General features: G+C 70.4%; 58 protein-coding genes (1 of these 58 running past the window's edge). 18 read left to right on the top strand and 40 right to left on the bottom strand.

Annotation, left to right across the window (positions count from 1 at the left end):
• The 3 genes from CFN78_RS09980 to CFN78_RS09970 all read left to right on the top strand — a co-directional run.
• Positions 1-1075: the 3' portion of an alkaline phosphatase D family protein gene (locus CFN78_RS09980; protein ID WP_094862683.1), read on the top strand. The gene continues 569 nt to the left of window position 1, outside the view; only the last 1075 of its 1644 coding nucleotides appear in the window; its start codon lies beyond the left edge, outside the window; it ends in the stop codon at positions 1073-1075.
• A 261-nt stretch (positions 1076-1336) separates the two neighbouring features.
• Positions 1337-2563, top strand: a complete 1227-nt coding sequence (locus CFN78_RS09975; RefSeq protein WP_094862407.1) for an MFS transporter — start codon at positions 1337-1339, stop codon at positions 2561-2563.
• A gap of 71 nt (positions 2564-2634) precedes the next feature.
• On the top strand, positions 2635-3054 hold the full coding sequence (locus CFN78_RS09970; protein ID WP_094862406.1) for a hypothetical protein: 420 nt from the start codon (positions 2635-2637) through the stop codon (positions 3052-3054).
• 79 nt (positions 3055-3133) lie between these two features.
• On the opposite strand, the gene CFN78_RS09965 is transcribed toward CFN78_RS09970, so the two are convergent.
• From CFN78_RS09965 to pheA, 6 genes are all read right to left on the bottom strand, one after another.
• Entirely contained in the window at positions 3134-3754 is a 621-nt protein-coding gene (locus CFN78_RS09965) for a DUF4232 domain-containing protein (RefSeq protein ID WP_240519366.1), read from the bottom strand.
• 407 nt (positions 3755-4161) lie between these two features.
• Positions 4162-4662: a hypothetical protein gene (locus CFN78_RS09960; RefSeq protein WP_094862404.1), complete on the bottom strand. Its 501-nt coding sequence runs from the start codon at positions 4660-4662 to the stop codon at positions 4162-4164.
• A gap of 28 nt (positions 4663-4690) precedes the next feature.
• Positions 4691-6364: an alpha/beta hydrolase gene (locus tag CFN78_RS09955; protein WP_094862402.1), complete on the bottom strand. Its 1674-nt coding sequence runs from the start codon at positions 6362-6364 to the stop codon at positions 4691-4693.
• Positions 6364-6684, bottom strand: coding sequence for a hypothetical protein (locus CFN78_RS09950; RefSeq protein WP_094862401.1), 321 nt, complete (start codon positions 6682-6684; stop codon positions 6364-6366). Before CFN78_RS09950 ends, CFN78_RS09955 begins: the two co-directional genes overlap by 1 nt.
• A gap of 127 nt (positions 6685-6811) precedes the next feature.
• Positions 6812-7429 (bottom strand): histidine phosphatase family protein, encoded by a 618-nt coding sequence (locus CFN78_RS09945; protein ID WP_094862399.1) that lies wholly within the window; start codon positions 7427-7429, stop codon positions 6812-6814.
• The gene (gene pheA / locus CFN78_RS09940) at positions 7426-8337 is read right to left on the bottom strand and encodes a prephenate dehydratase (protein ID WP_094862397.1); all 912 of its coding nucleotides are present in this window, start codon (positions 8335-8337) and stop codon (positions 7426-7428) included. The genes CFN78_RS09945 and pheA overlap by 4 nt, the downstream gene beginning before the upstream one ends.
• A gap of 221 nt (positions 8338-8558) precedes the next feature.
• On the opposite strand from pheA, the gene coaA reads away from it, so the two are divergent.
• Entirely contained in the window at positions 8559-9491 is a 933-nt protein-coding gene (gene coaA / locus CFN78_RS09935) for a type I pantothenate kinase (protein WP_094862396.1), read from the top strand.
• Here coaA and CFN78_RS09930 read toward each other — a convergent pair.
• Positions 9488-10066 carry a hypothetical protein gene (locus CFN78_RS09930; RefSeq protein WP_094862394.1) on the bottom strand — a complete coding sequence of 193 codons (579 nt, stop codon included), beginning with the start codon at positions 10064-10066 and terminating at the stop codon, positions 9488-9490. The genes coaA and CFN78_RS09930 overlap by 4 nt on opposite strands.
• A gap of 10 nt (positions 10067-10076) precedes the next feature.
• Positions 10077-10688: a glycoside hydrolase family 25 protein gene (locus tag CFN78_RS09925; RefSeq protein WP_165777504.1), complete on the bottom strand. Its 612-nt coding sequence runs from the start codon at positions 10686-10688 to the stop codon at positions 10077-10079.
• A gap of 234 nt (positions 10689-10922) precedes the next feature.
• Between CFN78_RS09925 and CFN78_RS09920 the strand changes: the two genes are divergently transcribed.
• Entirely contained in the window at positions 10923-11117 is a 195-nt protein-coding gene (locus CFN78_RS09920) for a hypothetical protein (RefSeq protein ID WP_094862391.1), read from the top strand.
• 18 nt (positions 11118-11135) lie between these two features.
• Here CFN78_RS09920 and CFN78_RS09915 read toward each other — a convergent pair whose 3' ends face one another.
• The 7 genes from CFN78_RS09915 to CFN78_RS09885 form a co-directional block, all read right to left on the bottom strand.
• On the bottom strand, positions 11136-11726 hold the full coding sequence (locus CFN78_RS09915; RefSeq protein ID WP_094862389.1) for a GTP-binding protein: 591 nt from the start codon (positions 11724-11726) through the stop codon (positions 11136-11138).
• Positions 11707-12078 carry a DUF742 domain-containing protein gene (locus CFN78_RS09910; RefSeq protein WP_094862388.1) on the bottom strand — a complete coding sequence of 124 codons (372 nt, stop codon included), beginning with the start codon at positions 12076-12078 and terminating at the stop codon, positions 11707-11709. Before CFN78_RS09910 ends, CFN78_RS09915 begins: the two co-directional genes overlap by 20 nt.
• Complete coding sequence (locus CFN78_RS09905) at positions 12078-12500, bottom strand: roadblock/LC7 domain-containing protein (protein ID WP_094862387.1); 423 nt, start codon at positions 12498-12500, stop codon at positions 12078-12080. Before CFN78_RS09905 ends, CFN78_RS09910 begins: the two co-directional genes overlap by 1 nt.
• A 68-nt stretch (positions 12501-12568) precedes the next feature.
• Entirely contained in the window at positions 12569-15082 is a 2514-nt protein-coding gene (locus tag CFN78_RS09900; protein ID WP_240519365.1) for a sensor histidine kinase, read from the bottom strand.
• A 296-nt stretch (positions 15083-15378) separates the two neighbouring features.
• Positions 15379-16971: a hypothetical protein gene (locus CFN78_RS09895; RefSeq protein ID WP_094862384.1), complete on the bottom strand. Its 1593-nt coding sequence runs from the start codon at positions 16969-16971 to the stop codon at positions 15379-15381.
• Positions 16972-17445: 474 nt separating this feature from the next.
• A complete protein-coding gene (locus CFN78_RS30290) occupies positions 17446-17652 on the bottom strand; it encodes a pentapeptide repeat-containing protein (protein WP_420807873.1) in 207 nt (68 codons plus the stop codon).
• A 972-nt stretch (positions 17653-18624) separates the two neighbouring features.
• Positions 18625-18975, bottom strand: a complete 351-nt coding sequence (locus CFN78_RS09885) for a DUF3024 domain-containing protein (RefSeq protein ID WP_094862383.1) — start codon at positions 18973-18975, stop codon at positions 18625-18627.
• Positions 18976-19063: 88 nt separating this feature from the next.
• On the opposite strand from CFN78_RS09885, the gene CFN78_RS09880 reads away from it, so the two are divergent.
• On the top strand, positions 19064-19396 hold the full coding sequence (locus tag CFN78_RS09880; protein ID WP_094862382.1) for a nucleotide pyrophosphohydrolase: 333 nt from the start codon (positions 19064-19066) through the stop codon (positions 19394-19396).
• Between the two features lie 92 nt (positions 19397-19488).
• A complete protein-coding gene (locus tag CFN78_RS09875) occupies positions 19489-21378 on the top strand; it encodes a DUF2075 domain-containing protein (RefSeq protein WP_094862381.1) in 1890 nt (629 codons plus the stop codon).
• 104 nt (positions 21379-21482) lie between these two features.
• Here CFN78_RS09875 and CFN78_RS09870 read toward each other — a convergent pair whose 3' ends face one another.
• The 5 genes from CFN78_RS09870 to CFN78_RS09850 all read right to left on the bottom strand — a co-directional run bounded on the left by CFN78_RS09870 (position 21483) and on the right by CFN78_RS09850 (position 25594).
• Positions 21483-22772 (bottom strand): HAD family hydrolase, encoded by a 1290-nt coding sequence (locus tag CFN78_RS09870; protein ID WP_094862380.1) that lies wholly within the window; start codon positions 22770-22772, stop codon positions 21483-21485.
• A gap of 136 nt (positions 22773-22908) precedes the next feature.
• On the bottom strand, positions 22909-23550 hold the full coding sequence (locus tag CFN78_RS09865) for a DUF427 domain-containing protein (RefSeq protein WP_094862379.1): 642 nt from the start codon (positions 23548-23550) through the stop codon (positions 22909-22911).
• 123 nt (positions 23551-23673) lie between these two features.
• A complete protein-coding gene (locus CFN78_RS09860) occupies positions 23674-24324 on the bottom strand; it encodes a formylglycine-generating enzyme family protein (protein WP_094862378.1) in 651 nt (216 codons plus the stop codon).
• A 21-nt stretch (positions 24325-24345) separates the two neighbouring features.
• Positions 24346-25014, bottom strand: coding sequence for a class F sortase (locus tag CFN78_RS09855; protein WP_240519363.1), 669 nt, complete (start codon positions 25012-25014; stop codon positions 24346-24348).
• Positions 25015-25036: 22 nt separating this feature from the next.
• Positions 25037-25594 (bottom strand): excalibur calcium-binding domain-containing protein, encoded by a 558-nt coding sequence (locus CFN78_RS09850; RefSeq protein WP_240519362.1) that lies wholly within the window; start codon positions 25592-25594, stop codon positions 25037-25039.
• 337 nt (positions 25595-25931) lie between these two features.
• Here CFN78_RS09850 and CFN78_RS09845 point away from each other — a divergent pair, with 337 nt between their 5' ends.
• The 4 genes from CFN78_RS09845 (at position 25932) to CFN78_RS09835 (ending at position 29116) form a co-directional block, all read left to right on the top strand.
• Positions 25932-26447 (top strand): YkvA family protein, encoded by a 516-nt coding sequence (locus CFN78_RS09845; protein ID WP_094862376.1) that lies wholly within the window; start codon positions 25932-25934, stop codon positions 26445-26447.
• A 156-nt stretch (positions 26448-26603) separates the two neighbouring features.
• Positions 26604-26777: a hypothetical protein gene (locus tag CFN78_RS29115; RefSeq protein WP_165777503.1), complete on the top strand. Its 174-nt coding sequence runs from the start codon at positions 26604-26606 to the stop codon at positions 26775-26777.
• Positions 26756-27385 carry a response regulator gene (locus CFN78_RS09840; RefSeq protein ID WP_094862375.1) on the top strand — a complete coding sequence of 210 codons (630 nt, stop codon included), beginning with the start codon at positions 26756-26758 and terminating at the stop codon, positions 27383-27385. The genes CFN78_RS29115 and CFN78_RS09840 overlap by 22 nt, the downstream gene beginning before the upstream one ends.
• A gap of 69 nt (positions 27386-27454) precedes the next feature.
• Positions 27455-29116, top strand: a complete 1662-nt coding sequence (locus CFN78_RS09835) for a hypothetical protein (RefSeq protein ID WP_205660479.1) — start codon at positions 27455-27457, stop codon at positions 29114-29116.
• Here the strand turns inward: CFN78_RS09835 and CFN78_RS09830 are convergent.
• The 6 genes from CFN78_RS09830 to CFN78_RS09805 all read right to left on the bottom strand — a co-directional run bounded on the left by CFN78_RS09830 (position 29040) and on the right by CFN78_RS09805 (position 38777).
• A complete protein-coding gene (locus CFN78_RS09830) occupies positions 29040-31289 on the bottom strand; it encodes a hypothetical protein (RefSeq protein WP_094862374.1) in 2250 nt (749 codons plus the stop codon). The genes CFN78_RS09835 and CFN78_RS09830 overlap by 77 nt on opposite strands.
• A gap of 77 nt (positions 31290-31366) precedes the next feature.
• Positions 31367-32506, bottom strand: coding sequence for a GAF domain-containing sensor histidine kinase (locus tag CFN78_RS09825; protein WP_094862679.1), 1140 nt, complete (start codon positions 32504-32506; stop codon positions 31367-31369).
• A 14-nt stretch (positions 32507-32520) separates the two neighbouring features.
• Complete coding sequence (cydD, locus tag CFN78_RS09820; RefSeq protein WP_094862372.1) at positions 32521-35811, bottom strand: thiol reductant ABC exporter subunit CydD; 3291 nt, start codon at positions 35809-35811, stop codon at positions 32521-32523.
• On the bottom strand, positions 35808-36815 hold the full coding sequence (gene cydB, locus CFN78_RS09815) for a cytochrome d ubiquinol oxidase subunit II (RefSeq protein WP_094862370.1): 1008 nt from the start codon (positions 36813-36815) through the stop codon (positions 35808-35810). Before cydB ends, cydD begins: the two co-directional genes overlap by 4 nt.
• A 171-nt stretch (positions 36816-36986) precedes the next feature.
• Positions 36987-38510: a cytochrome ubiquinol oxidase subunit I gene (locus tag CFN78_RS09810; protein WP_094862369.1), complete on the bottom strand. Its 1524-nt coding sequence runs from the start codon at positions 38508-38510 to the stop codon at positions 36987-36989.
• A gap of 75 nt (positions 38511-38585) precedes the next feature.
• Entirely contained in the window at positions 38586-38777 is a 192-nt protein-coding gene (locus tag CFN78_RS09805; protein WP_094862367.1) for a hypothetical protein, read from the bottom strand.
• Positions 38778-38971: 194 nt separating this feature from the next.
• Between CFN78_RS09805 and CFN78_RS09800 the strand changes: the two genes are divergently transcribed.
• Entirely contained in the window at positions 38972-39571 is a 600-nt protein-coding gene (locus CFN78_RS09800; protein ID WP_094862366.1) for a TMEM165/GDT1 family protein, read from the top strand.
• 25 nt (positions 39572-39596) lie between these two features.
• On the opposite strand, the gene CFN78_RS09795 is transcribed toward CFN78_RS09800, so the two are convergent.
• From CFN78_RS09795 to CFN78_RS09785, 3 genes are read right to left on the bottom strand one after another with little or no spacing between them, the layout of a single operon-like run.
• Positions 39597-39989, bottom strand: coding sequence for a hypothetical protein (locus tag CFN78_RS09795; protein ID WP_133116316.1), 393 nt, complete (start codon positions 39987-39989; stop codon positions 39597-39599).
• Between the two features lie 52 nt (positions 39990-40041).
• Positions 40042-40680 (bottom strand): IclR family transcriptional regulator, encoded by a 639-nt coding sequence (locus tag CFN78_RS09790; protein WP_094862363.1) that lies wholly within the window; start codon positions 40678-40680, stop codon positions 40042-40044.
• Positions 40677-41528 carry a hypothetical protein gene (locus CFN78_RS09785; protein ID WP_165777518.1) on the bottom strand — a complete coding sequence of 284 codons (852 nt, stop codon included), beginning with the start codon at positions 41526-41528 and terminating at the stop codon, positions 40677-40679. Before CFN78_RS09785 ends, CFN78_RS09790 begins: the two co-directional genes overlap by 4 nt.
• Before the next feature lie 108 nt (positions 41529-41636).
• On the opposite strand from CFN78_RS09785, the gene CFN78_RS09780 reads away from it, so the two are divergent.
• Positions 41637-42809: a homogentisate 1,2-dioxygenase gene (locus CFN78_RS09780; protein ID WP_094862361.1), complete on the top strand. Its 1173-nt coding sequence runs from the start codon at positions 41637-41639 to the stop codon at positions 42807-42809.
• Between the two features lie 16 nt (positions 42810-42825).
• On the opposite strand, the gene CFN78_RS09775 is transcribed toward CFN78_RS09780, so the two are convergent.
• Entirely contained in the window at positions 42826-44649 is a 1824-nt protein-coding gene (locus CFN78_RS09775; RefSeq protein ID WP_240519361.1) for a hypothetical protein, read from the bottom strand.
• 170 nt (positions 44650-44819) lie between these two features.
• On the opposite strand from CFN78_RS09775, the gene CFN78_RS09770 reads away from it, so the two are divergent.
• Positions 44820-45605 (top strand): DUF2470 domain-containing protein, encoded by a 786-nt coding sequence (locus CFN78_RS09770; protein ID WP_094862360.1) that lies wholly within the window; start codon positions 44820-44822, stop codon positions 45603-45605.
• Between the two features lie 24 nt (positions 45606-45629).
• Here CFN78_RS09770 and CFN78_RS09765 read toward each other — a convergent pair whose 3' ends face one another.
• On the bottom strand, positions 45630-46091 hold the full coding sequence (locus CFN78_RS09765; protein WP_094862358.1) for a PPOX class F420-dependent oxidoreductase: 462 nt from the start codon (positions 46089-46091) through the stop codon (positions 45630-45632).
• A gap of 37 nt (positions 46092-46128) precedes the next feature.
• Here CFN78_RS09765 and CFN78_RS09760 point away from each other — a divergent pair, with 37 nt between their 5' ends.
• Entirely contained in the window at positions 46129-46941 is an 813-nt protein-coding gene (locus tag CFN78_RS09760; protein ID WP_094862356.1) for a CPBP family intramembrane glutamic endopeptidase, read from the top strand.
• An 8-nt stretch (positions 46942-46949) separates the two neighbouring features.
• Here the strand turns inward: CFN78_RS09760 and CFN78_RS09755 are convergent, their stop codons facing one another.
• The 3 genes from CFN78_RS09755 to CFN78_RS09745 all read right to left on the bottom strand — a co-directional run bounded on the left by CFN78_RS09755 (position 46950) and on the right by CFN78_RS09745 (position 48307).
• Positions 46950-47300, bottom strand: coding sequence for a hypothetical protein (locus CFN78_RS09755; RefSeq protein WP_094862355.1), 351 nt, complete (start codon positions 47298-47300; stop codon positions 46950-46952).
• Positions 47301-47361: 61 nt separating this feature from the next.
• Positions 47362-47709, bottom strand: a complete 348-nt coding sequence (locus CFN78_RS09750) for a hypothetical protein (RefSeq protein WP_094862353.1) — start codon at positions 47707-47709, stop codon at positions 47362-47364.
• 49 nt (positions 47710-47758) lie between these two features.
• Complete coding sequence (locus CFN78_RS09745; RefSeq protein WP_094862676.1) at positions 47759-48307, bottom strand: DM13 domain-containing protein; 549 nt, start codon at positions 48305-48307, stop codon at positions 47759-47761.
• A gap of 114 nt (positions 48308-48421) precedes the next feature.
• Here CFN78_RS09745 and CFN78_RS09740 point away from each other — a divergent pair, with 114 nt between their 5' ends.
• Together CFN78_RS09740 and CFN78_RS09735 are read left to right on the top strand one after the other, a co-directional pair.
• Positions 48422-49636, top strand: coding sequence for an arginine deiminase (locus CFN78_RS09740; protein ID WP_420807869.1), 1215 nt, complete (start codon positions 48422-48424; stop codon positions 49634-49636).
• A gap of 193 nt (positions 49637-49829) precedes the next feature.
• Entirely contained in the window at positions 49830-50384 is a 555-nt protein-coding gene (locus tag CFN78_RS09735; protein WP_165777502.1) for a ferritin, read from the top strand.
• Between the two features lie 103 nt (positions 50385-50487).
• Here CFN78_RS09735 and CFN78_RS09730 read toward each other — a convergent pair whose 3' ends face one another.
• From CFN78_RS09730 to CFN78_RS09715, 4 genes are all read right to left on the bottom strand, one after another.
• On the bottom strand, positions 50488-51651 hold the full coding sequence (locus tag CFN78_RS09730) for a hypothetical protein (RefSeq protein ID WP_094862351.1): 1164 nt from the start codon (positions 51649-51651) through the stop codon (positions 50488-50490).
• Positions 51648-52157 (bottom strand): SigE family RNA polymerase sigma factor, encoded by a 510-nt coding sequence (locus CFN78_RS09725; protein WP_094862349.1) that lies wholly within the window; start codon positions 52155-52157, stop codon positions 51648-51650. The genes CFN78_RS09730 and CFN78_RS09725 overlap by 4 nt, the downstream gene beginning before the upstream one ends.
• A 188-nt stretch (positions 52158-52345) precedes the next feature.
• Positions 52346-52705 carry a DUF952 domain-containing protein gene (locus CFN78_RS09720; protein WP_094862348.1) on the bottom strand — a complete coding sequence of 120 codons (360 nt, stop codon included), beginning with the start codon at positions 52703-52705 and terminating at the stop codon, positions 52346-52348.
• The gene (locus tag CFN78_RS09715; protein ID WP_094862346.1) at positions 52702-53586 is read right to left on the bottom strand and encodes a DUF5926 family protein; all 885 of its coding nucleotides are present in this window, start codon (positions 53584-53586) and stop codon (positions 52702-52704) included. The genes CFN78_RS09720 and CFN78_RS09715 overlap by 4 nt, the downstream gene beginning before the upstream one ends.
• A 69-nt stretch (positions 53587-53655) precedes the next feature.
• On the opposite strand from CFN78_RS09715, the gene CFN78_RS09710 reads away from it, so the two are divergent.
• Positions 53656-54822 carry a cytochrome P450 gene (locus CFN78_RS09710; RefSeq protein WP_094862674.1) on the top strand — a complete coding sequence of 389 codons (1167 nt, stop codon included), beginning with the start codon at positions 53656-53658 and terminating at the stop codon, positions 54820-54822.
• Between the two features lie 18 nt (positions 54823-54840).
• Here CFN78_RS09710 and CFN78_RS09705 read toward each other — a convergent pair whose 3' ends face one another.
• On the bottom strand, positions 54841-55719 hold the full coding sequence (locus CFN78_RS09705) for a DUF4328 domain-containing protein (protein WP_240519360.1): 879 nt from the start codon (positions 55717-55719) through the stop codon (positions 54841-54843).
• Positions 55720-55781: 62 nt separating this feature from the next.
• Positions 55782-56129 carry a rhodanese-like domain-containing protein gene (locus CFN78_RS09700; RefSeq protein WP_094862344.1) on the bottom strand — a complete coding sequence of 116 codons (348 nt, stop codon included), beginning with the start codon at positions 56127-56129 and terminating at the stop codon, positions 55782-55784.
• Between the last annotated feature and the right edge of the window lie 117 nt (positions 56130-56246).

Below are 56246 nucleotides of genomic sequence, written 5' to 3'. Positions count from 1 at the left end.
GTACTCGCACCTGTACCACGAGGCGTGGCGGGATCCGTTGCTGCGCTGGCTGATGTCGACCGTGCCGACGTCGATGATCTTCGACGATCACGACGTGCGGGACGACTGGAACACCTCGCAGGCCTGGCGGGACGACATCCAGCGGGAACCGTGGTGGCCGGAGCGGATCCGCGGCGGTTTCATGTCGTACTGGATCTACCAGCACCTGGGCAATCTCGGCCCGGAGGAGCTGGCGGAGAACGAACTGTTCCAGCAGGTGCGGAAGTCCGGGGTGGACAACGCCCCGGCGCTGCGCGAGTTCGCCGACCGGGCGGACGCCGAGGCCGACGGCGCCAAGGCGACCCGGTGGAGCTACCGCCGCGACTTCGGCCGGGTCCGCCTGCTGGTCATCGACACCCGCGCGGGCCGCATCCTCGCCGACGGGCACCGGATGATGGTGAGCGAGGACGAGTTCGGCTGGATCGAGGACCACGCGCGCGGCGACTACGACCACCTGCTGATCGGCTCGACGATTCCGTGGCTGATGCCGAACGCGCTTTCCCACGTCCAGTCGGCCAACGAACGTGCCTGCATGCGTACGGGCCGGCGCGGACGGTGGGCGGAGAAACTGCGTCAGGGGGCGGATCTGGAGCACTGGCCGGCGTTCCGCGCCTCCTTCGACCGGCTGACCGAACTGATCCGGCGGATCAGTTGCGACGACCCCGCCCCGTCCACGGTCGCCGTGCTGTCCGGGGACGTGCACCACGCCTACGTCGCCGAGGCGACCTATCCGGAACCCACCAAGGCCGGGGTCTTCCAGCTCACCTGTTCACCGGTGCACAACGCGGTGCCCTGGTTCATGCCGTGGGTGTTCCGTGCGGGCTGGTGGCGTCCGCTGGCCGCGGTGGCGAAGGTGTTCGCGAAGCGGGCGGGGGTGGAGATGCTGCCGGTGAAGTGGACGAACACCTCGGGCCCGCACTTCGGCAACGCCGTCACCACCATCGAGGTGACGGGCAGGCACGCGGTCGCGACGCTGGAGCGGGCGAAGCACGGCGTGCTGACGGCACTGCCCGGCGTTCCGCTCTCCCGCGAGTAGGCGTCCCGGTGACCGTGCGCGCACCATCACTGGGCCGAACCGGGTAGCGGCAGGACCCGGGCTCCCGCCTTCGGTGACCTACCGCGACCGCCGGAAACTCCTGCGGCGCTTGAGGTTTCGCCGTCGCGGTCGTCGGCCACGCGGCCGTTCGAATGTAGTCGACGCGCATTCGGTGTATCCACGCTGCGCGAGGTAACGAACACGGACCGCGACCCGAACCTCACTTCGACGGTGCTGTGCCGACGGGGCGGGGAATGGGTGATGCGCGACGGGGTGGTCAGCCGGCCGCTGAACTGGCTGCTGGCGTCCAGTGCCGTGTCCAATCTCGGCGACGGCATCGGCAAGGTCGCCTTCCCGCTCCTCGCGGCCACCCTGACCCGCGACCCGGTGCTGATCGCCGGCCTGGCCGCGACGCAGTTCCTGCCGTGGCTGCTGTTCGCCCTGCCGGCGGGCGCGCTGATGGACCGGGTCGACCGGCGACGGGCGATGATCGGCGCGAACCTGGCGCGGGCCGGGGTGGTTGCCGCGACCGGTCTGCTGGTGCTGTCCGGCTCGGTGTCGATCTGGCTGGTCTACGTGGCGGCCTTGCTGATCGGGACGGCAGAGACGGTGGCCGACACGGCGGCGAACGTGCTGATCCCGTCGATGGTCGATCGGCCGGGGCTGGAGGGGGCGAACAGCAAGCTGCAGGCGGCCGAGATCGTCGGGCAGACGTTCCTCGGTGGCCCGCTCGGCAGTCTCACCTTCGTGGTGTTCGCCGCGTCCCCGTTCCTGCTGAACTCGGTGGGTTTCGTGCTGGCGGCCGCGTTGCTGCTGGGCGTGACCGGTGGTTGTCGCTCCCGTCCGGCGAAGCGGGCACCGGCCCGGTTGCGCACGGATCTCGCCGAAGGGCTGCGCTGGCTACGCGGGCACCGGTTGCTGACCCGGCTGGTGCTGGTCGCCGGGTTGCTGAGTCTCGCGGTGGAACTGGCACAGGCGCAGCTCGTGCTCTACGCGCTGGAGGACCTGCGGTTGAGCGAGGCGGCGTTCGGACTGTTCGCGTTCGTCGGCGGTGCCGGCGGGCTGGCCGGGGCCGCGCTGGCGCCCCGGCTGATCCGTTCCGCTGGCAGGCTGGGCGTGCTGGCGGGCAGCATGACCGCGACCGGGATCGCTTTCGTGGCAATGGGTTTCGTCACCGACGCGGTCGCGGCGGCGGCACTGTTCGGCGTGTTCGCGGCGGCGATCGTGACGGGCAACGTGGTGCTCGGGACGCTGCGGCACGCGCTGGTGCCGGACGCGCTGCTGGGCCGGGTGCTGGGTGTCTGGCGGACGGTGGTGTGGGGGGCGATCCCGGTGGGTGCGCTGCTCGGCGGGCTGCTGACGCGGGCGGTGGGCAGCGCCGGCGTCACCTTCGCGGCGTCCGGGGCGCTGCAGATCGCGATCGCGGCGCTGGCCGTGCTGCTGCTGCGGGCGTACTCGGCCGAGGTGAACGAACGTTCCGCGGCCTGAACCGCATCGGCTCTGGTGTCCGATCGCCCGTGGTGCTGGAATGAACCGTTGCTCCGGACACGGGAGGCCAAATGGTTCAACCGGTGCAGGTGGACGTCCTGTCGCCGGACCGGCGGAAGCCGGTTGTGGCGGCGGTGACGGGATTCGCGGTGGGGGCACTGGTGCTGGGCCTGCTGTGGGGGTTGTCGGCGGTGACGCCCGGCGCGGCGACGGACGCGCGGGCGGCCTGCGCGGCCCTGGAGCGGGTCGGGACCCTGCCGGACAGTTCCGGGAACACACTCGCGCGGGCGGCCTCGCTCACGCCGGGAACGCTGGAACGGCTCGCCGCGGCCCGCGCGCTGGCCGCCGCCGCGGCCGAGACCGGCGACAGCTACGACAAGCTCGCCCAGCACATCGACGGGGTGAACAGCATGGTCGTCAGCCTGAACTTCGGCGACATCGGCGGACGCTGGCACCTGCGTGAGGCGAACCGCCTGTGCGGACAAGTTTAGGCCCGTCCGACGATTCCATGGTCGCGGTAATCATGTCGAGGCGGATGTCGACCGAGAACTGTCGGTCATGCCCTCGGTCTCAGCCCTTCTGGATGGTCTTGACGGTGAGCTGGTTGCCGGGGATATCGTCGCCACGGCAGCCGGTGCCGTCGAGCTGGACGAACATCGATTCGGTCTCCTGCGGCGGATAGACGCGCAGCCCGCGGACCTGTTCCGGCTCACACTGGGCCTGGTCAAAGTTGCCGACGTTGACCATGCCGATGTCCGCGAACGCCGACTCGCCCTTGCCGAGCTCGATCGCCCCGCCCTTCTCACCCTCCCGGAACGCCGATTCGCCGATCTGGTGCCCGTCGTCGCCGCCGACGTAGGACACGCCGGGCCAGCCCTGAACCGTGCATTCCCGGTCGCCGACGTTGGTGAACCGCAGTTGCTTGTAGACGGTGCCCGCGGCCGCGTCCCCCTGGCCGATGGAAAGCTCGAGTTCGTTCGCCCTGCAGTCGCCGGAGGCCTGCGGTGGCGGGGCCGGTGCGGGCTCACTGCTCGGCTCCGGTTCGCTGGACTCGCTGCTCGGTGGTGTCGTCGACGGATCGGTGGACGCCGAGCTGGAGGGAGCCGAGGGCGGCGGGGCGGCCTGGTCGTCGCCCGAGGACTGGCCACAGCCCGCGATCGCCACTGCTGCTCCGACCGCCAGCAGTGTCATGGTCGGGATCCTGCCTCGTACCATCATCACTTCGCCTCCGTATGCCGGGTGACTACTCCGGTAGACGTCCGATCGGCGTCCGGGTTGCTCCTGCACCGACGACGGTAGGTGAGAAACACACCCCCGGCATTCCGTGTCGAAGCCCGGCACCAGGCGTTTCACCCTCCAGGCGTCTCGTTCGTGGCAGCCCGGCGCGTGGCCCACCCCGCCTGACGCAGGGAGCTCCTCGGCTGAGTCCGGCATCCACCTGCCCGTCACCCACCCATCCGCACCGAGGGCGAAGTTCCCCCGTTAGACGGACCTCAGGGCAAGCCAGGCGGCCACGGACGCTCCAGCCGCACGGATTGGCTCGGTTGGTGAAGAAGGCATCATACGGTTGTGCCAGCCTCAATAGACGAGTCGAAGGTTCAGTTCTCGGGCTCGGGCGTACCTTCCGGCCAGACGCACGGCGAGGACGCACCCAAAGTCAATCCGCCCTTTTTGTTCGCCTGCAATGACATGGTGAACTGGTCCCGCTCCCGGAAGGCGTTGAGGAACATGTCGCTGGGGCGGTCATCGTTTCGCACGATCCAACCGTGCCCTTGCAGCCACGCTTTCATCGCATCGAAATGAATGTTGTACTGCGCCGGATCAAGGTCACGCACCCAGTAGGAGACGTTCGGTTGCACACGCTTTCCGAAGCCCGCGCCCGACTCGTCGGTACAAGGCCCCTGGTCGTAGTGCAGCTTCTCCAATCGGGCTCCCGCAGGCAGTGCCGTCACAAGCTCGCGGACGTCACGCTCGGTCTGTTCCTTTGCCTGCTGAGCAGTGATCGTCGGCTGGCCCTGATCGTTTCCCGGTGACACTTGTTCCTCCCCGCACGCGCTGAACACGAAACCGGACATGGCCGCGGCAGCCGTGGCGGCCACCCGTCGCGTCCACAGTCGTACAGATATCTCAGCTTCCGGCAATGACCTGCCCCATCTTCCTCAACGACGACGAGTTCGGCTCCCAGTAGTCGCTGTGAGAGTCGAGCGGGCTCGTCGCCTCAGCGGCGAACTGACGTCCACCGAACCACTCGGTGGTCGGGTCCGGCCCCAGCGGATCCACGCCGTCGAGTTCTGGGGTACGGAAGTTTGTGGCTAGTGGCACTGGATCAGTGGGTGCAGCCGTGGAGTACACGTGATCGCTTACCTGACTGGCTGGCACACCATCTAAACGGAGCTGATCGGCGTGATCAACACCAACACCGGGACTACCAACGAAGATGACGTCATCAGTAGCCAGCCCATGATCCCTGGCAGTCTGGCCGATCGCCGTCGTCCCGTAACTGTGTCCCACCACAGTGCTGTGCGCACGCTCGCCTTGGTGACTCGCCTCCAAGCCGGCCTGAAAGCTGTGTAGCCTCTGCTCGGCGTTGTCGGCGAATGTCTTGCTCGCCGCGTCCGGCAATATGCTTTGGGGGGCGTCGTACCCGACCCACGTGATTACCGACGTGGACTCCGAACCAGCCTTCTGCGCCTCGGCGAACATGCGGTCGGAACGAGTGATGTCACCTTCAATCCCCGGCAAACCAGAGCCGGTCCCCGGAACGTATGTTGCGACATTGGCAGCCGTATCGGGGTTTCCACTGGCGATGATCGCCTGGCCAGCGTTGTCGCCACTGATCCCAAGAAGGAATGCAGGAGGCAGGTCGGGATTGTTCAAACGAGCGTCTACCTGTTCGATGCCACCGAGCTTTTCGTCCAGTTCTTTGAGCTGGTCCTCGATCTCGTGGTATTCGTCCATCTCGCTGGGGTCGCTCTCCTTCAGGCCGTCCAGACGACGCTGAAGGTCGCCGCGCTCGCGCTGCAACTCACCCCGTTCCTGTCCCAGCAGGGAGCGGTTGGCGATGTCGCGGTGGGTGGCGGTGAAGCCGTCTCGGGGTCCGACCAGCCCAGGGTGGTCCATCGCGAGCTGACGCCGTTGCTGGTCTGACAACGTGGCCCAGTAGGCCGCATTCTGGGCCGCGGTGGCCCCTTCGGGCGGCGGCGCCGGGATGGTCAGGCCGCCGGCCTGGATGCCCGCGCTACCGGCCGCGGACAGGTTGGTGGCGGAGTTGTCGTTGGTGGTGGCGTCGAAGACCTGGTGGTTGAGGATGCGATCGAGCACCGAACAGAAGTCGGTGTCCACGTCCTCTGCGCTCTGCATGACCTGCTTGACCCGTTCGGCCAGTTCCGCGGCGAACTGCCTGCGCTCGCCGGCGACGGCTTCCGCCTGTTCCGGCGGAGTACCGGGCGGTGGCCCGTTGTCGATCACGGCGCCGTCGTCGGCGATGGTGAAGTTCTGCGCTCCGGCCAGGTTCCTGACCTCCTCAACACCGTTCTTCACACCGACGACGGCGTCACCGACGTTCGCTGCGGCCATGCGCCCGGCGGCCAGTTCCGCGGCCCACTCCTCCAGCCCGTCCACCATCTCGGTGACCTTGGCGCTCGCAGCGTCGGCGGCCTCGCCGGTCCAGCCGTACGGAGTGGTCAGCTTGCGTAGATCCTCCGAGGCCGGGAGCAGCTTGTTGTACTCGGCGTTGAGCGCCCCGACCGCGTCCGCGAGCGGGGCGGGCTCCCAGCGGGAGGCGTCTGCCCAGGTCACCATCAGACGGCCGCGATTCCGCCGGACGGAGCTTCCTTTGTGGACAGTGCTTCCCGCGCGGCGTGGTCGCTGCTCGCGTACAGGCCGGCGGCGGAGGTCACGCTGTCCGCGTGCTCGGCCAGAGCCGACGCCGAATCGGCCTGGATCCGCTGCCATGCATGCCGGACGGCCTCCAGCTTGGCGACCGCCTTCGCCCCGGGAATTCCCGCTTCCCCTTCCGGCCAGGCACCACCGGCGTTCACTCCGCGCACGATGTCGGCGGCCCTCGCCGCGGCCTCCCCGGTCTGCCGGATCTCGTCGATCCTCGCGCCGAAACCACTCATGGCTCCCCCTGTCGTCTCCCCTGGGGATCACGGTGCGACACGGGATGAGTGCTGTCAGCGATCACCGACGGCTGTGGACAACTCGACGGACTGTGGACAAGTCTGTGGACAACCGATCAGGTGCCGGTCAGACCGTGACGCCGGCCCAGCGCAGGCAGGTCCAACCGCCGTCGGGCAGCGTTTCGAGCACGACGATGCCGGTGTTGGGCAGCAACCCGACGTCGGCGAACTCCGGTCGCACGTTGTCAGACAGCCAGTCCGCGCCGAGCCGGATGGCGCCACCGTGGCTGACGAGCGCGACCACGGCATCGGGATCGGTGTCGGCGTGCCTGGCGCGCAGGTCACCGACGGCGCCCAGGTACCGGGAACGCACCTGCTCGCCGCTCTCCCCGCCCGGCATGGCACCGCCGAGGTCGCCGCGCAGCCACGGGCCGACGGTGTCCACATAGGTCTGGATGGACTCCCGGTCGGTGTTGCCCTCCAGATCGCCGACGTACACCTCCTGCACGCCCTTGAGCACCTGCACGTCCAGGCCCTTCGAACGGCCGAGCGGGGCCGCCGTCTGCTGGGCGCGAGTGGCTTCCGAGGCGTAGACGGCCGCAACCGGCACGTCGGCGAGCTCGTCCGCCAGCGCCTCGGCCTGCTCGCGACCGAGGTCGGTCAGCGGCGGGCCGGGCAGCGCGGTGTCCAGCGCCTTGCGGACGTTCGCGGTGCTCTGCGCATGCCGGATCAGGTACAGCTTCACGCGAGTTCTCCTCGTCTGATCGCGTCCACCCAGTCGGTGGCGCCGGTGAATACGTCGTTGCCCGCGCCGCTGTCGATCGTGGCGGCGACGCCGTCGGCGCGGGCGTGCGACCCGAGGAACCGCACCTCGGCGCACTGCCTGCGTAACCCGGCCAGCGCGTCACCGATGCGCGGCTCGGACACGTGCCCCTCGAAGTCGACGAAGAACCGGTAGTGGCCGAAGTTGCCCTTGATCGGGCGGGCGTCCAGCCGGGTCAGGTTGATCCCGCGCGAGGCGAGTTCGGCGAGCAGCCGGGCCAGCGTGCCGGTGCGGTTCGCGGCGGCGGCGACGATCGACGTCCGGTCGTGGCCGGTGGGTTCCGGCAGTTCCCCGGGCGGCCGGACGAGCACGAAGCGGGTACGGGCGTCGGCCACGTCCGCGACCCCGGTCGCCAGCACGTCCAGCGAGTAGTGCTCCACGGCGACCGGTGCGACCACGGCCGCGTCGAACTGCCCCTCGACGACGCCGACGGCGGCGGCGGCGGTGGAGGACGCGGCCGTGGGGCGCGCCTCCGGCAGGTTGACCAGCAGCCACTCGCGCACCTGGGCGAGCGCGTGCGGGTGGCTGGCGACCGTACGGATCGGACCGCCGCCGGAACCGGTGACGACGGTGAAGTGCACCGGAAGCAGCGCCTCGGCCACGGCCACCAGCGGCGGCTCGTCCTCGGCGAGACCGTCGAGGGTCGCGGTGACCGCGCCCTCGACCGAGTTCTCCACCGGCACACACGCCCCGTCGGCCTCGCCCTTGCGGACGGCGGCGAGCGCGGCGTGGATCGTCTCGGCCGGGACCAGTTCGTCGCCGTCGGTGAGGGCGCGTGTGGCCTGCTCGGTGAACGTCCCCCGCGGCCCGAAGTAAGCGATCCGTGACACGTGACCAGGTTACGCACCCACGGCACCGGCCGGACAGGCGTGGAAACTTTCGCAGGTCAGCGTCGGAAAACCGGGTCAGATCCGAGGATCGGCGCGTTCAGGAGAAATTCATCACAGCGCCAGAGTGGCCGGGCTGATTTACCGTTGGACGACGCAAGGCAGAAGTGTGACCGTTCTGCGGTCGACAAGTGGTCCAGCCCTCGATGGCGAGGAGTCTTCGAATGCCGCGGGTCCGAGAGCTCAGCCCATACGTCGAGCTGCACCGCGATCAGTGGCGGGAACTCCGCCGCGCCACACCGCTCCCGCTCACCTCGGACGAACTGGTGCGCCTGCGCGGTCTCGGCGAACTGGTCGACCTGGCCGAGGTCGCCGAGGTCTACCTGCCGCTGTCCCGGCTGATCAACCTCCAGGTCGCCGCCCGTCAGCGGCTGTACCGGGCGACCACCACCTTTCTCGGCGAGGAAGGACGCAGCACCAAGGTCCCGTTCGTCATCGGCATCGCGGGCAGCGTGGCGGTCGGCAAGTCGACGACCGCGCGCATCCTGCGCACCCTGCTCGCCCGCTGGCCCGACCATCCCCGCGTCGATCTCGTCACCACCGACGGATTCCTCTACCCGCGCGAGGAACTGCTACGCCGGGGAATCATGCACCGCAAGGGTTTCCCGGAGAGCTACGACCGGCGCGCGCTGCTGCGGTTCGTCTCGGACGTCAAGTCCGGCGCGGACGAGGTCAGCGCCCCCGTCTACTCCCACCTCGCCTACGACATCGTGCCCGGCGAGGAGCAGGTCGTACGGCAGCCGGACATCCTGATCGTGGAGGGCCTCAACGTCCTGCAGCCCGGCCCCCGGCTGACCGTGTCGGACCTGTTCGACTTCTCCATCTACGTCGACGCGCGCACCGAGGACATCGAACGCTGGTACGTGGAAAGGTTCCTGACCCTGCGGCACACCGCGTTCGCGGACCCGGCCTCGCACTTCCACCACTTCGCCGGGCTGCCCGACGACGAGGCGCGCGCCGAAGCGAGCCACCTGTGGACGACCATCAACCAGCCGAACCTGGTGGAGAACATCCGCCCGACCCGTCCGCGGGCGACTTTGGTGCTGCGCAAGGATTCCGACCACTCGATCAACCGGGTCCGGCTGCGCAAGCTCTAGAACAGGTCGGTGACCAGTTCCCGCAGTGCCCGTTCGCACGCGGCCTGGTCGGCGGCGAAGCGCCTCGACGCCAGCACGTGCGTGCGGGACAGGCGGTGCCAGACCTCGCCATCCACCGACACCACGGTCACGGTCGCCTGGAAGGGCCGTACCTTACGTCCCCGCTCCTCCTCCAGCTCCCGGACCATGGCACCGACGTTACTCGTGTGCGACGGCCGCCGGGACGGCGAATCGCCCCGTGGCCGCCGCGCGAACGAGTCCCGAAAATGCTGCACGGCAACGGAAATCGCCGAGTCCTCGGCCAGCGCTTCCGGCATCGCGGGCCCGCCCTTGCGGCGGTTCGCCGAGAAACTGAGCACCGCCTCCCACCACATCGGCCACTGCCGCTGCACCTCGGCCCGGTCGATGTGCGGTGGGACCTCCACCGGCACGCCCGGATCCACGGCGGGCAGGAACGGGTCGGTGTCCACCGACAGCGCCAGGACGTCGCGCAGGTACAGCGCGAGCTGCACCGACTCGTCGTCGGTCCAGCACAATTCCCACGCCTGGTCACTGCCCTCGGTACGCACAGTCACAGCCTGCCGGTCACGGTACGAGGAAGCTGCCGGTCACGTACCCGCCGACGGTCGCGTTGCGGTCGACGCCCCCGGCGATGCCCGGCACCACGCCCTTGTCGCTGTGCTGGTGCAGCGCCAGCCGAGGGTGCGCCCAGCCCGGGTTGCCGGGGTCGCCGTTGTAGCGGGCGATCCACAGCAGCACGTTGTCGTCGGCCCACTCGTCCGGCCGCAGAATGTTGTTCCACCAGTTCAGGTTCGCGTAGACGAGCATGCCCGCTACTCCGGTGCGCGCCCGGAACTGGCCGATGAAGTCGGCGACGAACGGGTTCGGGTCACCGAAGCCCTCCGCCTCCATGTCCAGCGCCGGCCAGACACTGCCGGGTGCCAGCAGACCGCGCTCGTTCAGCCGGTCGGCGAAGTGCGCCACCTGCGCGCCGACGTCCACCGGCCGGGCGAAGTGGTAGCCGCCCGCGGCGATTCCGGCACCGCGCGCTCCGTCCGCGTATCCGGCCGAGGTGTCGTCCACATAGTCGGTGGACTCGGTGACCTTGAGCAGTGCGTAGGAGATTCCGTTGCCCCGCACGGCATTCCAGTCCTCGACGGCGTTGTAGTGCGAGACGTCGATTCCGTAGTCCGTCATTGGGTTTTCCCCGATCTTCCGGCGTGGTGCTGCGGTCTCCCGACATTGTCCCGTCCCCGGGTACCGGCGCCCGGTGAGCGGGTCAAGTTCATGCGGGTGGCGCAGCACGGAAGTCTCTCCGCCACGCACCGCCACGGCCATTCGCCCGCCACGGGGCGGTTCCGGCTGGCACGATTGCCGATATCGGCGCGGGGTCACCGCCCGTATCCCGCCCACGAGCCAACCGGAGTACCGATGCCCCGCAGCCAGCAGATCACCTACCGGGCCACCGAGGAGAAGCGCGGTATGACGCTCGGCGAGCTGGAGGCCGCCCTCGCGGACGCGCGCAACTGCGGCGCGCACGACGGCGACCGCGTCAAGGTGCGCATCAACTTCGGCGGCACGCTGAAGAACGTCACGGTGCTCAGCGAGGACGGCGCCACCGGCTGAGCGAGGCGCCTGGCCTGGTCAGTGCACGGCGGCCGTCTGCTTGCCCATGACGTAGCGCAGCAGGGCTTCCAGCATGTCCCGGGTCGACCGCCGTTCCCGCGCGTCGCACAGCATGATCGGCACCGAGTCGTCGAGGTCGAGCGCCCCGCGTACCTCCTCGATGTCGTAGGGCTGGTCGCCGTCGAAGCAGTTCACGCCCACCACGAACGAGGTGCCACGGCGTTCGAAGAAGTCGACCGCCGGGAAGCAGGAGTCGAGACGGCGGGTGTCGGCCAGCACGATGGCGCCGATCGCACCCGAGGCGAGCTCGTCCCACATGAACCAGAACCGGTCCTGGCCGGGCGTGCCGAACAGGTACAGCACCAGGTCGTCGCTGATGGTGATGCGGCCGAAGTCGAGGGCGACGGTGGTGGTCGTCTTGTTCTCCACACCGGTCAGGTCGTCCACGGCGACACCGCGCTCGGTCAGCATCTCCTCGGTGCGCAGCGGGGCGATCTCGGAGAGCGCACCCACCATCGTCGTCTTGCCCACGCCGAAGCCGCCGGCCACGACGACCTTGACGGCCGTCATCGACAGCGACGCGAGAGCGTCAGAGTTTCCGGATACCATCGAGCACCGCCTGCAGTACGTGCTTTTCGGGGACCTCGGACGACGGCGCCGCCGAGCGGAAGATGAGCTGTCTCTGTTCGATCAGGTCGCCGAGCAGGACCTTCACCACGGCGAGTGGCAGGTCCACCCTGGCACTGACCTCGGCGACCGAGAGCGGGTACTGACACAGCCGGACGATCTGCGCGTGTTCCGGCTGGAGGTGCGCGTTCCCGTTGCCGGACGGGACGGCGACCACCAGCGTGAGCAGGTCCAGGCCGTAGACGTCGGAACGGGTACGGCCGCGGGTGACCGCGTAGGGGCGGACGAGCGGGCCCGCCGCCTCGTCGAACCATCTCTCCTCGCGACGCCTCATCATGGGGCGCGATCTGCCGCCGGTTCGGCCACCGGGTTGCGCGGCGCGGCGAGCACGCCGCCGATTCGGCGGACCAGCAGGTTCATCTCGTACGCCACCATGCCCATGTCGGCGTCCTCCGCCGCGAGCAGCGCCAGGCACGCGCCCTTGCCCGCGGCGGTCACCACCAGGAAAGCGCTGTCCATCTCGACCACGGTCTGCCGGACGTCGCCGCCACCGAAATGGCGGCCGGTGCCGCGGGCGAGACTCTGGAACGCCGACGCCAGCGCGGAAAGGTGCTCGGCGTCCTCGGCGGACAAGCGCGCGGACCGGCCGATCAGCAGCCCGTCCGCCGACAGCACGACGGCGCGTTCGGCACCGACGACCCGCTCGACCAGGTCGTCGAGCAGCCAGTCGAGTTCGCTGACGTCCGGTTCGCCCATGGCCTTCCCTTCCTCCGAAACCACACCTGCTCCCGCGTTCGGGATTGCTGTGCCCACTGCCCTTCCGATCACTGCGAACGTTGCTCCTGCCGGGCCCTGCGGGTGCCGTCCTGGAACGCCGACAGCCGCTGGCGCGCGCGTTCCGGTGAAACCCACTGGTCCTGCTCGTCGTGGCGCTGCGGTGGACTCTCCAATTGTGGAGCCAGGTTCCGCTGCCTGCGCCGCTTCGGCAACGGGGGCGGCGCCCCGTCAGGGGCCGGTTCGGCGACCGACCGCTGCTGGAACACCGGCGGGTGCGCGGCGACCGGCGGCTGCTCGGCCTGACTCGGCGCGGGATGCCGGTCGACGAACAACCCGCCCGCGGGCTCGGGCTCCGCGGCGGGCTCCTCGACGGCGGGCCAGGCCGGCTCCCCGGATCGCACCGCGTCGAGCTGGACGGTGACCTCGGGGGTCTCCTCGGCGCTTGACCGGCGGGCCACCGGCCCCCTGGACGGTTGCCGGACCGGCAGTTCCGGCGACGGCGCGGGATCCGCCACGGAAGCCGGTTCCGCTGCCGGGGCCGGTTCCGGTTCGAAGGCGGGCACGGCGTACGGCTTCGGCGGGCCTGTCACCGGCGCCCGGTACGGCCGGGGCCGCCTTCGCGGGCGGGGCAGGCGGGGCGCGGCGGCACCCTCGTCCGGCTGCGCGCGCCGAGGTGCCTCCGGCTCCGGCTGGGCGGGTGCGGCGGATTCGGTGAGCAGTTCTTCGGGCACCAGCACGACGGCGCGGACCCCGCCGTACACCGACTCGCGCAGCGTCACCGAGATACCATGCCGCACGGCGAGCTGACCGACCACGAACAGGCCGAGCCGCGGCTCACTGGACAGCGCCATGACGCTGAAGTCCGGCGGATCGTCCAGGGTCGCGTTGAACTCGGTGAGCCGTGCAGGGTCGATGCCGAGGCCCTGGTCCTCGACCTCCAGCACCAGGTCGCGGCCGGAAGCGTTGCCGATCAGCCGCACCGGCGATTCCGGCGGGGAGTACGTGGTGGCGTTGTCCACCAGCTCGGCCAGCAGGTGGATGAGGTCGGCCACGACGGCGCCGTCCACCGCGACCGGCGGGAACTGGCCGACGGCGACCCGGGTGTAGTCCTCGGTCTCGGACAGCGCGCTGCGCGCCACGTCCACGACGGGCACCGGGTTGCGCCACTGGCGGCCCGGCCGCTCGCCACCGAGGATGATCAGGTTCTCGGCGTTGCGCCGGGCCCGGGTGGCGAAATGGTCGAGCTTGAACAGCAGGTCCAGGTGCTCCGGGTCCTCCTGCCTGCGCTCGGCCTCGTCCAGCACCTCGAGCTGCTTGTGCGCGATGACCTGGCTGCGGTGCGCGATGTCCAGGAACACCGTCCGCGTGCCCTCCCTGGTCTCCGCCTCCTGCACGGCCGCGGCGACGGCGGTGAACTGCGCGGTGTTGAACGCCTCCGCGACCTGCCCGATCTCGTCGGTGCCGTGGTAGAGCGGGGCGACCTCGTCGTCGAGGTCGACGGGCCTGCCGGTGCGCAGGCGCTCGACGATCCGCGGCAGGCGTTCGTCGGCAAGGTCGAAGGTCTCCTCACGCAACCGCTGCAGACGGCCGACCAGCCGGTTCGACAGGCGCAGCGCCACCAGGAACGCGGTCACCGCGGCCAGGACGACGGCGGTCGCGCCGATCAGCGTGGTGATCAGGCTGTCCTCGGCGGCGGCGGTACCGAGCACGGTCGCGGCCGCGGTGTGCTGGGTGTAGAGCTGCAGGAGCTGGTCGGCGACCTGCCGGGCGGCGGCCTGCCATTCGGCGGGCTCGACGGGCAGCGGTTCCGCACGGCCGCCCGGCTGGTCGAGACCGCGTTCGACGAAGGTGTTCTCGACCGTCGTCACCTTCGCCCACGGGTCCCCGGCGACGAGCTGGTCGTAGCTCGCGCGAACCTCCGGTGCCATGCCGGGCACCGCCGCGGTGAGCTGCGAGTGGTAACCGCCGATCTCCTCGACGTACCCGCGGAAGTCCTCGGCGGAGAAGCCCTCGCCCCGGTCGGCCACGGTAGCCAGGGCGTGGCCACGGGCCATGCCCTCCGCGCTCGCGAAGAGCTGCAGCGCGGTGACCTGCTCGGCGGCGACCTCGGCGTCCGGAGCGTCCCGCGCGGCACCCTGCAACGCGGCGGCGCACACGTCGAGGAGCTCGTTGTAGTAGTCGAAGGTGGCCTTGGGCGAGAGCTGCCCGGCGTCGGCCTGCGCACGGTTGACGGCGAGTTGCGCGGTGAGCTCGGAGAGCCTGCCCGCCGCATCGCTCACCGCGGGCGGCGCGCCGTCGGCGAGTTCGCCGATGGCCGCGGTGACGGCCTCGCGTGCCTGGTCGGTCTCCTGGCGGGGCTCGTCGAGCGGCCTGCGCTCGTCGGCGGGCGCGGCGAGCTGCTCCAGCGTCAGCCTGCGCTCCTCCTGAACCGCGGTGACGAACCCGGCGACCGGCATGACCGATTCCCGTGCCTGGTCGGCGAAGTCCTTGAGCTTGACGGACTGGTAGATGAGGTAGCCGGCCAGCGTCGCCCCGATGAGCAGGAGCGCGAAACTGGGCACGAGCGCGATGGAGAGGACGCGAGCGCGAATCGACCTCGCCCGTCCACGCGGCCGCGGTGTCTGCTTCAAGGCTGTTCCGGGTCCTTCCAGCAACTCGTCGCCATCGCCTGTCTGGTTCCGGCGCAACCCCGAGTCCACGCTTGCCGGATCAGCCCGTCGTGGTCCGCTTCGCGGGTGCACACGCTATTGACGCGCGCGTTCGGAGTCAACCGCCGTCCACCGTCCGGCGCAGCAAAGGGTCCCGGCACTGGTCAGTGACCTGAAGCGGAGTCGACCCGTTGTGCGCCAATGGTTTCCTACAACGCCAGTTCGCGCAGCGCCGCGCGGTAGCCGTCGATGTCCGGGTCCTGCTCGCCGGTGAGCGCACCCGCCAGGTACTCCAGGACGAGCCTGCCGAGGACGTCGAAGATCTCGTCCCGGTCGTGCTCGGCCTCGGCGAGCGCGACCACGGCCGGCCACAGCTCCTCCGGGTCGTCCGCCCACAACTGGTTCACCAGTACCTGCTTGACGGCGATGAACAGGTGCGGGTCCACACCGTCGATCTCACCGTCGAACTCGGGATCGGCGAGCGCGTCGTGGTACTCGGGGTGCTCGCCGAGGACCAGCAGGTACCGCTCGTCCTCATCGGCCGGGTCGAGGTCGGGGAAGTCGTCCACGCCGACCACGGCACTGGTCTCCGGAACGGCGAAACGCCTGCGTGCCAGCGTTTCCTCGACGAGATCGTCGTCGGCGCCGGTGGCCACACCCTCCAGGTAGGAGTCCAGGTGCTCGTCGTCGGCCGGACCGTCCTCGAAGTACTGGATGCTCTCCTCGGCCGATTCGAGCAGTTCGGCGACGGCGTGCGCGGACAGTTCCGAGCGGCCACCCGCCCAGCCCGCCCAGGCGCGCACCACGTCGGGCAGCGCCTCGGCCTGCTCCTCGGTCAGCTCGATCTCGTTCGGCACCCAGTCCTCGAGGAACTCGGCGAGCTTGCCGGGGCCGACCCGCAGCGGCCTGCCCTCGTCGAGGTCGCAGCCGAAGTCGACGATCAGCCGCGCGCAGGTCGCCGCGTCCGCGTCGGTCTCCTCGATCGCGGTCAGGAACTCGGTGACGATGGCGTCCCGCTCCGCGTCGGTGTGCTTGACCGGTTCGGCCAGCACGTCGGCGGCCGGGAGCAGGCGGCAGCGGGCGAGCACCAGCGCACGGTTGGCGACCAGCACCTCGCCGGGCTCCACCTCGCTGACGTCGGCCAGGTCCAGGCCACGTTCGATCAGCGCGCGGGCGCGGGAGGCGTCGATCGGGCGGACGTCGAGCAGGCCCTCCGAGTCGGCCGCCTGGGCGCGGAGGTCGGCGAGCAGCCCGTCCGGCTCCTCGGTGCAGAACGCCTCCTCGACGCAGCCGCCGAGATGGTTGGCGTCGAGTACCGCCGCGATCCCGTGCGAACGGCCTGCGCGGTCGAAGGTCAGCAGCAAGGTCGTCTGGTCGCCGTAGACGTCGGTGGACTCCCAGCACCCCGTCGGCGAGGCGGTGCCGATCGCGTCCGCCCAATCCGGGACGGCCAGCCCGCGTTCGGCCATCAGGGTGGCCGCCTGCGCCGCGGCGGAGCGCTGCTCGTCGGTGACGGCGAGCGCGGCCATCGCGCGCAGCAGGGCAACCCCGGCGGGGGTGGAGGTGCGGCCCGCGTAGCGCACCAGGCCGAGGCCGACGGTGCGCTCCGGATCGTCGTAGGGCTCCGGAGCGCGCCACCACTCGCCGATCAGCTCGGAGGTGAACAACTCCACCTGCAGCACGTCCGGCTCGGCCGCGAGCGGGATGAAGTCGCGCAGGACGTCACCGAAGACGCCGTCCAGTTCGGCGTTCGCGCTGGGCGGCTTCGGCGTCTTCTTGCGTCCACGGCTGACGGGGCTCATGGCGATATCGTCGCACCCGGTCGTCCGAGCTGGATGCGGAGGCCGACCCGACTGCGCAGGGTCACCATGCGGGTGTCGTCCCTGCTCGCGGGCACCGTTGATCGACACCGAGCGTGAACGCGGACCTGCTTCCGGCGTGCGGCCGCGGTGAGTGGCGTGCTTCCCTTCAATGCCACTCACCGGCGGCCGCGTACGAGTGTCAGCGGGCGTGCCTGCCCCTGCGCACCAGGCCGAGGCCACCGGCGACGAGGGCGGCACCGGCGAGCGCCATCGCCGCGAGCGCGTCGCCGTTCGTCCCGGTGCTCGCCAGCTTCGAGGCGCTTCCACCGCCGCGCGTCGTCGTCGAGACGGCCTGCTTCTTCACCGACGTGCTGGCCTGCGCTTTCGGTGCCGCCTGCGACTTGGGCGCCGTGGCGGTGACCAGGGCGGCCGGGACGATCACCGAGGCGGGCACCACGGCGTCCGTACCGGGGTTCACGGGCTTCGGGGCGCCGGTGCCCGGGGCGGCGGGATCGGCGGGCTTTGGGGTGACGGTGCCCGGGTCATTCGTGCCCGGGTCATTCGTGCCCGGGTCATTCGTGCCCGGGTCATTCGTGCCCGGGTCATTCGTGCCCGGGTCATTCGTGCCCGGGTCATTCGTGCCCGGGTCATTCGTGCCCGGGTCATTCGTGCCCGGGTCATTCGTGCCCGGGTCATTCGTGCCCGGGTCATTCGTGCCCGGGTCATTCGTGCCACCGTTGTTGTCACCACCGCCGGTGTTGCCGCCGCCGTTGTTGTCGTCGTCGTCCTCGCCTGGCGTCTCCGTGGTGCAGACGGCCTTCGCGGCGTTGGCCTGCGCGGTCGCCAGGTACTTGGTGATGTTGGCGACCTTGGTTTCCAGGTTCGGGAGCGCGGCCTTGGCCGTGGCGAGTGTGGCGTTCGCCTGGCCTTCCACGGCCTTGGCCGCGGTGACGGCGGCCTGCAGCGGCTTGAGCGCATCCTTGGCGGCGGTGAACGCGGCCTGCGCGGCCTTCACGCGGTCCTGGAGCTTGCGGTTGTCCGGGCTCTTCTTGAGCTGACGGTTGGCGGCCTGCAGAGCGGCGTCGGCGTCCTTGATGACGGCGTTCTGCGCGCTGACCTTGTTGCCGGCCGCCTTGACCGCGGCCTGCGCCTGAACCCGTGCGGCATCGGCATCCTTGATCGCCTGACGTCCGGTCGCCAGGTTCGCCTCGTGCTTACGCTTCTCGCTCACGTACGAGACGGCCTTGCTGGCCCAGCTCTCGTGTTCGGCCTGGGAGAAGCAGTCGGCGGGCGCGGTCGCGGGCGCCGCTGGGGTCGCGAACGCGACGGCAGGACCCGCGAGTGCCAACGGCACGGCGACGGCGGCGACAACGGCAGTCTTGATGGAATTGCGCAAGGAATTCTCCCAGTCACGAATGGCGTCCCGACGATCGCGGGCCAGCGTCAGTTGAACATTCGCATAACCGCACGTGTTCGTTACCGGGGTTGCCGAAGATCGATTCTCACGCCGAATCGGTCAGATTTTCCCGTAGCTTCAACGAGTTTGCCCGGGCGGTCGCCAACAAGGATCGATCACATACGGTGATTCAGCACCGCTGGCCAGCCCGGTGGCAACCTGACCAAAGCCATCGCGCCACTGCCAAGTCCGGCGCGTCAGCCCCAGAAGTAGGCGTGCCGATCCCGGTCGATCTCGTCGAGCAGCGGGACAGGGGTTTCGGCGGCGGCCACCTCGGCGACCCGGTGCCAGCGGTCCTTGCTGTCGCCCCAGTAGAGGGTCCACCGATCCGTGTCGTCCAGGCGCAACTGGGCGATGCGCTGTTCCGCCCACTCCTGCTCGTCGGCCGATGAAGACGCCAGTGACCCGAGGGGACGACGTTCCACGACCGTCACCGAACGGCCTCGGCGACGGCACTCGACCCGGACCTGGTCCCGGACACGTTCGGGCACGCGGGTGTCGCACCAGCGTTCGATCTGGCGCAACTGGAACTCCGATACGGCCGACATGCCGCCAGAGTGCCAGCGTTGTCGACGGTTCGCTACGAGCCCCTCGTCGTAACGGCCGCGCGGCGAGTTGGTCTGGTAAAGAGGCGTCGTGTCAATCGATGAGACCGCACTGCGGTTACGGGAATTCGCCGCCGCGCGTCAGTGGGAGCAGTTTCATACGCCCAAGAACCTGGTCATGGCCTTATCGGGCGAAGTCGGGGAACTCACCGCGTTGTTCCAGTGGCTGACGGCCGAGGAGTCGGCGGCGATCCTGCACGATCCCGACTCTGCCTTCGACGTGCACGACGAGCTTGCCGACGTATTCATCTACCTGGTGCGCCTCGCTGACGTACTCGGCGTCGACCTGATCGAGTGCGCCCAGGCGAAGATCAACCGAAACGAGCAGCGCTTCCCGGCGCGATCTGCCGGAGAGATCGACTAGCCTGTTCTTCGCGGCCCGCCGGGCACCGAGGTAGCCACTTCGTTGTTGCCCCCACCCGCACGTCGATATTCGCGTGCCTTGTGGGGAATGCTGTGGCTCTTATCCGGCAGAGTGCTGCCGACCTGCTTGTCGATGCCAATTCCGGCCGTCTTCATCAGCGTCTGGAGGAGCAGGCAACGTTTCAGTGGCAACATCGGGTGGGCACTTCCGAGGTCCGTTCCTGGCAGCGGAGTCTGCCCCCGTTTCTTGCCGACCTGTTCGACGCCGGACTCGGTCACGTCGAGGTCCTGCTGGAACACAGGCTCCCGCACAGTCCGAAACGCGTCGACGTCGTGCTCTGCGGTATCCATCCACGGACGGCTGAGCCCACTTACGTTCTGGTCGAACTCAAGCAGTGGTCACGAGCGGAACTGCTCGCCGCCGAACTCGTCGCACTCGATGCGTACAGCGAGCCGGTGATCCACCCGGTCACTCAAGTCCAGTTGTACTGCGAGCACCTCGTCGGAGAGACGCCGGCTCTCGCCGAGCGGCCGTACTCTGTCCACGGGATCGCCTATCTGCACAACGCCAACGACTCCGGTGTACGCACCCTCAAGCAGTACACCCCTCACCAGTTCGGTCGCCTGTACACGATGGACGACAAGGCCGCGATGCTCGATCACCTTCGGTCCTTGTTGTCCCCCGAGGGAGATCGCACTGCGGCGCTGAAGGCGGCGGACGATTTCACCACCTTCCACCACGCTCCGTCGAAACCGCTGTTGAACCTGGCAGCCAGAGAGATTCGGGAGCGCGAACAGTTCGTCCTGCTCGATGAGCAACGAGTCGCGTTCGACCTCGTGATGCGTGCCGTCGAGCGGGCGCGGACAGCGCGCAAGCAGACTGTCGTCGTCGTTCGTGGCGGGCCGGGCTCGGGCAAGAGCGTCATCGCACTGAGCCTGCTCGGCGAACTGGCCCGCAGAGGACGCCCGGTCCACCATGCGACGGGATCGAGCGCGTTCACCAACACGATGCGCAAGGTCGCCGGTGCCGGAGACCGGCAGGTGAAGAACCTGTTCAAGTACTTCAACAACTACTCCGAGTCCGAACCCCGAACACTCGACGTTTTGATCTGCGACGAAGCTCATCGAATCAGAGAGACCAGCGTCAACCGGTTCACCAGGAAAGCAGTTCGAGACAGCGCCAGACCACAGATAACCGAACTCATCGACGTCGCCTGGGTACCGGTGTTCCTGCTGGACGAGAATCAGACGGTGCGCCCAGGCGAAATGGGCTCACTGGCCGAGATCAGGGACGCGGCTACTGCGGCGGGCTGCGACGTGGAGACCGTTACGCTCGAAGGGCAGTTCCGCTGCGGCGGCTCCGCCGTCTACGACACCTGGGTGGAACGCCTTCTCGGAATCGACAAACAGTCGCCTATCCGGTGGAAGCTACTTGCAGAACCGATGGATGACGATTTCGTCGTGACGACGGCCGATTCCCCCGACGCCGTGGAATCATGGCTACTCAACATGCGGGGTGACCGCTCGGAAACAGCTCGCGTCGCTGCGGGGTTCTGCTGGCGGTGGAGCAATCCTGTCGCCGTCGACGGAAACAAGACGTTGGTTCCCGATGTCAAGATCGGTTCCTGGGAACGACCATGGAACGCGAAACCCAACACGCGGGTACCGGACGCACCGGAATCCTACTACTGGGCATCCGACGACCGCGGATTCAACCAGGTCGGTTGCATCTATACCGCCCAGGGGTTCGAGTACGACTGGGCAGGGGTGCTGTTCGGTCCCGACTTCGTCCGGCGTGACGACAAGTGGGTTGCGTTACGAGAAGAGTCCCACGACCCGGCGGTCAAGAAGGCCGGCGAGTTCGAGTTCCCTGCTCTTATTCGCAACACGTACAAAGTCCTGCTGACACGGGGAATGCGCGGCGTGTGCCTCTACTCCACCGACGCGGAGACACACGAGTTCTTGCGATCCATGACGCGCTGATCCGCGCCTACATCCGCGTTGATCCCTGTCAGATCTCGGTTCGCCGCGCGGCGCGGGATGCCGTACCGCCCGACACGGCGGGTGGATGGCCGCTGACGGGTTGTTCAGCCGTGGACGGTGTCGGCCTGGTCGGGGATGACGGTGCCGTCCGTGCGGAGGACGGGGCCCACGGTGCCGTCCGCGTTCTCGTAGGCAGTCGTGGAGCAGGGGTAGGTGCGGTCCAGCGCGGGCAGCGGTTCGACGAACATCGGGTTGACCGCCCACCGGCCGTCGGCGTTGTCGTATGCGCGGCACATCAGCTCGTCCTTGTTGCGGTTCAGCGTGACGCGCACGCCGGTCGCGTCGGCGAGCATGGTGACGTCGGTGGTCGCGTCGCCTCCGGCGAGGGCCTGACGCTTCGCCTCTGGGGCGGGGTCGAGCTGCGCCTCCCCCTTGATGCCGAGGATGTTCTTGTTGACGAAGCACCGCTTGCCGTCGACGTAGGGCATGATCGCGTCCTCACCGTCCGCGATGCCGCCGCAGCCGGCCAGGTGACCGTTGATGCGGCCGTGCGTGGTCAGTGACTCGATGCCGATGGTGCGGTTCGGCGGGATGCCGACCTCCGAACCCCAGACGTCCGCGGTCTCCTTCGGCGAGGCCGACACGATCCACGTGTCGAAGCCCGCTCGGTTCAGCGTGCCGATGAGATCCTTGATCTCCGGGTAGTACCGCACCCAGGCGACCTCGGAGCTGGAACCGACTCGCTGCGTCGCGCCGACCGGTGCACGCAGCGCCGCCTTGCGTGCGTCACGGGCGATCTGCCGCACCTCGTCCGGGCGGTAACCGGCGTTGAGTTGCGCGACCCAGGCGTAACTCGCTTCCATCTCGCGGTGGTCGTACCCGGCGAAGACGTCCTCGCCGCCGGTGGTCTTGGCCTCCTTACGCACGGATAACAGCTCGTCGGCACAGTCGATGTCGGTGCTGGTGGGCAGTGGTTTCCCCGGCCGCGCATCGGTGCCGCAGGCAGCGCTCAGCGCGTCCGCCCCGGCGTCGGTCATGTAGCGACTGGTGTTGTGCCAGTCGCGGTCGCGGGGCTGGAGAATCTTGTCGTTGCGGAGCATGTAGAAAATCGTCTGGTCGGAGATGTCGTTCTTGATGACGGTGTTGTCCCAGTCGAACACCGCCAGCGGCTTCTTCCCGCCGCGATGCGCACCGCAGCGGCCGCGCTCGTCGATGACCTGCTGGATCTTCGCCGCGTTGTCGCCGTACCAGTGGTCGGCCAACTGGAGCTGCGGGCAACGGTGCCCTTGGCCGGACGCCGCTTCGGACGCCGCCGCCGTCGGCGGCGTGACCAGGCAGGCGACTACGGCCGCGGCGGCGCAGGCCGCGGTGAGGGCACGGGACGGTCTCGGCATCGGGGCTCCAGCGTCATCGGTGGCGATTGAGGCGATACTGCCACTCGCGCCGACTTCGTACAGCCCCGGTGATCAGCAGTTTTCCGGGCATACCAAGCAATTCCGGCATTTCAGCCAGCTCGTGGCCGACGCCGGCTCAGCCGAACTTGGTCACCGGGCGTTCCTGGCGCACCCCGTCCAGGAACACGTCGACCTGCTCGTCCAGGAAACACACCAGGCCCGCGACCTTCTGGCTCTCCCACAACGGCGTCGGATACGACCAGGCCAGATCGCGGTGCGAACGTCCGTTCACCCGGACCGAGAAATACTCGGACGTGCCCTTGTACGGGCAGCGGGTCACCGTGTCGCTCCGTTCAAGAAGGTCAAGGCGCACGTCCAGCTTCGGCAGGTAGTAGCGCGTCGGCAGGTTCGTCTCGAACAGCAGCCGGGCGGCACGGGTGTCGGCGACCGTCACCCCGTCGACCTCGACGCGCACGTGCCGCGAACTGGGCAGGATGTCGACGCGGACGCCCGGATCGCGTGGGTGCACGAAGACCTCCTCGTCCTCCTCGAACCAGGCATCCATCGCCTGCCAGTCGATCCGGACGTGGCCGGGTACTTCCGGGCGCGTGGTCACCGCTTCGGCGGGTAGCTCGCCAACGTCCTCGGCGGGCAGGAAGTACGTCGGGTAGTACGGCACCTCCCACACCAGCAGCGGCCGGATCGTGTCCGCCACGACCTTGCCGCTCAGCACCGCACGTACCCGCTTCGGTCCCTGTTCCGCACGCAGTTGGTCCATTCGAATCACAACACGGCAGCGCGCCGGCGTATTTCGCGACCACCGGGGCGGTCTTTGGAGCGTGATACGTCGACGAATCGCCGTCACCGAAGAGAAAGCGCGTTCGCTGAGGTGCAGCGGGGGTCAGCGGGCGATGCGGAAACCCAGGTCGTCGATACGGAACGCCGGCTGACTACGACGCCGCACCGACGCCCGGCAGCTCCAGCTCTCGTCGAACCAGCCGCCACCGCGCAGCACCCGGTAACCGGGATGGTCCTCAGCCTGGTAGACGTCCCAGCACCACTCCCACACGTTGCCGAGCATGTCGTGCAAGCCCCACGCGTTCGGCTGCCTGCCGCCCACTTCGTGGATACTTTCCGCGGAATTACCGCGGTACCAGGCGATCTCGTCGAGCTCGCCGTACCGCGCACCGCTCGTACCTGCCCGGCAGGCGTGTTCCCATTCGGCATCCGTCGGCAACCGGTAGCCGTCAGCGGACACGTCCCATTCGACGTCGCCGTCCGCCAGCCGGTACACGGGTGCCAGGCCCTCGCTCAGCGACAGCGCGTTGCAGAACTCGACCGCGTCCAGCCACGACACGCCCTCCACGGGCAACCGATCGCCGACTGCGGTACTCGGCCGCGCCCCCGTCACGCTTGCGTACCGCTCCTGGGTGACCGGACACGCCGCGAGCCGGAACGGTTCCACCTCGACCGGCCAGCTCCGCTGCCGTCGCCGATCCGACAACATCACCTGCCCGGCAGGCACCGCGACCAGCTCATCCCCCACGTCCACAATCCGATGCTACCGCCCACCTCACGCGCGGAAAGCCCGGACGAGCCTCGCGTACGCGACCACGTTGTCCTCGTAGTTGCCGGACGAACTGTCGAACTCGCCGCCGCAGGTGATCAGCCGCAACTCCGGTCCCGACGTGTCCCCGTACACCTTCTCCGTCGGAAACTCGGACTTCGCGTAGTGCTCCACCCTGCTCACCGCGAACACCGCGCTCGTCCCGTCCGCACGATGCACCACGACCTCCGCTCCCGACGTGAGTTCCTTCAACCGCTGGAAAACACCCGGCACCTTCCGGTAGTCCACATGCCCGGCGACCACCGCCGGACCGACCTCACCGGGCGTCGGGCTCTGGTCGAACCAGCCCGCCGTGACGGCGTCACCAGGCACCTCCAACGCACCATCCGCCTGCAGCCCCAACTCGATGATCCGATCCGTGCGCACCCCGATCGCCGGCACCTCCAGCCACGAGGGCTTCGACGCGGGCAGCACCTCCGCGTCGATCGGCGTGCCGGTCGGCCCCGCAACCCTCTCCGTCGACGGCGCCCGCTCCGTCGACGCGGCAGGCGGTTCCGCCGCGCCGACCGGCGCCACACCCGAGCCACCACCCGGGACCAGCAGGAACACCGCCACCGCGGCGGCTACCACCAGGAAGGCGACAGCCGCCGCGAGCAGCCTCGCCTGTGATCGCACCACCGACTCCCCCGCCACCGGCTCAGTTACCGGAACGCGCGCGACGGCCGGCGACCAGCACCGCACCGGCACCAGCGAGCAGCAGACCACCCAGCGCGTACCCGGCACCGTCCGTACCCGACACGCCCTCGTCGCCGCCGGTGGCGACCCCGCCCGACGGGTGCACCTTCACCTGCTGCGACGTCTTCTTCGCGGGCGCACCGAACTTCGACTCACAGGCAAACTGGTCGTTGTCGGCATCCAGGTTGTTCGGGTCGCTCGGGTCGTCCAGCAGCGCGGCCTGTGCGGCGGCCTGGGTCGAGTAGTCAGCGCAGTCCTTGTCGGCGGCCTTGACCGGCGCGGCCGCGGGCGCGGCAGGCTGAGTTGTCACAGGTGTGACAGGCTCGGGGCTCGGCGAGGTCGTCGTCGGCTCGGGTTCAGGCGTCACCGGAGTGGTGGTCGAACCGCCGGTCGGTCGGCTCGGCAAGCTCTCGCAGGCCCGGCCATCCTTGTCACGGTCCAGATCCGGGTACAAGCCAACGGCAGCCTGCGCGTCCTCCTGGTAGGTGAAGTCGCTACAAGTCTTGTTCAGGAGCCCCAAAGTAAGTCCGGAACCGGAGGCGGCTCCCACATCTTGACCGGCAGCGGTTCCGGCGAATACGAAACCGGCGATGGCGACGGCGGATACCAATGTCAGGGCACGACGAAGAGAGCGCACGAGAGAGCCTTTCCGAAAAGGGGAGAACCGAACGAAAAAAGTGGTGCCGCGGCAGGACAATTCGCGGCTCGCACCCCTGTATCGACGCCGGTGGCCGACCGTTACCGGCCGAAGTCACCAAAATCTTCCGCCCCGATTCACGACGTCCCGGTGGACCGATAACCACCGCCGTCGGCGGCGCGGGCACCACGGGGCCGGGCCGGTGCGGGACAATGGCCCCATGACGGGGATAGGGGTAGTGGACTTCATCGTCGGCCTGCTGCTGGGCCTGCTGTTGCTGTGGCCGGGACTGCTGCTCACGCTGATGGTGCTCAAGCCGCGGAAGGGACCGCTCCGCGACGCCGTCCGACTGCTCCCCGACCTGCTGGTGATGCTCCGCTCGATGGCGGCTGACCAGCAACAACGCCCGCTGATGCGGTTCCGGTTGAAGCTGCTGCTCGCCTACGTCGCCTCCCCGGTCGACCTGGTACCCGACTTCATCCCCGGCATCGGGCGACACGACGACGCGATCGTGGCCACCGCCGCCCTACGCGGGATCGTGCGCAGGGTCGGCATGCCTGCGGTACGGGCGCACTGGCGCGGCGGGCAGTCCGACTTCGAGGTCCTGAGCGGCCTGTGCGTCACCGAAGCCGGGCGCGGCCGGGTGCCCGACTTCGACCCGACGCAGCCGATGAATCACCCGGATGCGCGGGCCCGGGAGAACAACGCACGGCAGGACCACCCGCGCGGACGCTGACCGCTCGCGACATTCCGACCGGAAACGCGCGCGAAAGGATTGTTCTTCCCCATTTCCTTCGGTGAACGAATTCGGGCAAGGCGCCGATCCTTCCACCGAGCCGGGCAGGGGATGAGACGCGAATGACACGCTGCTGCTCTCACCGCGCTGTACACCGTGGTACTCGCGCTGGAACTGGTGGCCGCGGCCCCGATCGTCTCGGTGATCCGTGAGGTCGGCGCCCGCCAGTCGGCGTGGGCGCACCAGCCTGTGCTGCCCATCGTCACCATCGGCGCGGCGGACCCGCCGAAGGCCGTAACCTCGACGGCATGGCCATCGGCGTGCTCCTGATCGACGACCACGAGGTCGTGCGGCGCGGGTTGCGGGAACTCCTCGGCGACGAACCCGACATCGAGGTGGTCGCCGAGGCGGGCAGCGTGGACGAGGCGCTGGCGGTGGCGATGCACGTCGAGCCGGACGTGGCCGTGGTGGACGTGCGACTCGGTGACGGTGACGGCGTCACGCTGTGCCGGGACCTGCGCTCGCTGCCGAACCCACCGCACTGCCTGATGCTGACCGCGTTCGACGACGAGGAGGCCATGGTCGGCGCGATCATGGCCGGGGCCGCCGGATACCTGCTCAAGCAGGTACGCGGGCAGGACGTGGTGAACGCCGTGCGCGAGGTCGCCGCCGGCCGTTCACTGCTCGACCCGGTGACCACCGGGCACGTGCTGGACCGGCTGCGCGGCCCCGGGCCCGCCGACGAACTGGCCGCGTTCACCGAACGCGAGCGCAGCGTGCTCGAACTGATCGGGCAGGGCCTGTCGAACCGGGAGATCGCCGGCGAACTGTTCCTGGCCGAGAAGACGGTGAAGAACTACGTGACGTCCGTGCTGGGCAAACTCGGCATGCGGCGGCGTACCCAGGCTGCGGCCTGGGTTGCCCGGCGGGAACGTTAGAGCGGCAAGGATGTCCCCCGAAATACGCACCCCCCCCCCCCGTCGTTTTCCGGGAAGCCGGCGTTCGACGTGTGGCCGACCGTTGCCGTCGAGCGGCGGGTGCTCATCGTCGTCCGCACCGTCACCACCCTGAGCCGGTTGCTGGACATCGCCACCCTGCTCGAACGCGACGTCCGGGTGCAACTCGTGTTCACCCACGACGAGGCGAGACCCGCCATCCTGGGCGACGGCGTGGCGGACGCGCTGCGTGACCTGCGAGTCCCCACGATCACCTGGGGTCAGGCGACCGGCATCCGATTCGACCTCGCGATCGCCGCCAGCGAGAACGACGCCCTGCACGAGCTCGACGCGCCGATTCTCCTTGTCCCGCACGGTATCGGCTTCCAGAAGTACTACCCGGGCGGCCGGACGGTCGCCGGCATGAACCCCGAACGGCTCGTCCACGACGGCAGGGTCGTGCCGGAGGTGATCGCACTGTCCCACGAGGCCCAGCGGGAGCAACTGCGCGAGTCCTGCCCGCCGGCGGCCGCGCGGGCCGTGGTGATCGGCGACCCTGCGCTGGATCGCATGCTGGGCAGCGGGCACCGGGCAGGGGTGTACCGCCGCGCGCTGGGGGCGCGGGGCAGGCGGCTCGTCGTGGTCGCGTCGACCTGGGGTCCGGGATCGGTGTTCGGTTCCGCCCCCGAACTGCCGTACCGGTTGGTCACCGAGCTGGACGTGGACGAGTTCGCGGTATGTGCCGTGCTGCATCCCGGGATCGCCTCGGCCCACGGAGCGTGGATGGTCTCCGCCTGGTTGGCCGAGGCCGTCGCCTGCGGGTTGCGGATCGTCCGGCCCGAGGCGGGATGGCAGGCGGCGCTGTCGGCCGCCTCGGTGGTGGTGTCGGGCAGTGGCTCGCTGAGCCTGTACTCGGCGGCGTTGCGACGCCCGCTGCTGCTGACCGGCGGCTCGGCCAGCACCGTGGCGGGCTCGCCTGCCGAGTTGCTCGCCACCGGCGCGCCCTGGCTCGATCAGGATATCGACCTGGCAGACCAGCTTCGCTCGGCCGTCGCCGGATACGACCCCCGGCGGGACGAGGCGGCCGTGCGACGAGCGGTGGCCGGGCCCGGTCTGTCCGCCGAGGCACTGCGAGGACTGTTGTACGGCTCGCTGCGGCTGACCGAACCGGCCGGCGCCGCCGAGTACCCGCTGGTGGACGTGCCGCCCCCGCGATCGGCGGACCCGCCCGCGCTCGTGGTCGGTGTCGATCCGGGTGACCGGGTGCGGATCCGGCGGTATCCGGCGAGAACCGGCGGCAAGCCGCACCTGGGGCTGGACTTCCGGCACGTCGTCGCACACGGCACGGACGCCACCGTGACCCAGCTCGAGTCGGCCTCCGTGGTCTACACGCGCCTCGACCACGAGGAACACGGGGAGTTCGGCGAGTGGGCGGCGGAAACACTTCGGCAGTGGCCGGACGCCTCGCTGGCGGCGGCCACGACGGACCGGCACACCTGCCTGGTGCGCAACCGCCACGGAACGACCCTGCGGTTGTCGGTGACGAGTACGGAGGTGGACCCGCTGGCGCTCGCCTCGCTCTGCTACCTGCACGACGTCCAGGGAACAACACCGTCCACAGTGGAACATGTGCTGCTCGGCGAGCGGACCGTTCAGGTCAGGGTCGGCCGAGTTGCCAGCGCTGCGCCAGATACTCGTCCGTACGCGGATGACCCACCGCGAAAGCCGCTTTGACGAGTTCGTCCCAGCGGGCGATCGCGTCTTTTCGCCTGCCCGCAACGGTTTCCAGGCGGGCGGCGGTCTCACCGAACTCCCAGTAGTACTGGGTCACGCCCTGCTCGCGCAGCATCCGCCCGGCGTGGTCCAGCCGGTCGCGTGCCTCGGCCAGGTGTGGCCCGCCGAGCGCGACCAGTACCCCGGCCCACACCAGATGCCCGGCGGCGACGTTTCGTGGGTCGACTCCTTCGTGGACGGCGAAAGGCAGATACCGCAACGCCTCTCCGGGAAGGCCCACCTTGCGGTAGGCGCGGGCCAGCATCCGGGCGTGGATGCCGCACGCCCGGTGGTCCGCGATTCGCTGGTCCAGACCGACCGCCCGGTGGAAGCGGTCGATGGCCTGCCGGTACCGCTCGGCCGGGTCACCGTTGCCGGTGAGCGCCGCGACGTCGCCCTGTTCCTCGTAGTAGCGGCCCCACATCTCCAGTGTCGAGGATTCCAGCCGCGTCCTTTCGCGCTCGGAAAGTACGACCGTGCGCAGTGCCGCGTCTGCCGCTTCGAGCGCCTGGTGCGCGGCGGGGAAGTACCGGAACTGGGTGTGCAGCCGGGCGTGCATCCCGCAGGCGCGGGCGAGCAGGTCGGGTCGCTGGCCGATCTCCGTCGCGCTGCGCACGCGGTACTCGTTCATCGCCGCGTAGGTCCGGCGGTCGCCGACCCTGTTCAGCACCGCCTCGAACGCACCGACGATCTGGCACACCTGCTCGTGCAGGCCGTGCCGGTGGGCCTGCGGCACCAGGGCGGCGATGGTCTGCCGCTCGGCGACCAGCCAGTCGGTCCGGGGCCGCTCGCGGTAGCCGGGGATCGTCCAGTCTGTCGCGTTCAGCTCGGCGGGCTGGTCGTAACCGCGTAGCCGGTCGGGGGCACCCTGAAGGTCGGCCAGCATCGCGTGCCTGGCGAAGAAGCCGGTCAGCCGTGCGATGGCCGCGGCGGTCTCGTCCGCGTGGCCGCGGCGCGCGGCGTGGTCCCGGATCGGTTCCAGCAGCCGGTAGCGCCCATGCCCGTCGCCGTGCAGCAGGCCACGATCGGTCAACTGGTCGAGCACCGGACGGGAACGCGCACCGAGCAGCGCGTCCGCAGTGACCGGCGTGAAGTCCGGGCCGGGATGTACGGCCAACGAACACGCCGCTGCGGCGACCGATTCGTCCAGCGCGTCCCATGCTTGCCGCACCCACTCGCCGAGCACCCCTGGCCCGTCCGCGGCCCCGGCGTTCTCGTACTCCAGGAACAGACCGTGCACGGGCTCCGGCTCGCCGTAGCGGCGGCCGAGTTCGCCACCGATCACTTCCAGCACGAAGGGGACGTAGCCGCACAGATGCAGCAGCGCACCGGTCGCCTCGGGTTCTGCCCGCAGCAGATCCGCGCCGTCCCTTCCGGCGCCACCGCCGCACCGGGAAGCGAGCAGTTGCCAGGCACCCGCGGGGTCCAGGCCACCGAGCAGCTCGTACTGCCCGTACTTCGCCCGCAGGTCACCGGTCAGCTCGGTGGTCGTCACCAGGACCAGGTTGACCGGGGAGTTCTCGAACGGGGCGATCTCCGCGTGGCCCAACGCGTTGCGCAGGATGAGCACGAAGCTGTGCCGCACGGTGATCGAGAGGTACTGCTGCCGGAGCTCGTCGGTGGCCTCGGTGACGTCCGCGGCGGAGACGCCGAGCCGCCGCAGGACCTCGCGCCGCACCGAATCGACCAGGCCGAGGTCACCGGACCGGTGGTCGTCGAGATCCACGTCGACACAGCCGTGCGGGAACTTCTCGGCCCGGAGTTCGGCGATCCGGCGGACCAGGGAGGCGCGGCCGGTGCCCCGGCTGCCGACGGCGAGGTACACCCCGTCCTCCGGGATGCGCCGCAGATATTCCTCCCTGTCCCAGAAGGGTTCCGGCGCGATCGGCGACCAGGGCACCCCCGGGCAGTCACCGGTCAGCGAGAGTTCACGGGCCAACTGCCGGAAGGAATCCGGGTCGTGCTGAGACCACGCCGTGATCGAGTCGCGGGCACGGCCCGGGTCTTCGGGGATCTCGCCCATCTTCTGCTGGAGCCGGTCCCGGAGCAGCCGCCCGCCCTTGACCATGCCGCTGAGCACGAATCCCGTGACGACCTTGGCGGCTTCGGCCGCCACCGCCTCGACAACCACCATCTCGCTCCCCCGCGTCCGGATCGGCCACCCACGCTAGCAGCGGGCACCGATCAGGTCACGCGGCGTGAACCCGCGTCTCACAGCGGCAGGTCGAAGGCGACCATCGTGCCGAGACTGGGCGAGGTGTTGAGGTGGAAACTGCCGCCGGAACTCTCCGCGCGCTCGGCGAGATGGCGCAGTCCCCGGGTCTCGACGCCCTGCGGAACGCCGCAGCCGTTGTCCCGGACGCGCAGGCGCAGTTCGTGCGCGTCGCGGTGCAGGGTCACCCGCGTCTCGCTCGCCCCCGAGTGTCTGACCACATTGGACAGTGCTTCGCGGAGTACAGCGCGGATGTGGTCGGCGCGTTCCGGCGGGATTCCGGCCAGCTCACCGGAAAGCTCCAGGGTGGGCGGGAAACCGAGAAGTTCCCCGGCGATGCGGACCTCACCGCGCGCCGACTCGGCGAGGTCGGTGGCGGTCTCCGCGCGCGGCACCGCCTCCGGTTCCGGCGAACGCAGCGTGCGAACGGTGTCGCGGATCTCGCCGATGGTCTGGTCCAGCGCCTCGATCGCCTCGCCGAGACGTTCGGCATCGGCGTGGGCGAAGCGTTTCCGCATCCGGCGGCGCACCCGGTCGAGCTGCATCCCGGCGGCGTAGAGGCGCTGCACGATGACGTCGTGCAGGTCCCGGGCGATCCGTTCCCGTTCCTCGTACAGACTGACGCGCTGCCGGGCGTCCGCTCCCTCGCCGAGGGCGAGCACCAGACCGGCCTGCGCGGCGAACGCCGTCAGCACCTCGACCGTCGCCTCGCCGAAGGGGGCCGCGCCGCGCGCCCGGTAGACGGTCAGCGCGCCGAGCCTGCCGCTGCCGCTGCCGAACGGGGCGGCGGCGAACGGCCCGAACCCGCGCAGTTCGGCGGGCACGTACGGGGAGGTGCGGGTGTCGGTGGTGACGTCGTCCGCGACGACCGGTTCCCCGCCCCTGGCGACGCGGGCGGCGACCGACTCGGCGGCGAGCTGCACGCCGAGCAGCGCGGCGGCACCCTCGCCGTGCCCGGCCTCGACGACGACCTTGCCGTCCTGCGCGCGCACCATGACCAGGCCCAGCTCGGCGTCGGCGAGCTCGACGGCACGACGGACCACCGAGCCGAGGAGGGCGTCGGGTTCGTCGCCGGACAGCGCGGTGGTGGCGATCTCGGTGGCGGCGGACAGCGCCCGCGCGGCAAGGGTCGGTTCCATCAGTACCGGCAAGGTTACGGCCCCGGGGTCGCCGTGACGCCCGCCATCCGCGGGTCGCGGGCCAGCAGAACGTAGGCGGACAGGTCGCGGACCTGCCCGTTTCGCACGTCGAGGGCGAGGTCGGCCGCCTCGGCCTCGGCCGGGTGGTGGGTCACGTGCACGACGGTGCGGCCGTCGAGCGCACTGCGCAGGCCGTCCCGGACGCGGGCGGCCGTCGCCTCGTCAAGGTGGGCGGTGGGCTCGTCGAGCAGCACCAGCTCGGCGGTGTCCGCGGCGAGCAGGGCGCGGGCGAGGGCGAGCCGTCCGGCCTGACCGCCGGAGAGTCCACTGCCCGCGTCGCCGAGGACGGTGTCCGGGGCGAGGCCGGGCAGGTCGACCAGCCGCAGCACCTCCGCGAGCCGCGCGTCGGTGGCCTCCGGTGCGGCGAGGCGCAGGTTCTCGGCGACCGTGGTGGAGACGAGCTGCGGTTCCTGCGGTGCCCAGGCCACGTCCGGCACGTGGTCGGCGCCGGGGATGAAGCCGAGCAGCGCGGCCAGCAGCGTCGACTTGCCCGCTCCGGACGGACCGGTCACGGTAACCCTCGCCCCGTCCGGGATGTGCAGTCGTACCTCGCGCAGGACGGGTGCGGCCGACTCGGACCAGCGCAGGTCGCCGCTGATCCGGATGCCGTCACGGGTGGCCGGGACCCGTTGCGCCGCAACCGCTTGCTGGGCGGCTGGGAATCCTTGCGCCGTCATGGTTTCGGTTCCTTCCGTCAACTGTCCGAGGCGGATTCGCGCCTGCCGGAGCGCGTCCTGGTGCTGGGCGGCGGGCGGCAGCAGGGCGAGCGGCTCGGCGAGGGCGAGCGGTACGAGCGCCAGCAGCGGGGCGAGTACCGGGTCCAGCGTCCCGGCGGCGACGGCGTTCGCCGCGAGCCAGGTGGTCAGCACGGTCGCGGTTCCGGCGGCGAGGGTCACCACGGCCTCGCCCGCCCCGGCGCCGAGGGCCTGTCCGCGCGCGCTGCCCGCCAACCGTGCGTCCACTTCGGACAGTTCGGCGCGCAGTCGCCGGTCCTGGCCGAACGCGACGAGTTCGGCGGCGGCGTCGAACAGGGTGAGCACGCGGGTGGCGACCTGGCGGCGTCCGTCGGCGAGGACGGCGGTGGCGCGGCGTTCGCAGCGCAACGTCAGTGCGGGGGCGGCGAGGGCCGCGGCGAGGGCGGACGCGGCGAGTACCGCACCGGCGGCGGGCAGCACGGCCGTCTGGATGGCGACGGCCCCGGTGACCACGATCGCGACGGTCAGCGGCGGGGTGAGCACCCGGGGCAGCAGGTCGCGTACGGCGTCGACGTCGGCGACGAGCCTGCGCTGCCCCTCGCCGCGGCGCAGGCCGAGGGTGCGGGCGGGGCCGAGCCGGACGAGTGCCTGCCAGAGCCGGACCCGTAGCCGGGCGGCGACCCGGAACGCGGCGTCGTGGGTGACCAGGCGTTCGGTGTAGCGCAGTACGGCGCGGGTGAGACCGAAGGCGCGGACCCCGACGACGGCGACGGTGAGCGTCAGGATCGGCGGCTGCTGGGAGGCTGTCGCGATGAGCCAGCCCGAGGTGGCGGTCAGCGCGATGCCGCTGAGCAGGGCGAGCGCGCCGAGCGCGGCCCCGCCGAGCAGCCTGCGGTCGGTCAGCGCCCGCAACGGCAGCGGCTTCCCGGAAGGCACTCCGGTGTCGGCGTTCGCCGGGACGGCGGGCACGGCGGTCGCGTCGCGGACGACGTCGCGGGGACGGTCGTGTGCGGCGACGATCACGGCGGCACCGTGTACGGCGGCGGCCCGGATCGCTTCGTCGACGCGGCGGGCGGCGTCCGGGTCGAGGTGGGCGGCGGGTTCGTCGAGCAGCAGCAGCCAGGCGCCGTACCGGATCCGCAGCAGCGCCCTGGCAACGGCGACGCGCTGCCGTTGCCCGGTGGACAGGCGCGCGACGGGTTCGCCGGCGAACCCGTCCAGTCCGAGGCTCGCCAGCGCGTCCTCGATCTCGGTTTCGGTGGCCGGCGCGGCGAGCGCGAGTTCGGCGCGGACGGTGCCGCCGGTGAACGCGGGATGCTGTGGCACCCACGCCACCTCGCGGCGAAATGCCGCCATGTCGACCTCGTGCAGCGGGGTGCCGTCGACGGTGACGGTGCCGCTTTCGGGGTGGACGAATCCGAGCAGCACGCCGAGGGTGCTGGTCTTGCCCGCGCCGCTGGGCGAGCGCAGCCACACGGTCTCGCCGGGGCGAACGGTGAACGTCTCGCCGTCCGGGGCGAAGCCGCCACGGCGGGCGACGCGCAGGCCGTCCACCCGCAGTTCCCCCCGTCCGGGGCGGGTGTGGCCGGTGCCGGGCAGCGGCTCGGCGAGCAGGGTGGTGACCCGGCGGACGGCTTCCACACCGTCCTCGCTGGCGTGGAAAGCGGTTCCGACGGAGCGCAGCGGCTGGTAGCACTCGGGGGCGAGGATCAGCACGCCGAGGCCGATGGCGAGGGTCAGGTCACCGGAGACGAGCCGGACGCCGATGACGACGGCGACCAGCGCTACGGACAGGGTGGCGGCCAGTTCGAGCACGAACGCCGAGGAGAAGGCGACGCGCAGCGTGGACAGGGTCGCCCTGCGGTGCCGCTCGGACACCCGGCGGACGGCTTCGGCCTGCGCCTCGGCCCGCCGGAACGCGGTGAGCACGGGCAGGGCGCCGACGAGTTCGAGCAGGTGGCCGGACAGTCTGGTGACCGCGTCGGCGGTGACGGCGATCCGTTCCGCCGCGTGCTTGCCCGCCAGGATCGCGAACATCGGCAGCAGTGGCACGGTCAGCGCCACGATCACGGCGGACGGCCAGTCGGCGAACAGCACGGCCGCGCCGACGCCGACGGGCACGACGGCGGCAGTGACCAGTGCGGGCAGGTAGTCGGTGAAGTAGGCGTCAAGGGCGTCGAGGCCACGGGTGGTGAGGTCGGTGAGTTCCCCGCTGCCGCGTCGCGCGATCCATTCCGGTCCGAGGCCGAGCGCGTGGTCTACGGCGCGGGCACGCAGTTCCTCCTTCGCTCCCGCCGCGGCCCGCGCGGCGACCGCGCGGATCGCCCAGCCGAGCAGGGATCGGGCGGCGACGAGTCCGGCGAGCACCGCGAGGTCGGCGTACCGGATAGGTTGTTCGCCGACGATCGCGGCCAGCACGGACGCCAGCAGGAACCCTTGTGCGACAAGGGCTACCGCGTTGGCGGCAGCCAGCACGGCGGTGAGCGCGAGGGCTCGCCGCGCCGTCCGGGACAGTGTTGGCAGCGCGCCGAGCGGTCCTCGCGGGCTCATGGCGTGTGTGCCGGGGGGATGTGCCCGACACCGATGCGCTTGCGGAACACCCAGTACGTCCAGCCTTGGTAGACGAGCACGGCGGGCGCACCGAACGCGGCGACCCAGGTGATGACCTCCAGCGTGTACGGGCTCGATGCCTCGCTCGCCACCGTCAGCGAGTTCGCAGAATCCACTGTGGACGGAAGCACGTCGGGGAAGAGAGCGCCGAACATGGTGATCGCCGCCGCCGCGATGACGCCGCCGAGCGCGGCGAACGCCTGGCCGTCCCGGCCGCCGCGCAGTCGCCACCACGCGACGGCTCCGGCGGCCGGGACGAGAACGAGGGGCACGACCGTCCACAGTGAACCGTGCCGGAACTGGACGACGAGCAGGAAGGCCAGCAGTGGCAACAGTGCCACCGGCAGCAGCCGCTCGGCGAGCGCGTGGGCGCGGATGCGCAGGCCGCCCGCGGTCTTGAGGGCGAGGAAGGTGGCGCCGTGCACGAGGGAGAAGCCGACGATCGCGATCGCGCCGAGGGCGGTGTCCCAGCGGACTGCCTCGAACGCGGATCCCGCACGGTTGCCGTCGGTGTCGAGCGGGATGCCGAGCACGGTGGTGGCGAGCAGCATGCCCACGCCGAGCGGTGGTATCCACGATCCGGCGACGATCACCCGATCCCAGTTGCGCCGCCACCGGACGGTGTCGACCTTGCCGCGGTACTCGAAGGCGACACCACGGCCGATGAGGGCGAGCAGTACGACCAGCAGCGGCAGGTAGGCGCCGGAGAACAGCGAGGCATACCAGCCGGGGAAGGCGGCGAACATGGCTCCGCCCGCGACGATCAGCCACACTTCGTTGCCGTCCCAGACCGGTCCGATGGTGTTGACCATGACGCGGCGTTCGGTGTTGTCGCGGCCGAGGACGGGCAGCAGCATGCCGACGCCGAAGTCGAAGCCCTCCAGGAAGAGGTAGCCCAGCCAGAAGGCGGCGATGACGCAGAACCAGAGCGAGGGGAGGTCCATTACCAGTCACCCCCGTCCGCCGCGAACCACGGCGCCGAGTTCTCCACAGGCTGTGGAGGGATTAGCGAGTTGTCCACAACTTGCTGCTGAGGGGCTGTGCACGGGGCTGATCGCGGTAGGCTGACAGCGGGGTCGCCCCCCAGGGAGGGTGGGGGTTGGGTACCCACCGGCTCAGTACGCGAACGCCAGCGCATCGTCCTCGCCACCCTTCCCGTCGTCGTTACCCCTGCCGGTGCCGCCCTTGCCGTCGCCGCCGGTTCCCGGTGGCGGCATGACGCCCTCGATCCCGCCGCGGACGTACTTGCGCATCAGGAACACCTCCACCACGCCCAGCACCGCGTACACGGTGGTCAGCGCGATCAGCGAGGTCCACACCTCGCCCGCCGTCACCCGCGACACCGCCTGCGCGGTGAACATCCACACCCCGTCCACACCGGTCGGATTCGGCACCACGACGAACGGCTGCCTGCCCATCTCGGTGAACACCCAGCCCGCCGTGTTCGCCACGAACGGCGTCACGATCCCCAGCAAAGCCGTGCGCGGGAACCACTTCGTCGCCGGGATCCGTCCCTTCCGGGTCAGCCACAGCGCCAGCACCCCCGCACCCGCCGACAGCGCCCCGAAGCCGATCATGATCCGGAAACCCCAGTAGGTCACCGGCAGGCTGGGCACGTAGTCGATCGGCTGCCCGGCGAGTTCACCGAGCGCCGGATCGTCCGGATAGTTCGTGCCGTACCTGGCCTGGTACTCCCCGACCAGGTCCTCGATGCCCTTCACCTCGGTGCTGAAGTCGTTGTGCGCCAGGAAGGACAGCAGCGCCGGAACGGTGAACGTCTTCACGTCCTCGCAGTTCGCGTCCGCCACGTCGCCCACCGCGAAGATCGAGAAACTCGCCGGCGATTCCGTGTGGCACAACGCTTCCGCGGCCGCCATCTTCATCGGCTGCTGCTCGAACATCAGCTTGCCCTGCACGTCCCCGGTGACCGCCAGTGCGCCGAACGCCACCACGCCCACCCAGGTGCCCAGCTTCAACGACGACCGCCACACTGCCCGGTGCTCGTCCGCCTCGGCGCGGCGGCGCCACAACTGCCACGCCGCGATCCCCACCACGAACGCCGCCGCCACCGCGAACGTCCCGGCGATCGTGTGCGGGATCGCGGCCAGCGCCGTGTTGTTCGTCAGCACCGCCCAGATCGAGTTCATCGTCGGCCTGCCGTCGGTCATCTCCACACCGACGGGGTGCTGCATCCACGAGTTCGCGGCCAGGATGAAGTACGCCGAAGCGACCGTGGCCAGTGAGAACGCCCAGGCACACGCCAGGTGCACCTTCTTCGGCAGCTTGTCCCAGCCGAAGATCCACAGGCCGAGGAACGTCGATTCGACGAAGAACGCGACGATCCCCTCCATCGCCAGCGGTGCCCCGAACACGTCACCGACGAAGCGCGAGTACGCACTCCAGGTCATCCCGAACTGGAACTCCTGGACGATGCCGGTCACCACCCCCATGGCGAAGTTGACCAGCAGCAGCTTTCCCCAGAACTTGGTCATCTTCAGGTAGCGCACATCGCCGGTGCGCACCCACGCCGTCTGCATGCCGGCGACCAGGATCGACAGGCCGATGGTCAGCGGCACCATCAGAAAGTGATAGACGGTGGTGATACCGAACTGCCACCGCGCCAACTCGAGGACCTCCACGTATCCGAGCCTGCTCCGTGGCGGGGCGGCATCGTCAGGTCCCGGAGTCCCGACCTTCCCAGGACCAAGGTCCCGTCAGCTCGCCGACCCGGAACGATCCCGCACCGCCGCGCGTGGTCTCCCGGAAGATGATGGCCCGCCCCGCTGCCGCAGGGAGTACGCCAGGTCCTCGGCCCCGGAGAACGAGTCCGGCCCGGTCAGCACGAACAACGGCTTCGTGCGCTCGTCGAACAGGTAGCCACAGGGCAGCGCGGCCGTTTCGGTCACCAGCTCTCCCGCACCGCCCCGGGCCGGACGCCAGACGGCAGCCAAAAGAACTGTATTCGGCGCACCGAAAATCATTATCCGGCGTCACCAGAATAAGCCGCGCAGGCGACCAAAACCCCCGATTCGCAATTCCGATTCCCTGGTGCGCCCCCACATTCCTCCCTATTGTTGGGGCGAAGGGGAGTGAATCCGGGATGTCTACCGCACTTGTGGCTCTGGCCAGCACGTTCGCGCTGATCCTCGTCGCCGAACTGCCGGACAAGACGATGGTCGCCACGCTGGTCCTGACCACCCGTTTCCGGGCGATTCCGGTATTCCTGGGCGTATGCGCCGCGTTCGCCATCCAGTGCGTCATCGCCGTGGCATTCGGCAGCGCGCTGACGCTACTTCCCGACTCGGTGGTCTCGGCCGTCGTGGCCGTGATGTTCGGCATCGGCGCGTTCATGCTGCTGCGCGAGGGTTTCCGTCCCGAGGACGCGAGCGGCGAGGACGCCTCCCGCTCCGGTGCCGGACCGGCCACCTTCATCCGCTCGGCGCTGACCTCGTTCGGCGTCCTGTTCGCCGCCGAGTGGGGTGACGCCTCCCAGCTCGCCACGGCCGGACTGACCGCCCGCTACGGGCAGCCGGTGGCCGTCGGTATCGGCGCCTTCCTGGCGCTGGTCGTGGTCGCCGGGCTGGCCGTGTTCATCGGCAGCAAGGTCCGCGGCAGGCTGCGGCCGAAGCTGCTGCAGCGTGTGGCCGGGTTCGCCTTCGGCGCTTTCGCCCTCTTCGCGCTGTGGCAGACGATCAGTTGATCGCGCCTGTCCCGGGCGAGGCGGCTCAGCCGGGGCGGCGGGACCAGGACCAGGCGAGCACCCAGACCGTCAGGATCACCAGCAGCGAAGCCAGCGGGACGTGCACCGCGAGGCCACTCGTCTCGCCCACCGAGGCCTGAACGAAGCTCAGCGCGAACGCCGCGACGCTCAGCGCGGCCGGCCACCACGGGCCACCAGACCGCCACACCAGGGCCGCCGCGACCGTCTGCAGGCCGGCCAGGACGTGCAGCGCGATCGCCCCCGCGGCGTGCAGGTCCTCGACACTGTTCTCGCCCGTCAGCAGCCCGCCCGCCGTGACGAACTGCGCGATCAGCACAACGGTGGTCAACGTCGCCGTGATCCGCAGCGCCCAGAACGGGGTACTCACCGCACCGGGCTTCGTCGGAGTCGCTCCCATACACGGTCACGCTAGGACAGCCCACGGCCAGCCGCACGGTGACCGGCGGCGGTCAGCCCAGTCGGCCCAGCGCGTCGGTCAGTGCCGACGCGGCCGCGACGACCCGGGGGCCGACCTCGTCGGCGACCAGCGCCGACAGCGACACCACGCCCACGCTCGCCCGCAGACCGGGGACCCCGCGGACGGGCGCCGCGACGCCCGAGGCGCCGGCCTGTAGCTCCCCCGAGGTCGACACCCAGGCCTTGCCACCGGGCCGCAGGGTCATCGCCTTGCCCGCCGCTCCCCGCGCCAGCGGATGCCGGGTGCCGACCCGGTAGCCGACGTGGAAGCTCGTCCAGCTCGGCTCGACGACGGCCACGGCCTGCGCGGTGTCGCCCTCCGCGACGGAGAGGTGCGCCGTGGCGCCCACCGACTCGGCGAGCTCGCGCAGCACCGGCTGCGCGGCCTGACGCAACTGCGGCAGCACCTGCCCCGCCAGCCGGAGCACACCGACGCCGAGCCGTACCTTGCTGCCGTCCCGCCAGACCAGGCCACGGTCGGACAACGGCACCAGCAAGCGGTAGACGGCCGCGCGGCTGGCGCCGATGGTTACCGCGAGCTCCGAAATGGTGGCCGCGTCCCCGCCCGCGTCCGCGACGGCCTGCAACAGCGCGAGCCCGCGATCCAGCGTCAGCGAGCTCTCCCGGCTCACAGCAGTCCGAGTTCCCCGAGGTCCGCGACCGGCTCGTCGAAGGTGGCCGAGGCGTAGGAGGCGAACATCGAGCGCACGGATTTCGCCGCCTGCTCGGACAGTGCGCTCGCCTCGGCGGCCAGCACGGGACCGTCGGTGGACTCCAGCGCCTCCCGCACGTCCTTGCCGGACAGGCAGCGCGCCGAGGCGACGAGCAGGTTAAGGAAGCCGTGGTGGACGAAACCGGCGTCGGTGGTGTGCCGAACGGCCCGGTGCAGGCTGTTCGTGGCCTTGAACGACGCCCCGGACGCGCTGGAGATGACCGAGAGGAAGTCGGCGACCTCGTCGACGCTGGGGAAGTTCTCGTTGGAAAGGCCGCCGCAGCGGATCTTCGGCCAGCTCCCGTGCTCGATCACCCGCCGCACACCGTCCAGCCAGCCGACACCGCGGCGCGGCTCGACGACCCGGATGACGTCCTCCGGCACGAACTCGGAGACGCGCTCCAGCCACACCTCGTCGACGTCCGAGGGGGCGGGCATCTCGACCATGCGCAGCGCCAGCAGCTCGGTGCGCGACTCGACGATGGAGATCGCCTTCGGCACACCGCCGAGACCGGTGTCGATGATCAGCGACAACGGCAGCGGTTTCGCCGGCTTGATCTTGATCAGCTCGGTGATCAGCTCGGGCAGGCGCGATGCCTGGCAGAGGAAGAGGCCGAGTATGCCCTCGTGTTCACCCCCGCGGATCTCGTAGTGGGCCCGCAGTGCTTCGGGCATCGCCGCCGTCCCCGGCGGGAACAACGCCGAGTCGTCGACGAGCCGCGCGAACAGGGGCGGGGTTCCACGAGGGCCGGGTGGGGTGAGTTCCACAGCGCTTGACACGACTGACACGCTAGTAGCGTACGACATGAGAACAAAACTGTCCGCACAGCGAACGCTTTTTCGGACCGGTCGCGTTCGCCGCCGAAGGAGGAGCAGGTGCCTCACTACCGCCAGGTCGGCTCGATTCCGCACAAGCGGCACACGCAGTTCCGCTCGCCGGAGGGCGGCCTGTACGCGGAGGAGCTGATGGGTGTCGAGGGTTTCTCCGCCGACTCGGCCCTGCTCTACCACCGGTACCTGCCGACCGCGATCGTCGACGCCGTCGCGGTGCCGGACGAGCGCGGCGGCCTCACCCCGAACCACCCGCTCAAGCCGCGCGCGTACCGCAGCCAGGACCTGAAGTTCGGCGACGGCGCCGACGCGGTCACCGACCGGCGCAGGCTGTTCGGCAACAACGACGTCACCATCGCCTTCGCCAAGGCCACCGCGCCGAGCCCGCTCTACCGCAACGCGGCGGGCGACGAGCTGTTCTACGTCCAGGGCGGCAGCGGGACCGTGGAGACGATCTACGGCGCGCTGACCGTCGGCGACGGGGACTACCTCGTCATCCCCACCTCGTGCACCTATCGGGTCGTCCCGGACGGCGAGCTGACGCTGCTGATCCTGGAGGCGCGCGGGCACATCGGGCCGCCGAAGCGGTACCTCTCGGCGAAGGGGCAGTTCCTGGAGCACTCGCCGTACTGCGAACGCGATCTGCGCGGGCCGACCGAGCCGATACTCGCCGAGGGCACCGATGTCGACGTGCTGGTCCGGCACCGCGCAGGGCTGACCCGCTACACCTACGCGAACCACCCGTTCGACGTGGTCGGCTGGGACGGCTGCCTGTACCCGTGGGCGTTCAACATCGACGACTTCGAGCCGATCACCGGTCGGGTGCACCAGCCGCCGCCGGTGCACCAGACGTTCGAGGGCCCCAACTTCGTGGTCTGCTCGTTCTGCCCGCGCAAGGTCGACTACCACCCCGAGTCGATTCCGGTGCCGTACAACCACGCCAACGTCGACTCGGACGAACTGATGTTCTACGTCCGCGGCAACTACGAGGCACGCAAGGGCTCCGGCATCGGCGTCGGCTCGCTTTCCTTGCACCCCAGCGGTTTCACCCACGGACCGCAGCCCGGTGCGGCGGAGGCCTCGATCGGCGCGGACTACTTCGACGAGACCGCCGTCATGGTCGACACCTTCGCCCCGCTGGATCTGGGCGAGGCCGCGGACGCCGCCGAGGACGCCGGTTACGCGTGGACGTGGTCGGGGCGCGGGCCGAAGGGCTGAACGGGCCGAGCCCGGCTCAGGGGGCCCACTTGCCGACGAAACTGCCGCAGGTGACCGGTGTTCCGGTGAGGCGGGCGTCCAGTTCGGCACTCAGCCCGGTGCGGTCGTACGCGGGCGTTCCGGGCGCGACCTCGTCGGGCACCGGTCCGCCCGCGGACAGCACGTCGGGGTTGACCGTCTCGAACAGCACCAGGTAGCCGCCCTCGCGGGAGAGCCGGTCGGCGGTGTCGAGCATCCGCTGCCGCGAGTCGCCCACCAGCTCGTACAGCAGCGGCCACTCCAGCGGGAACGGGTTGCGCACGCCGAACGCCGGGTAGGCGAACGGGTTGTCCGGCAGCGCCGCCACCCGCGCCGCCGGGAAGCGTTCGATGCAGTCGCCGAGCTGCCCGATGTACTTCGCCGTGCTCGGGTTGGTCCGGATCCAGCGCAGCGAGGGCGTCACCGTGCCCAGATCCTCGGTGAGCCGGTCCTGCGAGACGTCCAGGTACGGGTTGTTGTCGTGGTGCCGGGTGACGAACAGCCCGGTCCCCAGCAGCACGGCCAGGCCCACGGCGGTGGAAGCGACCAGCCACTCGCGGCGGCGGCGCGGGCTCGGTACCGGTCGCGCGCCACGTTGCGCGATCAGCACGACGGTCGCCAGTGCGAGGCTGCCGGCGGCCAGCGTCGGCGTGTCCTGCCCCCACGACAGGCTGACCATGAAACCCAGCGCGGGCACGAACAGCACCGGCAGGACCACCCGCCGCACGGTCACCCAGTTGACGAGGATGGCGGGCAGCGTCAGCCACCACAGCACGTCCGCCCACCGCGAGGGAGCGAACGCCTCCCCGTCCACCACCGTGCCGATCACCACCACCGTGCCGATCAGTACGAGCAGTACGTCGGCGGCGATCGCGATACGACCCAGCCGGTCGCGCAGCAGGCGCACCAGGATCAACGCCGCGGCGACCACGGCGAACAGGCCGATGTTCGCGGCCGGCTCCCGGGTGAGCGCGCTCGGATCGTCCAGCCACAGCAGCGCCAGCCGTTCCCCGTCGGCGGGGATGCCGCCGGTGAGCTGGTCGGCCATCGCGGCGAAGCCGCCGTCGAGGGTGACCACGGCGACGTAGGTGAGCGGGAAAGCGCCCAGCCACAACAGATCCACCACGGTCCGCCGCCACCACCGGACGGTGCGCAGCGCCCCGGCCCTGGTCGCCGGGTGCAGCAGCAGCCAGAGCACGCCGAACGCCACCACCGGCGCGAAACTCTGCTTGGCGAACACTGCCACGCCGAACATGAACAGCCCGGCCCGTCGCGGGAACGCCTTCCCGGACCGCAGGCCGGCGTCCAGCGCCCAGGCCCCGCAGGCGACCAGCGCGATGCCGTCGATGGTGTGCCAGGCCATCAACGGGAACGAGTTGAGGCTGAGCAGCGCCGAGGCGGCGACCAGTGCGGTCAGCAGCGGGCCCCAGGTCAGTACCGGCCTGCGGGTGACCAGCACGGCGACGGCCATGGTGGCCAGGATGATCTCGACCATGCTGAGCAGTCCGGAACCGGCGAACAGCGGGCCGGGCAGCGCGAAGTCGACGGTGTGCAGGATCGCGGAGGCAAGCGGCCGGGCGGAGATGATGTCGGTGTGCGGAATTTCCCCGTGCAGCACTCGCCAGCTCTGCGCGAGCATGAAGCCCTGGTCCGTCGGATGGAAGCCGAAGCGGCCGATCCGGGCGACGGTGCCGAGGGCGAGCAGCAGGATCCAGGCGACGTGCAGCGCGACGCGGGCGCGCCTGCTCGGGGACCAGACCTGCCGGGCGGGCGGCTCGGGCGGCTCGTCCGTGCTGTTCAGGACAGCATCGGCGGTCTCCACCGTGACTACCTCCGACCCGCCGGAGCCCCGCCCGGCCCGTTCCGGGCACGGCGACGCGACCCGGGCGATCCGGGCGCACATGAGCTAGTCGACGAAAGTGTTGCCTTCGTTACCCGGTCTTCCCAGCCGTCGCCAGCCAGGTTAGCCTCACCTAACCTGGAGGTGAGCCTGTGACCGAGACCCCGACCCGCCGTCCGCCGGCGCCGAGTCCCGCCGAACGTGCCAAGACCATCGCGACCCGTGGCGGACCGGCGGCGATCATGCCCTCGGCCGCGCAGCCCGACCTCGGCGGCATGCGGTTCCGGCCAGTTCTGCAGCACGTCCACGCCAGCGGCAGCGTCAGCGTCGTCCTGCCCGAGGACAACGACCTCGCGGTGGCCACCAGGGAGGCCGAGAGCAGCGAGTTCGCCGCCATGCTCGAGCTGACCGACGAGGCGCCGCTCGACCTGCGCGAGCGGGTTCGCGGTCTGCTCTGGGTCACCGGCTGGCTGCGCGTCCTCGACGACCGGGCGGCCCGCGCGCGGGCGCTGGCGATCGCCGACATCCGGCCCGACGAACGCCTGCTCGACGTAGGACACGGCCTCAGCGTTCTGCGGCTGACCCCGATCTCACTGGTCATCGCCGACGCCGACGGCACGCATTCCCTGCAACCGCAGGCGTTCAGCCGAGCCGTCCCGGATCCGTTCCACGGCTACGAGACGCAGTGGCTGCGCCACCTGGAGGACGACCACCCCGACGTCGTCGACCAGCTCAGCCTGCACATCCCGGAGCATCTGCGGGACGGGCACGTCCGTCCGCTCGGCGTGGACCGTTACGGACTGCGGCTGCGCGTCGAGGCGTCCTCCGGCGACCACGACGTCCGGCTGGCGTTCTCCCGGCCGGTGGACAGCCCGCCGCAGCTCGCGATGCAGCTCCAGCGCCTGCTCGGCTGCCCGTTCCTGGCCCAGACCCCATAGGCCCGCCGATCGCCGAGGCGACCGTCAGGCCAGTTCGGGCGGGAAGCCGCCGGTCGCCACCGGGCCCCAGCGCTCGATGGTGACGCGGATCAGCGACTTGCCCTGCTCGCGCATCGCCTGGCGGTACTCGTCCCAGTCCGGGTGCTCGCCGGAGATGCTGCGGAAGTACTCGACGAGCGGCTCCACCGCCTCGGGCAGGTCCAGCACCTCGGCCTGCCCGTCGACCTGAACCCACGGCCCGTCCCACTCGTCGGAGAGCATGCAGACCGACACCCGCGGATCCCGCCGGACGTTGGCCACCTTGGCGCGTTTCGGGTAGGTGGCGATGACGATCCGCCCCTCCGCGTCGACCCCGCTGGTGACCGGCGAGAGCTGCGGACGCCCGTCGGAGCGGAACGTGGTGAGGACGGCGTGGTGGCGCGTGCTCAGGAAGTCGAGCAGCCCCGCGCGGTCCACCTTGTCGTTGGTTGCGATGTTGCGTGCCATGACTCGTCACGGTAATCGTGCGCGGTAGCGTGCGCAGATGAGCTCTGCCGCACGATCCTGGCTGCGCCCCGGCCGTCCGGCCGAACCGGAGGTGGTCACGGATCCGGCGCGGCGGCGGGAGATCACCATCGAGCTGGTGATCGTCTTCTCGATCACGCTCGGCCTCTCCGGCATGCGCAGCCTGCTGTCCCTTGTGGACTCACTGTTGCGTCCGGAACCGCTCGGCGACCAGCAGGTGGCGATCAACGTCCCACAGGCGACCGCCGGGCTGATCGATCTGCTCAAGCAGCTCCTGAGCACCGTGCAACTCCTCGGCTGGGGCGCGCTCGGCGTGTACCTGCTCTGGCGCGGCGGGATGCGCCTGGCCTCGGTCGGGCTGGACCGCAGCGCCCGGATGCGCGACGTGCGCTGGGGCGTCGGCCTGACGGCGCTGATCGGCATTCCCGGGCTGCTGCTGTACTTCCTCGGCTGGAAGCTCGGCTTCAACCTCGCCGTTCAGCCGTCCACTTTGGACCAGACGTGGTGGCGGCCGATCACCCTGACGCTGTCGGCGTTCGGCAACTCCTTCGCCGAGGAGATCCTGGTCGTCGGCTACATCCTCACCCGGTTGCGGCAACTGGGCTGGAAGGAGAACTCCTCGCTGTTGCTGGCCGCGATCCTGCGCGGCTCGTACCACCTGTACCAGGGCTTCGGCGGATTCCTCGGGAACCTGGTGATGGGGCTGGTGTTCGGCCGGGTGTGGCAGCGCACCAACCGGCTCTGGCCGCTGGTGGTGGCGCACACGCTGCTCGACGTCGTCGCGTTCGTGGGGTACGCGGCGCTTCGCGGCCGGGTGTCCTGGCTGCCCTGACGAACGCCTCAGCTCGAGGCGAGCAGCGTCAGCACCAGCATCGCTGCGATACCCGCGGCCACCGGCAGCAGGCCCCGTACGGCCACCCGGCCACCGGTGCGCGTCCCGCAGGCACCACCGAGTACCGCAGCGACCGCCGCGATCACCGGCCAGCCGAAGAAGCCGTAGATGATCAGCACGAACTGGGCCGCCCCGGCGTATCGGTCGCCGTGCACCGCATCGACGATCGCCACCAGCAGGAACGCGAGCACCGGCCAGGCGAACAGTGCCGTGCCCGCGCCGAGGGCGGCCGCGGCCAAGCGTCCGAGGGGCGCGCTCCGGCCGCTGGGAGCGCGGTCGGTGACCAGGGTGTCGTTCATACCGGAAGTGTCCGCCGGGCGGCCGGGCACGCACATCCGTGCGACTACTCAGCCCGGCTACTCAACTCGAGATGGCCGCCGCCACCAGTCCGCCCACGACCAGGCACACGGCCACGGCCAGCAACGCCCGCAGCACCCCGGCCCGCGCGGGCCGGGGGCCGGGACGTGGCACGGACGCGATCAGCACCGCGACCAGCACGGTGACCGGCGTGCCCACCAGCGCCACTCCGCCGACACCGATGGCCGCGAACGTCCGGTCGTCGGAGAAGAGGCCGGTGACCTCGGCGAGCCAGAACGAACCGCCTGCCAGCACCAGCCAGGCCAGCAACGAGGTCAGCGCCGCGACGAGGCCGGCGACCAGTCTCGGCGGCATGGTGCGCTGGTCGCGTCGTCCGGTCTCGGCCCGCATGGGTGCCTCCTCGTCGTCGGCTGACCATTGTGCGGCTCGCCGGGCATCGTCACAGATCGAGCGGTGCCGAGCCGAACGCCACATCGAACCGGTCGCACCAGACGACGACGCTGCGCAGGCCGTCCAGGGTTGCATCGGCCGGGATCTCGTAGTTCTGGTTGCCGTGCGTGGCCTTCAGCTCACCGAGCCGCACCATCCGGCCCTCGTCGTACTTGCCCCACTCGCCACCCGCGGTGGCGTCGGCGAGCCAGACGTGCAGGTCCGGGCCGTCCGAGGTGGACAGATCGGTCAAGCGGAGTACCCGGGACCCGTCCGGCAGACGCAGCACCCGCGCCTGTCCGGACGTGTCGTGCTCCTGCGTGACGAACTCGCCCACGGCCAGCTCGACCGGCTCCGGCGGCGCGATCGGCACGCCGCCCGCCGGGATCGCAGGCTCCGTCGCGGCCGGGATCGGCAGCGCCTCGTCGATCGTGCTGCTGGTGAACAGCCGCCATGGTTCGAACGCCCACAATCCGACCACAGCGAGCACGATCACGGCGCCGATCGCGGCCCGGACGCCCTTCCTGCGGAAAGTCCGCCCACGCAATGAATCGCGCATCGACCACTCCATTCGTGTGTTCCGCCTCTGATGGACTTTCTTATCGGATACAACGCCACGCCAAGTCGTTTCGGATGCCCCACAACGCTTACCGACTCATTACGCTTCGCCCCTGTGACCATCGACGTAGCCCCCAACGCACGAGTCGACAGCGAGGTCGGCCCCCTTCGCACCGTCCTGCTGCACCGGCCCGGTGCGGAGCTGAAACGACTCACTCCACGCAACAACGACCAGCTCCTCTTCGACGCCATCCCGTGGGTGGACCGGGCGCAGGAGGAACACGACGCCTTCGCCGAGGTACTGCGCGGCCGCGACGTCGAGGTGCTGTTCCTCGCCGATGTGCTGCGCAGCGCGCTGGAGGACCCGCGCGCGCACACGGCCGGTGTACGGGCGGCCGTCGACAGCATGCGACTCGGCAACGATCTGGCCGAGGTGCTGAGCTCGCACCTGGCCGGGGTGGACGCGCGGACGCTGGCGGACGTGCTGATGTCCGGCGTGACCTTCGAGGAACTGCCCGCCGCCGAAGGCGCCTCGCTGGTGCGCAAGATGAACCACCCGCACGACTTCGCCGTCGACCCGCTGCCGAACCTGCTGTTCACCCGCGACTCCTCGGCATGGATCGGGGACCGCATCGCCGTGTCCTCGCTGGCGATGCCCGCGCGCCGCAGGGAGACCGCGCTGTTCGACCTCGTCTACGCCTACCACCCGCGATTCCGGCATGCCGCTCGCGCGTACGGCGCGCACTCGGCACCCGTCGAGGGCGGGGACGTGCTGCTGCTCGCCCCCGGGGTGCTCGCCATCGGCGTCGGCGAGCGGACCACGGCGGCGGGCGCCGAGTCGCTGGCCCGGTCGCTTTTCTCGGACGGCGTCGCGCACACCGTGCTGGCCGTGCCGATCGTGCAGACGCGGGCGACCATGCACCTGGACACCGTGTGCACGATGGTCGACCGCGACGCCGTGGTGATGTACCCGCTGGCCCGCGACGAACTGGTCGCCTACACGATGCGCCCGGACGGTTCCGGCGGCGTGAAGGTCGACGACCCGGCACCGTTCCTGCACAGCGCCGCCGAGGCGATGGGGATCGAGAAGCTGCGCGTCATCGACACCGGGCTGGACCCGGTGACCGCCGAGCGGGAACAGTGGGACGACGGCAACAACACGCTCGCGCTGGCGCCCGGCGTGGTCGTCGGCTACGAGCGCAACGTGGAGACGAACGCCCGGCTGGAGGCGGCGGGTATCGAGGTGCTCGCGATCGCCGGTTCGGAACTCGGCTCCGGCCGCGGCGGCCCACGCTGCATGTCCTGCCCGGTCGCACGCGACGGAATCTGACCGCCACGCAGCGTTCACAAATAAGGCAAGGCTGACTTGAACGAAAGTCAGCCTTGCCTTGTTTATTGCCCGAATCCACTTAGGAAAGCCTTCTCGAAATTAGTGTTTCCTTGGCTCAGAATGGTAGTCAAATAGGTGACAGATCACCAGTTTCGAGTAGCGATCCATGCCTGGTCCGACGTATATTTCGGTCATGGCCCTCACGAAGAAGAACCCCCGTTCGAAGTTCTACGAGTTGCTCCAGGAGCAGGTGCACAACGAGTTCAACGCCTCGCAGCAGTACATCGCGCTGGCCGTCTGGTTCGACAACCAGGATCTCCCCCAGCTCGCGAAGCACTTCTACAAGCAGTCCGTGGAAGAGCGCAATCACGCGATGGCGCTCGTCCAGTACATGCTGGACACCGATCACCACATCGACATTCCGGGTACCGGCGACGTGCGAAATGATTTCACGAAGGTCGACGAACTCGTGGAGCTGGCACTGGAGCAGGAGAAGGAGGTCGCTGCCGACATCAAGACGCTGACGAAGGCCGCCCGCGAGGAAGACGACTTCATGGGCGAGCAGTTCATGCAGTGGTTCCTCAAGGAGCAGGTCGAGGAGATCTCGCAGATGTCCTCGCTGCTGAACGTCATCAAGCGCGCGAACGGCAACCTGTTCGAGGTCGAGCAGTTCCTCTACCGCGACTCGGTCGGCGACGCGGGCGAATCCGACGCCACGATGCCCCCGGTCGCGGGCGGCTCGCTCTGAGCCTGCCTGTCCTGCGGTTCCCGAGGGTCGTCAGGCCACGAAGAACGCGAACCCGGGCCCTCCCCCTGTGGAGTGGCCCGGGTTCGCGTTTGTCGTGCGCTGGTCAGCCTGCGCAGTCCTGGCCGGAGAGCTCCAGCGAGAAACCGGACAGCTCCCCACCGGAGATGGAGAAGTTGTAGACGCCGCTGCCACCCGCGTCGGCGTAGTAGCCGTTCGGCCCGGCCTCGCCACCGGGGTAGGCGGCCTTCACGTCCTCCTCCGGCGAGCCGACGCTCACCCCCTCGGGAGTCCGTGCCCCGGAGGCGGTGAACACCGCGACCCCCTTCGCGGCCGAAACGATGACGCTGTCGACGGCGCCGCCGCCTTCGGTGAGCTGGAACGTCCGGCAGCCGGAGATTGTCTCCGCGTCGTCGGCGCCGACGAGCTGGCCGGTGGCCTGCGCCTGCGCGAACGACATGCCGAGGCGCAGTGCGCCGTATCCCTGCGGGCCGAGTTGCGGGCCGCCCGCCATCGGCGCCTGCCGTGACCTGGTGCTCGACGAGGGTGAGGACGGTGTGCGGGTGGACGGCTCCGCGCTCGGGCTCGGTGCGGACGACGGCACGCTGCTGGAAGAGGACGCCGGGGCGCTACTCGACGGCTGTGCGGGCGACGGGGCCTGGCTCGGCTCGCTCGGCGGCAGCTCCATCGAGGTCGCCGTGTCCACCGCGAGCGGCGGGAACTCCTGTTCGTCCGAGCCGCCACCGATCAGCACGCCGCCCAGCACCACGGCTACCACGGCCATCGCGCCACCGCCCGAGGTGACCAGCGTCCGGCGCCTGCGCACCCGCTGCGCCCCGGCCACGATCGCCTGCTCGGCACCCGCCCTGGGGCGCACCGCGAGCCGCTCGTCCTCGAACAGCGCGCGCAACTCGGCGTCGAACTCGTCCTCGGGCTCGGTATCCCGTGCGGAAACGACCACGTCGACGACCGGCCGCTCCCCAGCGGGCTCGGCAGGCTCTGCGGGCTCTGCGGGCTCTGCCCCAACAGCTTCCGCGGGCTCGGCCAGCTCTGCGTCGATCAGCTCTGCGTCGGTCAGCTCTTTGCCGGGCTCTGCGTCGGTCAGCTCTGCCTCGGCAGGCACCGCGTCGGCCGACTCTGCGTCGACCGGTTCCGTGTCGGTCTCGGCGCGATCGACGGGCTCGGCCTCGCCGGCGGGTCCGGCATCGGGCTCGACGGCATCGGCCCCGCTCTCCGGCCGCTCGTCCGGGTTCGGTGGAGTCGAACTCAACTCGGTTCCCTCCCTTCGCGCTCCTCGGCAGGCGTCAGCTTGACGCGCATGGACGCGATCGCCTTGCTTGCCTGACTCTTCACGGTGCCCTGGCTGACACCGAGGGACTCCGCGATCTCCGCCTCGGACAGTCCTTCGTAGTAACGCAACACGATGACCGCACGTTGCCTCGGCGGGAGAGCTCGTAACGCCTGCCACAGCGGCTCGTGCTCGAACGGGTCCACCGGCGTGTACGTCGGCTGCTCCGGAATGTCCGCGACCAGGCTTTCCTTGCGGATTCGGCGCCAGCGGCTGATGTGCGCGTTCGCCATGGAACGGCGGATGTAGGCGAGCGGATCGCCGGTCTTGCGCTGCACGTGGGTCCAGCGCGAACCGATCTTCTCCAGCACGGTCTGCACCAGATCGGCGGCGTCGTGCGGGTTACCGGTGAGTGCGTGACCGTATCTGAGCAGGCCGGGCAGGCTCGCTTCCACGAACTCGGCGAAGTCCGTGAGTTCGGCAGACACGGCCGTTCCCCTCTCCTGGCGCAATGCGCCCACCCATCCGCCTCCCCCCTGGATGACGGGCAACACTGCGGCCACCGTAGCGCTCCCTCCGCGACCGACTGCACCTGGCTGGGACGTCCCACCTGCAGCGGAAACGCGGCAGTGGCGCGAAAGGTTGTCCGGAACCCGCACGCTACTTCGGGTGGTGGTCAGCCGTTCGCCAAGGCTGGCGGCAGCGTGAACACCCCGTCCGGGCCCGGCAGGAACTCGTGCACCGCGACGACGGCGTTGAGCGGCACGGGCCCGTAGACGTGCGGGAACCACGGTGCGCCGGGAGCGGGCGGGACACCCGGCTCCCAGCGCACCGGGACGTCCAGCCGCGTCTCGTCGATCTCCAGCAGCACCAGATCGGCCCGACCGGCGTAGAGCGCGTTCGCGGGGAGGTGCAGCGTCCCCCGGTCGGAGCAGTGCACGAACCCCGCGTCGTCGAGCGAGGCCGCCCGGTAGTCGCTGGTGCCGCCCTGCTGCGCGGCCATCCAGTCCGCGGCCGCGCAGATGTGCAGGATCACCGCAGCGTCAACTGCCTGCCGACCAGGCCGTCCCGCGCGCGGCGCTCGGTGGCGTCCAGCGGGGTCTCGTCGAGCGAGGCCAGCGCCTTGTCGAGGCGTTCGCCGAGCTGCTGGGTGGGCTCGATCCACTCCCGGGCATGCGCCTCGGAGTCGACGTCCCACACCGGCACCAACAGGCCGTGCGCACGGAAGGAACCGGCGTAGCGCGAGTCCTCGCCGAGCCCGATCTCACCGGCCGCGGACAGCCGGGCGAGGGCCTGCAGGAGCGCGTTCTCCGGTTCCGGACGCACCCAGCGCACGTGCGACTTGTCGCCCGCCTCGACCCAGTACGCGGCCGGGCCGACGCGGTCGGTGGGCATGATCGCGGAGTTGGCGCGCTCCAGCGACAGCGCGACCTCGCCCTGCGGGTCGGTGTCCTCCGGCAGCCACCAGGAGAAATCGGTGTGCAGCGTGGGTTCCAGCACCGCGTCCGCGACGAGCAGGTCCTGCAGCCGCTTGTCCCCGGCGTGCGCCGGGGTGGTCGTGTCCGGCACGGAGAGCACGGCGCCCGGCTCGGCGTCCAGCACCCACTGCAGGGCCCGGCCCAGGTCCCGGCTGATGTCGGAGGAGCGCGTCTGCACCTGGAGTCCGAGGAACCGCTCGCCGTCGGAGCGAACGAACGCCGCGGCCGCCATCGGCAGCACGGTCGCCAGCGTGACCGTCCTATCAGGACTGTCCGCAATGGACAGCGCGGCGGTGGCCGACGGTACGAACTCGCGCATCGCGATCAGCTCGGGCTCGGCGGCCAGGCCCTCGAACGGCTGCCCGACGAACACGTCGCGGACCTTCTGCCTGCGCGCCTCGTTGTTCTTGGGGCCCTTCTTGCGTGCGGCCTTACCCACGTCGCCTCCTGTATTCCGGTTGCGATGACGCTATCCGATCCGGGGCCGGGCTACCGTCGGAGGGTGCGCCTGTTCGACACCGATGATCCCGCGTTCCTCGCCGACCCGTATCCCGCCTTCGCCGAGGCCCGTGCCCACGGCCCGGTCCACCGGCACCAGGGCCTCGGCTGTGCCGTCGCCGTCTCGCACGCCGCGGCCTCCGCCGTGCTGCGGCACCGCGGCCTCGGCCGGATCTGGTCCGACGCCGAGCCGGCCGAGCGGTTCGCCTCGTTCAACCTGCTGCACCGCAACTCGCTGCTGGAGAACGAGCCCCCGGCGCACACCCGGTTGCGCAGGCTGGTGTCCGGGGCGTTCGCGCGCGGGCACGTCGAACGGCTCCGCCCGCGGATCGAGGAACTGGCGGACGGCATGGTCGACGGGCTGGCCGCGCGGATCCACCGCGAGGGCTCCGCCGACCTGCTCGAACACCTGGCGGGCCCGTTGCCGGTGGCGGTGATCGGCGAGCTGCTGGACGTTCCCGCCGCGGACCGGCCCCGGCTCGTACCGTGGTCGAACGCGATCGTGCGGATGTACGAGTACGGGCTGCCCGAGGAGTCCCGGCGCATGGCCGAGGAGGCGGCGGCGGAGTTCGCCGGGTACGTCCGCTCGCTGGCTTCGGCGCGCCGCGCCCGGCCCGGCGACGACCTGGTCAGTCACCTCCTCGCGGCGGATCTGACCGAGGACGAGGTGGTGGCCACGGCGGTACTGCTGTTCATGGCGGGCCACGAGGCGACGGTGAACGTCATCGGCAACGGCGTGCACGCGCTGCTCGGTGCGCGGGAGCAGTGGCAACGGCTGGTCGACGATCCGGCGCTGCTGCCCGTCGCGGTGGAGGAGTTGATCCGGTTCGACTCCCCGTTGCAGCTCTTCGAGCGCACGGCCACGGTGGACGTGGAGATCGAGGGGTTCGCCGTGCGGCGCGGGGAGCGGATCGCGGCGCTGCTCGGTGCCGCCGCGCGCGATCCGGCGGTGTTCGCCGAACCGGACCTGCTCGACGTGGCCAGGCAGCCGAACGCGCACCTCGGTTTCGGCGGCGGCATCCACTACTGCGTCGGGGCGCCGCTGGCCCGCGTCGAGATCGCGGCGGCCGTCGGGGCGCTGACCTCGCGGCTGCCCGGCCTGCGGCCCGCCGGCGCCCCGGAACGCAGGCCGGAGTTCGTCATCCGCGGCTTCCGCACCCTGCCCGTCTCGCTCTGAACAACCGGTGGCCCGGGATCAGCGCGGGGCGGTCGCGGGGCGGGCGGGACGCTCCGGGCGCGGCGCCCCGGTCACCTTCAGCACCCGCAACGGGCGCAGGGTCGAAGCGTCGAGCGGGGCGAGCAGCAGCGTCAGCCGCCGGACGACCAGCGCGGTCACCACCGCCAGAGCCGCCGCGGTCAGGTCGGTCGACGCGGTGAGCAGCACGCCGTCCGCCTCGGCCTGCACGCCGTCGCGCATCCGCCAGAGGATCGTCACCGCCAGCAGTACGCCGTTGCCCGCGAACAGCCCCCACCACCACAGCACCAGCCGGGACGGGCGGGGGCGTTGCGCGGACGGTTTGCGCAGCACGGTGTGTTCCAGCTCGGCGAGGATCGAACCGGCCAGCACCAGGTTCACCCCCGGCACCAGCACCCCGGCCACCACCTGCGGTCCGCTGCGGGCGGGTGCCTGCCCCGCGGCGTCGGCGGCGACCGCGCGGGCGACGAGCAGCCACCAGAGTGAGCCGCCGAAGGCGAGGATCGCCAGCACGAACGTCAGCAGCGCCCCGGCGAGTACCAGCGCGTCGGACGCGCCGACCACCCCGGGGCTCAGCGCGGAGCCACGGCTCTGCGCGAGCAGGACGTACCGCCAGACCTCCGCCGCGGCGGTGACGGCGGCGAACGCGGCGACCGTCCACAGCGCGGCGCCCGCGTTGTGGCCGAGGGTGCGCAGCCGCTGCATGGGGTGCGGGGTGTCCGAGGGGGTGCCGGGCACCGCGGTCGGCCAGCGCCAGGTCAGTTTCGGGAACCCCCAGCGCGGGGGCGCCGGGTAGGACGGGGGGCCGGTGTACGGCTCGGGGCGGCGGGGCGGCGGATGGCGCGGTATCCCCGGCGGCGTGGTGGCGACCCAGCGCACGCGCGGACGGGCACCGGGCCGCGGCCCTGGAGCCCTGTGCTGCGCTGGTCCGTGCATCGCCGTTACAGGATCTCGGGCTCGCCGGGACCGTCGCCGACGACGTCCCTGCCCTCGGTGTGCCAGGACTTCATGCCGCCCGCGACGTTGACGGCGTCCCAGCCGCTGGCGTTGAGCCAGGCGGCGGCGCGCGCGGAACGGCCACCGGTACGGCAGACGACGTACACCGGACGGTCGTCGGGGAACTCCGCCAGCTCGTCGACCCGGGCGGGCAGGTCGCCGAGGGGAATGTGCACGGCCTCGGGGGCGTGGCCCGCCGCCCACTCGTCGGACTCGCGGACGTCGAGCAGGGTCAGCCCGTCCTTGGGCAGATCGCGGACGGAGGCGGTCGGGATCTCGGCAGGGTTCACCACCTCACCATCGTTCCATGTGACCGCGTTGGACGCGTGTGAACCCGTCGGACGTGGCGCAGGGCCGCCTCCGGCTGGTGCCGGTGGCGGCCCTGCGCTGTAGGTGTCGGGTGTTAGTGG

It is taken from the genome of Amycolatopsis antarctica, assembly GCF_002262875.1.
GTDB lineage: Bacteria > Actinomycetota > Actinomycetes > Mycobacteriales > Pseudonocardiaceae > Amycolatopsis > Amycolatopsis antarctica.
Note: the sequence above shows the minus strand (reverse complement) of the source record. Positions and strands in the feature narration are given on the sequence as shown.

Excerpts from the sequence above, each read along its gene's own strand:
- CFN78_RS09975 (WP_094862407.1), top strand. The coding sequence starts at position 1,337 with ATGCGCGACGGGGTGGTCAGCCGGCCGCTGAACTGGCTGCTGGCGTCC.
- CFN78_RS09970 (WP_094862406.1), top strand. The coding sequence starts at position 2,635 with ATGGTTCAACCGGTGCAGGTGGACGTCCTGTCGCCGGACCGGCGGAAG.
- CFN78_RS09965 (WP_240519366.1), bottom strand. The coding sequence starts at position 3,754 with ATGACACTGCTGGCGGTCGGAGCAGCAGTGGCGATCGCGGGCTGTGGC.
- CFN78_RS09955 (WP_094862402.1), bottom strand. The coding sequence starts at position 6,364 with ATGGTGACCTGGGCAGACGCCTCCCGCTGGGAGCCCGCCCCGCTCGCG.
- CFN78_RS09950 (WP_094862401.1), bottom strand. The coding sequence starts at position 6,684 with ATGAGTGGTTTCGGCGCGAGGATCGACGAGATCCGGCAGACCGGGGAG.
- coaA (WP_094862396.1), top strand. The coding sequence starts at position 8,559 with ATGCCGCGGGTCCGAGAGCTCAGCCCATACGTCGAGCTGCACCGCGAT.
- CFN78_RS09925 (WP_165777504.1), bottom strand. The coding sequence starts at position 10,688 with ATGACGGACTACGGAATCGACGTCTCGCACTACAACGCCGTCGAGGAC.
- CFN78_RS09920 (WP_094862391.1), top strand. The coding sequence starts at position 10,923 with ATGCCCCGCAGCCAGCAGATCACCTACCGGGCCACCGAGGAGAAGCGC.
- CFN78_RS09915 (WP_094862389.1), bottom strand. The coding sequence starts at position 11,726 with ATGGTATCCGGAAACTCTGACGCTCTCGCGTCGCTGTCGATGACGGCC.
- CFN78_RS09910 (WP_094862388.1), bottom strand. The coding sequence starts at position 12,078 with ATGAGGCGTCGCGAGGAGAGATGGTTCGACGAGGCGGCGGGCCCGCTC.
- CFN78_RS09905 (WP_094862387.1), bottom strand. The coding sequence starts at position 12,500 with ATGGGCGAACCGGACGTCAGCGAACTCGACTGGCTGCTCGACGACCTG.
- CFN78_RS09895 (WP_094862384.1), bottom strand. The coding sequence starts at position 16,971 with ATGAGCCCCGTCAGCCGTGGACGCAAGAAGACGCCGAAGCCGCCCAGC.
- CFN78_RS30290 (WP_420807873.1), bottom strand. The coding sequence starts at position 17,652 with ATGACCCGGGCACGAATGACCCGGGCACGAATGACCCGGGCACGAATG.
- CFN78_RS09885 (WP_094862383.1), bottom strand. The coding sequence starts at position 18,975 with ATGTCGGCCGTATCGGAGTTCCAGTTGCGCCAGATCGAACGCTGGTGC.
- CFN78_RS09870 (WP_094862380.1), bottom strand. The coding sequence starts at position 22,772 with ATGCCGAGACCGTCCCGTGCCCTCACCGCGGCCTGCGCCGCCGCGGCC.
- CFN78_RS09865 (WP_094862379.1), bottom strand. The coding sequence starts at position 23,550 with ATGGACCAACTGCGTGCGGAACAGGGACCGAAGCGGGTACGTGCGGTG.
- CFN78_RS09845 (WP_094862376.1), top strand. The coding sequence starts at position 25,932 with ATGACGGGGATAGGGGTAGTGGACTTCATCGTCGGCCTGCTGCTGGGC.
- CFN78_RS09840 (WP_094862375.1), top strand. The coding sequence starts at position 26,756 with ATGGCCATCGGCGTGCTCCTGATCGACGACCACGAGGTCGTGCGGCGC.
- CFN78_RS09830 (WP_094862374.1), bottom strand. The coding sequence starts at position 31,289 with ATGGTGGTTGTCGAGGCGGTGGCGGCCGAAGCCGCCAAGGTCGTCACG.
- CFN78_RS09825 (WP_094862679.1), bottom strand. The coding sequence starts at position 32,506 with ATGGAACCGACCCTTGCCGCGCGGGCGCTGTCCGCCGCCACCGAGATC.
- cydD (WP_094862372.1), bottom strand. The coding sequence starts at position 35,811 with ATGAGCCCGCGAGGACCGCTCGGCGCGCTGCCAACACTGTCCCGGACG.
- cydB (WP_094862370.1), bottom strand. The coding sequence starts at position 36,815 with ATGGACCTCCCCTCGCTCTGGTTCTGCGTCATCGCCGCCTTCTGGCTG.
- CFN78_RS09800 (WP_094862366.1), top strand. The coding sequence starts at position 38,972 with ATGTCTACCGCACTTGTGGCTCTGGCCAGCACGTTCGCGCTGATCCTC.
- CFN78_RS09795 (WP_133116316.1), bottom strand. The coding sequence starts at position 39,989 with ATGGGAGCGACTCCGACGAAGCCCGGTGCGGTGAGTACCCCGTTCTGG.
- CFN78_RS09765 (WP_094862358.1), bottom strand. The coding sequence starts at position 46,091 with ATGGCACGCAACATCGCAACCAACGACAAGGTGGACCGCGCGGGGCTG.
- CFN78_RS09760 (WP_094862356.1), top strand. The coding sequence starts at position 46,129 with ATGAGCTCTGCCGCACGATCCTGGCTGCGCCCCGGCCGTCCGGCCGAA.
- CFN78_RS09755 (WP_094862355.1), bottom strand. The coding sequence starts at position 47,300 with ATGAACGACACCCTGGTCACCGACCGCGCTCCCAGCGGCCGGAGCGCG.
- CFN78_RS09750 (WP_094862353.1), bottom strand. The coding sequence starts at position 47,709 with ATGCGGGCCGAGACCGGACGACGCGACCAGCGCACCATGCCGCCGAGA.
- CFN78_RS09745 (WP_094862676.1), bottom strand. The coding sequence starts at position 48,307 with ATGCGCGATTCATTGCGTGGGCGGACTTTCCGCAGGAAGGGCGTCCGG.
- CFN78_RS09735 (WP_165777502.1), top strand. The coding sequence starts at position 49,830 with ATGGCCCTCACGAAGAAGAACCCCCGTTCGAAGTTCTACGAGTTGCTC.